This is a genomic window from Micromonospora sp. NPDC005161, from assembly GCF_053599855.1.
Window position 1 is genome coordinate 1 of record NZ_JBSFYQ010000020.1, and the last position, 55960, is coordinate 55960.

The window sequence follows — 55960 nt, forward strand, 5'->3', positions numbered from 1 at the left end:
ACCCCCCCCCCCCCCCCCCCCGCGGGGGGCGCCCCCCCCCCCCCCCCCGCGCCACAGCAAATCAGTGACTGGCTGGTCCGCCTGAGCCCGTCGCCTGGACCGGCGCCACCGCGTTCCCTCCGGCTGCCGATTCCTCCGCTGCCGATTCCTCTGCCGTCGGTGCCTCCTCCGTCGGCTCCTCGGTCGGTGCCGCCGTCGTGGCGCCCGTGGGGACCGCCGTCGGTTCCTGCGGGGCGCTTTCGGAGGTGGTGGGGCCGGGTGATCCCTGGCTGCTGTCGCCTGAGGGCGTGGACCGGCCCGTCGTGCCCTCGGCTGCTGAACGGGTGGTCGTCGGGGTCGCGGACGCGGGCGCGCGAACCGGCAGACCGGCGGAACCGCGGGTGGCCGGTTCGCCGCCACCGACGCCAGGGCCAGGCTTGTCCTGCCCGGGTGGCACCGACGTCGGCACCGCGGGGGGTCCCGACGGTCGCCCAGCCGGGCCCGGCATCATCCCGGTGGGATCAGCCAGCACCAGGACGGCAGCGGCGGCGGCCAACGATCCGATAAGCACCGCGAGCGTGGTACGTCCGGGACGGACACCCCGGCTCGACGCGCCGCCGAGGGCCAACCGCCGGGTGTTCGGGTGCTCGGTCCGCGGCCCGGTCGCGGTCGCCCAGGTGGCGGCCCTCAGTTGCGGGTCGGACGAGTCCGCGAGCGCCTGCGCCGCGGTGGCCAGGGCCGCCGCCGTCGGGAACCGGCGGGTGGGCTCCTTGGCCATCGCGGTGGCCACCAGCTGCCGTACCTGCGCCGGGACGCTCTCGGGCAGCGGCGGTGGTTCCTCTTCGAGGTGGCGCAGCGCCACCGCGACGGCGTTGTCGCCCTGGTACGGGGGTTCACCGGCGAGGCAGTGGTGGACGACAGCGCCCAGCGCGTAGATGTCGATCGCCGGTGTGCTCTCGTTCCTGGACACCTGCTCGGGCGCCATGTACAGGGCGGTGCCGACGACCTGGTTCACCCCGGTCAGGCTCGCCGCCTCCGGCATGACGGCAACGCCGAAGTCGACGAGCACGACGTGCCCGTCCGGCTCGATGATCAGATTGTTGGGCTTGACGTCCCGGTGGACGATGCCGGCGTCGTGCGCGGCCTGCAGGGCTCGGGCGGTCTGCGCGGCGATTGACATCGCCTCGGCCGCGCCCAGATGGCCGACCTCGGCGATCCGCTCCGACAGGGACTGTCCCTGCACACATTCCATCACGATGTAGGCGAGGACCGGCTCTCCGGGCCGGGACATCTCGCCGTAGTCGTAGACCTGGGCGACACCCGGGTGACGCAGGGCCGCCATGGCGCGTGCCTCGCGGCGGAACCGCTCGCCGAAGCCGGCGTCGGCGACCAGGCGGGGGTGCAGCATCTTGACGGCCACGCAGCGGTCCAGGGTCTCGTCAACCGCCCGCCACACGTCGCCCATTCCGCCGCTGGCGATGCTCTCGACCAGGCGGTAACGGTCTCCGACGACTTGCCCCACACTCGGTATGATGCTTTCGGTACCCCGGACTCATCGTTCTCAAGCACCGCGCCGCCGCCCGGTCGCCCGACCTCCGATATCGGGTTGTCGCCGCCATACGCCTCGACGATGATGGCCACGACCCGCATCCCAGCCGACGGAACCCACCATGGATCTCGCCCAACGTCGTGAGCTAGCCCGCAGGGCGCTCGATGGCTACGCGAGTGGCCCTGACGCCACAACCCGGGCGATGACCAGCGCCCGGGCGAAGGTGGGCGACGCTGTGGCCCTGGTCCTGGTCGAGGGTCTCAGCGACCAGATCGCGCTCGAGACGGCCGCGACCGGCGGCGGCCGGGATCTCGAAGCGGAGCGCGTCGTGATCGTGCCGATCGGCGGGGCACACGCGATCGGCCGCTTCCTGACCGAGCTGGGCCCGCTGACCACTCAGGTGCGTCTCGCCGGCCTGTACGACGTGCGTGAGGAGGAAGTCTTCCGGCGCGCACTGGTCGCCGCCCAGATCGGCTCGCCCCACACTCGCGCCGACATGGAACGCCTCGGGTTTCACGTCTGCGTCAACGACCTCGAAGAGGAACTGATCCGGGCCGTGGGCGCCGCAGAGGTGGAAGCCCTGTTCGACTCGCAGGGCGATCTGGGTTCGTTCCGCTCGCTGCAGAACCAACCCGCCTGGCGCGGCCAGGAACCCGAGCGGCAGATGTGGCGGTTCCTCCGCAGCGGCGCGCGTCGCAATCTGCGCTACGCACGACTGCTCGCCGAGGCGGCAATCGGCCGGGGTGCGCTGCCTCGGCCACTCGCCGCGCTGCTCGAGGCGGCGAGGACCGACAGGGCTGTGGCGTGACAGAGGGATGGGATCGGCGATGGACGGCCCGACCCGGGTTGCGCCGGCCGCCGATCCGACGACCCGTCGATGCCCGCCGGCGCGCACGTCAGACGGTGATGACGACTTTCGCCCGCGCGTGTTCACCTTCGAGGTATCGCATGGCCTGGGGCACCTCGTGCAGCGGATAGGTGCGGTCGATGACCGGGGTGAGGCGGCCGGTCTCGGCGTGCGCGCGGAGCGTGTCGAGGTGCTGCCGGCTGGGTGCCGCCGTGAGGATGACGATGCGGTGTCGGACGAAGGGTGCCAGCAGCCGCCCCCGCGCGATGAGCTTGACCGGTCCGATGAGGCTCCCGCCGCGGTACACGCCGCCGCCGGAGAGCACCAGCGTCCCGGTCGGGGTCAGCACCCGCCGGAGCGCGGTGAGTGAGCGGTTGCCGACCAGGTCGAACACGACGTCGTAGCGGCGGATGTCGCGGGTGAAGTCGTCCTGGGTGTAGTCGACGACGTGGTCGGCGCCGAGGGAGCGGACCAGGTCGACGTTGCGGGTGCTGCACACACCGGTCACGGTCGCTCCGAGCGTCTTGGCCAGTTGGACGGCCATGGTGCCGACGCCGCCGGAGGCCCCGTTGATGAGAACGCGGTGGCCCGACTCGACCTGCCCGACACCGCTCAGGCCCATGAGCGCGGTGATGCCGGCCAGTGGCAGGGCGGCCGCCTGCTGCGGCGTCAGGTTCGCCGGCTGCGGCGCGACAAGGGTCTCGGGTACGCACACGTACTCGGCGAACGCGCCGTTGGCGTCACCGAGGTCGCCGAAGACGGCGTCACCCGGGCGCACCTGTCGAACATGCTTGCCGACGGCCTCAACCCGGCCGGCGAAGTCGCGGCCGCGGATGCGTGCTCGGGGCCTTGATCGGCCCATGGCCAGCCGCGCCATCCGGGGGTCACCACGCATGGCATGCCAGTCGTACGCGTTGAGCGCGGCGGCCTCCACCCGCACGAGCACTTCGTCGGGAGCAGGCACCGGCGCGTCCACCTCCGCGAGCGTGAGCGTCTCCGGCGGGCCGTAGCGGTCTTGAACGATCGCCTTCATCTTTCTCCCCTTCCCCGGGTGTACGGCGTACACCCTTAGAAACAAGGTAGGTGTACGCCGTACACCTGTCAAGAGGATTATGGTTCAAGCGGCCGCCGAACGATGAGGAGCGAGATGGCTGAGCAGGCTGAGACGCTGCGCCGGACGCCGCTGAGCAGGGACCGGGTCCTGCACGCCGCCGTCGCGCTAGCCGACGGGGCCGGGATCGAATCCCTCAGCATGCGCAACCTCGCTCAGGAACTGGGCGTCGTGCCGATGGCCCTCTACAAGCACGTGGCCAACAAAGACGAACTGCTCGACGGCATGATCGACGTCGTCGTCGGCGAGATCGCCCCGCCCGTGCCCGACGCCGACTGGAAGCTCACGGTCCGCCAGCGCATCCTCTCGGCGCGGCAGGTGCTGCAGCGCCACCCCTGGGCGCCGCTCGCGATCGAGTCGCGGAACATGGCGACGCCGGCCATCCTGTCCTACCTCGACTCGATGATCGGAACGTTCCGGGCCGGCGGGTTCTCCGTGGACCTCGCGCACCACGTCATGCACGCGATGGGCAGCCGGATCCTGGGCTTCAGCCAGGAGCTGTTCGACGCCGCCCGGCGCGCCGGCCGGTCCGGCACGACCACCCCGGAGCCACCGGCGGCCCTACCCCCGGAGATCGCGGCCAGATTCCCACACGTCGCGGAGATCGCCATGGCGGCGTCCCACGACGACGCGTCCGTCCTCGGGCAGGGCTGTGACGACCAGTTCGAGTTCGAGTTCGCGCTCGACCTGCTCCTCGACGGCATCGAACGGCTGCAACAGCAAGGCTGGGCATCGCCACGCCGGCCTCGCTGAGCCGTCGGCCAGTGGTGACGGTCCTGCCACCCGGACCATTCAGCCCACCCCTGCCGCGCCCACTCCCCCAATCGAGCCGGCGGCCGACCCGTGCACGCACGGTACGGTCGGCGGTCGAGTTGCTAGCGTTCGGCGCTTGTGCGATGAGGAACGGACGGCGGCCGGGGAGAACGCGTTCGGCCTGGCCGCGTTCGGCCCGGCGAGTGAGATCTGCGCCGACGTATGGATCCCCGGTTTCGCGGGCGCGCCCGCGGACGCCCGACCACGCACCGGCGACGGGCACCGGACCGTGCGCGGCGGCACCGCCGACCTCTACCCGTGGCAGGGCTGCGACGAGTGGCTATTGCTGCTTTCCGGCACCGGTACGAGCACGCCCAGTTCACCTCGGTCCGTCCGGTCGCACCGCTGCCAGCCCGTTAGGGTCTGTCGAAGTCGGCGACAGCCCGTGATCTCGTCCGCCGCCTGCGGATCGTCAGATGTCCGCCCGGTCGTCGCTGACGATGATGGCGATCTTGCCGCGGCGGGAGCCTTCGCCTGCGGCGGTATGCGCGGCGGCAGCCTGATCGAGGGTGAACACGGCCTCGATCGGCATCCGGAAGCGGCCCTCAACGAACAGTGCCGCCGCCTCGGCAAGGCCGTGGCGTCCGTCGGGTTCGCCTCCGAGCTGTCCGGTCGAGATGCGGACGTTGTGCCGGGCCGCGCCGAAGTCGGCGAGGGTCACCACCTTCTCGGGTGTCCCGGTGATCTCGATCAGTTCCGGGAGCGAGCCCGCCCCGGCGATGTCGAGAGCGCGGTCGACCCTGGTCACGCCGAGTGCGGGGATGCGGTGCGCAAGTCCCGGGCCGTACGTGGTCGGGGTGGCGCCCAACTCGGTGATGAAGGCGTGGTTGTCGGACCGTCCGGTCCCGATGACGTGCGCGCCGCGTGCGGCGGCGAGTTGCACGGCGACACTGCCGACACCGCCGGCGGCACCGTCGACGACGATGGTCATTCCGTCCCGCAGGTCGAGGAGGTCGAGGGCCCGGGTGGCGGTTTCGATGCTCGATCCTGCGGCTCCGGCCTGTGCCCACGGCATCGAGGCAGGCTTGTGCGCCCAGAGCCGCAGTACCGCGAATTCGGCGTGGGCGCCGCCGAGCCGGGCGACGTTCACCGTGCCGAACACGTCGTCGCCCACGCCGACACCCGTGACACCCGGTCCGACCGCGTCGACGACTCCGGCCGCGTCGACGCCCGGAATGTGCGGTAGCGACAATCGTGTGCTCATCGGGGTGGCCCCGGACCGGAGGCCGAGATCGACCGGCGAGAGTCCGCCCGCTCTGACCCGCACGCGGATCTCGCCAGCGCCGGGGTGAGGCATGTCGGCGCTACCCACCTGGAGAACCTCGGGGCCGCCAAACTGATGGAACTGAAGTGCGAACACCGCTTCCTTCCCTGGCCGGAGGGTCCGGCTCCGCAGTACCGTAACGACGAAACGGAGCAGGTGTTCCAGATGCGGTCGAAGTGAGAGAGCAGGGACAACGGATGTCTCGGATCGAGCGCTCGGACGCTCGGGCCAACCGCGAACGCGTCGTGACCGCGGCGCGCGAAGCGTTCGCCGAGGGTGGGCTCGAGGTACCCGTCCGGGAGGTGGCTCGCCGTTCGTCGGTTGGCATCGCGACCGTCTACCGGCATTTCCCGACCCGGGCGGACCTCATCACGGCGGTGCTCTCCGAGCGGGTCGCCGTGTGCGGTGCCGAGATGCGTCAGGCGCTGGCAGACCCGGACCCGTGGCGGGCGCTCTCCGGCACGATTCTGCGGTTCGCGGACCGACAGGTACAGGACCGAGGGCTCAACGAGGCGCTGCTCGGATCACACGAAGCCGGGCTCGCGTTCAGACGGGAACGGAAAGAGCATTCAGCAGCCTTCGAAACGCTCGTCGGACGGGCACACGCCGCGGGAGTTCTCCGCGAAGGTGTCACGGTCGACGACGTCCGGGCTGGCCTCCTGGCGATCGCGTCCTTCCGGGCTCTGCCGCCGGAGAGAAGCGCAGTGTTGATTCGACGGCTGGGCAGACTGGTGCTAGCGGGGCTGCGCGCTCCGAACTGACACCTGCGCTGCGTCGCGTGGCGCGGGTGACGTGAGGAACGGACGTCCGCTCGTCCGCCCGGAAACCTCATTCCTCGTCGGGTCCGGCAGCCTCGACGATCGAGACGGGAGTGCCAAGTTCGACGGTACGGGAGACGGTGCACAACCGTTCGTGCGACTGCTGCAGCGACCGGGGCAGCGCCTCGCGGGCCCTGTCGCCGTCCGCGCCCACCGGGAACGTCACGGTGAACTCGACCCTGAGGTTCTGCATCCGGTTTCCGCCGGCCTCGTCCCGGATCTTGTCACCCGTGACGTCGACGGAGAACCGGGTCGGCTCGGCGCGGCGGCTGGTGATGTGGTCCACGTCCACCGCGGTGCAGCCGCCGATGGCAGCCAGCAGCAGTTCCACCGGCGTGAAGCTGGCGTCCTCGCCCGTGCCCAACGACAGCGAACCGCCGCGGATGTTCCGGGCGACATAGTTCCCCAGACCGGTGCGCTCGATCTCCACCGAGCGGAAAGTGTCGTCACTCATGACAGGAAACTACCCGAGCCTCCTGGTCCCCCGAGCCACCGGCCTGCGCTGGGAAGGAGTCAGACGTCGGCTTCGAGGGCGAAGGTGTTGCCGTCCGGGTCCTGGAACCACGCGATACGTCCACCGCCGGCCCGAGCGGTGATCCCCTTGGCGTCGTGTGCGAACTGGTCGTAGCGCGTGAACTCGACGCCGGCCGAGGTGAGCTCGTCAACGATCTGGTCGATGTCGTCGACGTACCACGTCGCGAGTGTCGCGGAGGTCTTCCCGGCAGTGACCGACTGGTACACGTTCAGCGCCGGCCCGCCACCAGATCCATAGACACGGCTGCCGTCGGCGATGGTGGCACTGGGGCCGGACCGCAGCGCCTGGAGGCCCAGTTTGCCTTCGTAGAAGGCGACCGCCTTTCGTATGTCGGACACGGCGACCGAAGCTCTGAGGTGGTACCTGTTCACGGGCATGAGCCACCTTCCCACACCCGCGGAGCCTGACCGATGGTCAGCCGCCCATGCCCAGCTGGGGATACAGGGCGTCGGGGGCGTCGGGGGCGCCTCGCGGCCGCGTGACGTCGATGGCCGCGCCGAAGTCGCTGTAGCGAAGGGACGCGTTCGGCATCCCGCTGGCGGCTGGGATCAGGAAACTGACCAGCCGACCCTCGGTGTCCAGCGTTGCGCGGAACGCGTGGCTGCGCGCGCTGTCGGGAAACGTGCCACCAGGGCCGGGGTTGAAGTTGATCCCGTTGCCGGCGCCGATCCGGGTCACGTCGATCGTCCCGGTGATGTGCGAGCCGTCTGCTCGTGCGGTGACGATCGCGTTGATGAGGCGGGCCGAGCCGCCGGGGTCGTTCTTGCCTGGGGCGAAGCTCAGGGCGAAGGCTGACGGCACCCGGGCCGGGTCGAGGGTCATCCATTCGTGGCCGACACCCGGCAGGTCCACGTCGGTCTTCATGTAGACGTCGTTGTCGATCATCCGGATCTCGGTGATCCGGCCGAACGTCGAGAGCGTGGCGTCGGCGCGCTTGTTGACGTTGTCGGCGTGCAGCAGTGACGTGACCTGACTCGCGATGTCGACGTCGACGCGAAAGCTCGTGTGATCGATGAACTTCGTACCTGCCCGCAGCAGGTCGATCGCCTTGGCCGTCGTGGCGGCCTCAACGTTGACGGTCGGCACCGGGGCGGGTTCGCTTCCCGTCCGCGCGCCAGCCGAGCAACCCAGAAGAAGCAGTGTTCCCGCGAGAATGCCGGCCATCGCGGCTCGACGTGTCATAACCACACATGGTATGCGGCTGTCGCAGTGCAACGGCATTTGTCGATCAATACACCTGGTCCTGCACCGTCGGGTCGGCCTCGTTCAGCCGTCGATGTCGACGGTGACCTTGCCGTCGCTGGCGCCGTCGGCGACCAGCCGGTGCGCATCCATGACCGTCACGGGAACGCTAGTTGACTGAATTGCCGCCCGGGCAGCTTCCGCTGCGGCGGAGCCTGCGCTTCCCTGCCGGTGCGTTCACCCGTGCTCAGGCGACTTTCAGGCTGAAGGCGCCGACCTGGTTGCCGCGCTGCACGTAGTGCGGCAGGTAGAGCTTCCACGTGACCGTCAGCTCCCGCCCCGGGTGCATGGAGGCCGGCACCTCGGCGACCATTTCGAACACGGCGGTGCCGCCGGCGGGGATCTGGGTCAGCGGACGGCAGTTCAGCCGGTACAGCTGGGACGTGTTCACGGCCTCATTCGTCGCATCGCCGAGGGAGAAGCGTTCCATCAGATAGCCCGGACAAGGGTCCAGCGCGAGCGGGCCACCGGTCGGGTTGCCGAGTGTCACGCGGAAGGTGAGCCGCGACCCGGCCGCGGCGGCTGGCGGCCCCGCGACAGTGACGGTGAGCTGGTCGAGTGGCGAGGATGGGGGCCTCGACGCCGCGACCGGCTCGGTGAACCCGCTCGCGTACAGCGTCGCCCGCGCGTTGGGATTGACCCCCTCGCCCCGCTGGCAGCCGGGGCGGTCGTCCGCGGTGATGGGTGCGTGTAACGTGCCGCCGCCGTCCGGCACCTGGATCGCAAGCTCCAGCGTCCCGTCAGTCGGCTGGCAGAACGGCCCGGACCAGTCCAGGCGCAGGCTGGCGTGGCCACCGGCAGGCACGGCGACGACCCGGGCCCGAGCCTCGCCGTTGATGCCGTGCTCGTAGAGCATGGGAATTTCACGGCCGTCAGCGAGCATGGTGGTGGGCACTTCACCCTGCAACGTGCACTCGACCGTCGACGAGTTCTGCACGTCCACCTCTCCGATGAGCTTGCCGATGGCGGCATCCCTGCCGCGGGGTGTCTCACCGCCGTTTCCGGGCCGCGTCCAGCGGACGAGTCGGCCGGACAGCTGCTGCGCCCGGCACGGCTTGCTTGCGGCTGCCGGGACCCGTGCTCCGGCCGGGCGCCCGTTGAGGTCCTCCGCCGTGATCTTCAGGTCAGCCCACGGGACGCTGCCGTCGGCGAGCAGCGAGGTGGGCGCTGGCTCTGCGGCCGACCGGTCCGGACGACCCGGCTGGGCATTCGGCCCGGCGCAGGCCACGGCAACAGCGAGCACGATCAGCAGCTGCGGTAGCAGTCGACGCATGACCACCACCCTCGCATGACGGGACGGCACGGCGCCTAGGTAGCCGTGCTCAGAGACAGAGTCATACGCCCCGTGCAGGTCACGAGCTCGCCGGCCGGGCGGGCGTACACCGCCAACATGGTCAGAGACCATTCATCCCACCCCGTCCCAATGCGAGGGAGGCCCGACGCACTAGCATTGCCGCGGTCCGGGACGGCTCTGCTGAAACGAGGCGAAATGCGGTGGCTGCGGCGGTTGCTGGGCGGCGGGCGGGTCCAGCTTGATCCCGAGCGGCAGCAGGCGCTGCTACGGGACGTCCAGTACCGGTACGGCGCCCACGCGCAGATCCGGTTTCCCGAGCAGGTCGAAGCGGTCACCGCACTGCTGAAGGGCGACGACGGCTTGGTGGTGGCAGCCCGGATCGTGAGCCAGGTCGCCGACGAGGCCCATGCGGACCTGCAGGCCCAGGCCCACGACATACACCGCCGGACGGGCCGGCGACTCCTGGTGCACCGCCGGAACTCCCGGCCGCTGTGGAAGGAGGCCGGCCCGGCCCTGCGGTGGCCACTGTTCGCGTTGCCGTGCGGCTTCCACCCGTACGCGCAGGTGGCCGCCGCGGTCGCCGTCGTCGGCGACCAAGCGGGGCGGCTCGACCGGGTGACCGACCCGAACCCACTCGTGACCCGCGTGTTCGAGGTGCTCGACCTCACCACCGCCGGTTGGGAGTACGGGCGGGTGCGGGTGGACACCGACGCCGCCGCCCTGGCCGATCGACTGATCTCGACCGCCGGGCAGGTCCTCGCAACCATGGACGACCCTCCCCGGCTGCCACCTCCGGTCCGTGAGCTGATGCGCCGCAACAACACCCTCGACGTTCATGACCCGACCGGCCCTCGGGTGGTAGGTGCGATCAACCTGGGTGCGAAGATGCGAGAGCGGCTCCTGGTCTGACCTCCGCTTCCCAGAAGGGGCCAAGGCGGAGCACCGCCGATCAGCTGAATCGTGCCGTGAATTGGTCCAACTCGCTGACCTCGTCAGACATTGTTGAGCACTAATCTGGGCCGGTGCAGGACCAGCGGCCGGTGGAGCCAACGTTCCGCGGAGCGTCCCGCCGCCTGCTCGTGGATGGGCTGGTCGGACACTTCGACGACGCCTCCCGTTGCCCCAGGCCTGGTGTGCGGGCCGCTACCTGGTGGCTCGCCGTGCGTACACCTCGATTTCGATCTTCATCCGAGGGTCGGCGAGGCCGCACACGAGCATCGTGGCGGCTGGCCGGACCTCGCCGAAGGCGCGACGCAAGGTCGGCCAGCAGGGCTCGAAGTCGGCCCGTTCGGGCAGCAGATAGCGCACCCGGACCACATCGGCGAAGGTGCACTTCGCCTCGGTCAGCGCGGCATCGATGTTGCGCAGGCACTGCTCGGCCTGCTCCACCACGTCGTCGGAAATCGTCATGGTGGCGTAGTCGAAGCCGGTCGTCCCGGACACATGCACCCAGTCGCCATCGACCACGGCGCGGGCATAGCCGATCTGCTCCTCGAACGTCGAGCCGCTGAGGATGGAACGTCGCTCTGTCATGCGCCGAACACTAGGTGACCGGCACAGGGGGGCGAGGCAGCTGCGCCCCGGGGCAGCACACGACCGTACCCCTCGGCGCGCATCCGAGATGGTTCCTATAGTCACCCGGTGACCGTGGAGCAGGTACGGGCGAGCCATGGCCCCGTCCGGAACGTTGGTGCTGGGCTTCTTCGACTGTGACGAGGTCGCGGCCTTCGACCACAAGGTCGTGACCGCCTATCGCTGGCCCGTCGACGAGCTCTCGGAGCGACTGACGCGCGCCGGCTTCACCGAAGTTAAGCGCCTGCAACGGCCCGCCGACGGCACTCATCGGCCGCACGCCGCCATCGCTGCCATCGCCACCGAAGGCTGGGCCGAGCGGATCGCCTCGAATTACTCCACGCGTTGCCTACCGCAGCCACCGCAGCGCGGCATCGGCAGTGTCCTCAGGGCTGCTGTTGAAGGCGATCGCCGCCCGGGGCGCGTGCTGCCGAACAAGGTTGACCACCTTCTCGAAGAACTCGAGCAGAGGCTCATGCTTGCGGATACCGCCCCCCACCACCACGCAGGCGTAGTCCTTCTCGGTCAGGGCCTCAACGATCGCTCCCTCGGCGTTCTCGTCGGGTACCACCAGGCACATGTCGGCCTCGATGCCATGATCAGCGAAACGGGCCTGGCCGCGCGCGATCGCCGCTACGACCGGTTCGGGATCCCAGCCAGGAATCCGGACGGGATCGAGACCGATCACCAACACTCGCCCCGGTGCCATGCATGCTCCTTCTTCGTCCACCCGATGCTGCCACAGATGGTGCCAGGCGTGCTCGGTCCCCGGCCGCCGCAGCCGACACCAGTGCCGGCGGCAGGGACCGAGCGCGCGACCTTCAGCGGTGGCAGCGCCACACCAGCGGCCGGTACACCTGGTTCTCGTAGACCGCGCCGACCACGGTCAGACCGTCGTCGCTGATCCCATTGGCCGTGTACGTGCCCGCCTCGGTCGCCCGGACCTCGGGCCGACCCGGCAACCGGCGGGACGTGCCGTCCGGGGCGACGACCAGCGGTGCGCCGTCGCCGACCAGCAGGTCGCCGTTGCCGGCGATGCCGGCCGCCCCGGGGAACGGCAGCAGGCTCACCGCCCCGGTCGTGAGATTCCAACGTACCGGCAGCATCTGCACGGCGCCGCCCTGCTGCCCGCCCGGAACCATGCCGATCGCCCATTCGCCGTGCGCCGAGTCGACCGAGGCGCGCGGGTAGCCGTCGGGCACCGCGAGCGCCGCCCCGCGGCCCTGCGGCGTCCACCGGTAGGGCAGTTGGCCCATCGCGCCAACGACAGTGCCGTCCTCGGTGATGCCGGTCGCGGTGGATCCCGGCTGTCCGACGAGTCGGTACTCCTGCGGGCGGTCCACCGACCAGAGCACGGCGTGGTGCGAGTCGCCGGCTCCGCTGGCGGTGCCGGCGATGTCGCCCCGGCCGTTGACCGCGTGCACGAGGACCGCGTGGTAGCCGGGCGGGGTGGCCAGGAAGCGCAGCTTTCCATCCCGGTAGACCCAACCGGTGCCGTCGCCGTTGGTGCCGACCACGACGCCGTCAGCGTTGACCGCGGCCGCGTGCCGCGCCTTGGCCGGCAGGACGCCAGCCTGGCCGTCGGTCCACCGGACGACCCGCCCGTCCTCCTGCCCGGTGCCGATGTCGCCGACGATGTACCGGCCGGTCGGGTCGACGCCGTTCGCCACCGCGACCGAACCGTCGATCGGCTGCGGCAACCACGACGCCTCGCAGGTGACCGGTGAGACCGGAGCGGTCGACCTGGTCCCGGCCGGTGAGTCTGCGAGGGCCGGCGTGGTCGGAGCCGGCCCACCGGCGGCGCCGGTGAGCTGGACCGCGCCGACGACGCCGAGCCCGGCCAGCACCGATACCGCGGCGATCCCGCCGACGCGGCGGCGCTGGCGGCGACGCCGGCCGTCGCGGATGGCGCGGCCGACGTCAACCCTCGGCTCGGGAACCGGCGCCGATCGCAGCAGTTCGGCGATTCGTTGGTCGTCCAACGTGGTCATCTCGCGTTCCTCCCGGACATCTCGGTGACGCCGAGCACCTGGCGGACCGCTGCCAGCGCCCGAGCCGTCTGCGACTTCACGTTGCCTTCGGAGCAGCCCATCGCGGCGGCTGTGTCCGCCAGCGACAGGTCGCGCAGGAACCGCAGGACCAGCACGGTGCGCTGGCCCCGGGGGAGGTGGGCGAGCGCGGCGACGAGGCTGTCCCGCTCGGCCAGCTCGTCCTGCGGGGTGACCGGCGGGCGCTCTGGAGCTGGCACCGACCCCAGCAGCCGGATCTTCGCCCAGCCCAACCGCTTCTCGTCGACGAGCTTGTGGACCAGCATCCGGTGCACGTACGCGTCGACGTTGTCGGCCCGGCTCACCCGCCGCCAGTTCACGTACAACGCCGTGATCGTCTGCTGTACCACGTCGTCGGCCAGATGCGCGTCGCCGCACATCAGAAACGCGGTCCGATGCAGGCTCGGCAGTCGCGCTGACACGTACTCCACGAACTCATGCTCGGCATCCACCATCGAGGCTCCCTCCTCCGCAAGCTCGACGGGTCCGGGCGACCACCAGGTTGCGTCCACGCCGAAGTTCGAACCACGATCAGCCCTCGGTGGCGGTCGGGAAACCACGTCGGTCAGGTTTCGTCCCCTGGCGGCGGTCGCAGATTGCGGGCGGGCTCGACAGTGGCCTGGCCCGTCATGGTCTCCTACCTTCCAGCTGCCGCCCCGGCGGTGTCTGACGAGGCGCGCGGGCAGCGCCCGGTCGCCGTCGCGACGAGAACGTGGACGCTGCCGGCGGTCCCGGCGCCGGTCGACGGGTCGTCACCACAAGCAGCATCGCGACCAGTACCAGGGACCCGCCGGCGACGCCGCGTAGGTCGAGGGTCTCGCCCCACAGCGCGAACCCGAAGAACGCCGCCCATACCGGTTCCAGCACCATCAGCACCGCCGCCCGGGCCGCGGACACGTGCGCCTGCGCCCACGTCTGCACCAGCATCGCGACCGCTCCGGCAACGACTGACAGGTAGAGGAACGACAGCAGGTCGCCCCACTGTGGGCCGTGCAGGCCGTCCGCCGCCCCGATCGCCAGAAAGCAGACTCCCATGGTGAGCAGCTGCACGAAGGTGAGCGGGTAGGCCGTACCCGCCGACGTCCAGTGGCCGAGGGCGAGGATGTGGACGGCGTACAGCAGTGCCGCCACCATGGTGAGCACCTCACCGAAGCCCAAGGCGTAGCCCCGTAACGACATCGCCGCCACTCCGGCCGTAGCCACAACGGTTGCCAGCACGGTCAGCCGGTCCGGGCGTACCCGCAGCAGCAGCGCGCCGAGCAGCGGCGTGAACACGACGTACATGGACACGACGAAGGCCGAGACGGTCGCGGCGGTGTGCTTCAGGCCGACGAACTGCAGCAGTTGACCGGCGCAGTAGACCAGGCCCAGCGCGATGCCGATCAGGGCGCCACGCCGGTCCAGCCGCAGGATCGCCCTCGGGCGTACCAACCCCACCACCAGCGCGGCGAGCAGAAAGCGCAGCGCGAGGTAGTCGGTGACCGCGATCCGGGTGAGCAGGTCCTTCGACAACGAGAACGTGGAGCCCCAGATCACGGTGACCCCGACCAGCGCCAGCGCTGCGGAGCTGAGCGCTCGTCGGTGCGGCGGTCCGGGCGTGACCGCCTGCGCTGTCACCATTGCACCGACTTGGTCTCCAGGAACTCCTCGATGCCCCACCGGCCCAACTCCCGGCCGTTGCCGGACCTGCGGTAGCCACCGAACGGCGCGACAGGGTTGAAGGTCCCGCCGTTGATGTCGACCTGGCCGGTTCGCATGCGACAGGCGAAGGCGAGCGCGCGGTCCTCGTCGGCGGCCCACACCGCCCCGGCGAGGCCGTACGCCGTGGCGTTGGCCATCGCCAGGGCCTCGGCCTCGCTGTCGTACCCCTGCACAGTGAGGACCGGGCCGAACACCTCCTCGAGGACGATCTCCGCGTCGGGCCGCACGTTGGTGAGCACCGTGGGCCGCACGTAGTGGCCCCGGTCGAGGCCGTCGGGTCGCGTGTGCCCGCCTGCCGCGACGACGGCACCGGCTTCGACTGCCCGGGCCACGAAACCCAGGACGGTGTCCCGCTGGGCGGCGGAGACGACCGGTCCGATGGCTGTGGCGGCGGCGGTCGGGTCTCCCACGACGAGGCGCGCCGCGGCCTGTCCGGCCAGGACGACCGCATCGGCCAGCAGGTCGGCCGGCACCAGCAGCCGCGACCAGGCGCTACAGGTCTGGCCGGAGTTCAGCATCGCGGACTCGACGGTGGCCGTCACGGCGGTGGCCAGGTCCGCACCGGGCAGTACGACACTCGCCGACTTCCCGCCCAGCTCGAGGCAGACCCGCTTGATGGTGGGTGCGGCCAGCGCCGACACGCGGGCGCCGACAGCGGTCGACCCGGTGAAGGACAGCACGTCGATTCCGGGATGGCCGGCCAGGGCCTCCCCCACCACCCGGCCCGCCCCGGGCACCAGGTTGAACACGCCGGGTGGCAGGCCAGCGTCCGCGGCGGCGTCGGCGAGCAGGTACGCCGACAGCGGGGTCAGCTCCGCGGGTTTGAGTACGACGGTGCTGCCCGCCACGAGTGCACCACCGACCTTGGCCAGCACCTGGTAGAGCGGGTAGTTCCACGGGGTGATGCACGCGGCGACCCCGGCCGCTTCCCGCAGCACCAGCGAGTTGCCTACCCGCTCCTGCCACACCACGTCCGGCGCCGTGGTCAGGTAGCCCGACAGAACCGCGAGGCCGCTGTCGACGTGCGCCTGCTCGGCGACCGTCCGGGGCGCGCCGACCTCGGCGATGGTGGTTTCGACCAGCAGGTCCCGCCGCGCATCGAGCACCTTCAGCCAGCTGGTGAGCAGGTCTACCCGCTCGTCGACCGGTCTGGTCGACCAGTCGACGAAGGCCGCCGTGGCCGCGGCGACCGCATCGTCGACCTCACCCACGCCGGCATCCGCGGCGGCGCCGATGGGCTCTTCGCTCGCCGGGTTGTCGACCGCGACGGTCCGTCCGTCACGCGTGGGCCGCCAACGGCCACCGACGAACACCTCCGCCCGGTGCCACTCCGCGCGGCTCACCCGGTCACTCCGGCGCGCTCGGTCACCGCCTCGGCATTGCGCCGCGCCAGTTGCAGGGCACATGCACGCAGGGTGCGGCCGGTGCGATCGGCCTCGGCGCTGACGGCCTCGACCAGCCGGCGCATGGTGCTGTCGATCTTCGAGTAGGACGAGGCGGCGGTCGGCTCGATGTCACCGAAGACGATCCACCACCACCACGCGTTGGTCATCACGTTCGCCAGGAAGTCGGGGACGACCGGGATGCCCCGTGTCACCAGGGCGGCCTCCGCCTCCGGGAGGGTGGGCATGTTGGCACCCTCGACCACCACCCTGGCCTTGATGCGGGATGTGTCGGCTTCGGTGATGACGTACGACATCGCCGCCGGGACCAGCAGGTCGCACGGGACGTCGAGCCAGGCCTCACGCGGGCCGGTGCGGTCCTCCGGGCGAAGCACCGCCCGGTCGATCACGCCGAGACCGTCGCGGGCGCCAAGGAGCAGTTCGACGTCCAGGCCGGCGTCGTTGCGGATCAGCCCGTCCCGGTCCGCCACCGCGATGACCCGGACCCCCGCGGCGGCCAGATAACGGGCGACCGCACCGCCGATCGAGCCGAAGCCCTGCACCACGGCGGTCACCCGCTCATGGTCCAGGCCCATGCGTTCGGCGGTCACCAGGCACGCCTGGGCGACACCGTACCCGCCGACCAGGTCGGCCAGGCAGATGCCGTCCACGTTGACGGCGAACGCCTCGGCCAGCCGCTGCCGTGCGGCGTCGGCGTCCGGGAGGATGGCGAACACGGCCTCCACGGTGGAGGCCAGACCGAGATCGGCGGCGACCTTGTCGAGGGTCTCCTGGCGTAGCCCGAAGTCCTCGCCGGTGTTCCACTGCTCCTTGACGATCGGACGTACCGCGGCGAGGAACCGGCGTAGAACCTCGGGTGCCTCCGGGTCGCCGGGGTCGATGTCGATGCCGCCCTTACCCCCGCCCAGCGGGAGGTAGCGGTCGGCCGGGTCGTAGACCAGCGACTCCTTGCGGGTCATGCCCTGGGCCAGGCCGCGAACCTCGTCGAGGGTGCAGCCGTCGCGCAGTCGCAGGCCGCCGCTGGCCAGGCCGCGGACCAGGGTGTCGATCACCACGTAGCCTTTCCGCGACGTGACGGGGTCTGTCCAGGTGATCTCGAGTAGCGAGCTCATGCGAGTGGTCCTTCGGAGGCGATGGCGGCGGCGGGGTCGTGGTGCTTGAGGTGGATCACCGTGGGCCGGTCGGCGGCGAGGGCCTCGCGGACCGCGGCGGTCAGCGTGCCGGGGTCGTCGAGGGTGACCCCGTGGCAGCCGAGGGCACGGCCGAGGGCGGCGAAGTCCGGTGCGGTGAACGTGACCGCGTGCACGGGATCACCGCGATCGACCATCTCATTGCGGATCTCGCCGTAGCCGCTGTTGTCGACGACGACGACCGGCAGCGGCAGGCCGAGGGCGGCGGCGGTGGCGAGTTCGGCGACGGTGAACATGACGCCGCCGTCGCCGAGCAGGGCGACGACCGGCCGGTCCGGGTGTCCGACCTTGGCCCCAACCGCGGCGGGAAGCCCGTAGCCGAGGGTGCCGTATCCGGTCGGGTACAGGAACGATGAGGGCCGGTAGGTCGGTAGGTTGGCCAGCGCGCCGTAGTAGCAGACCATTGCGCTGTCGGCGCTGACCACCGCGTCACGGGGCAGCGCGGCGGCGAGCGCCTCAATGACCGGTAGCCATTCCGCTCCCTCGGTCCGCGCCTCCTTGAGCTTGCGCTGCCGCCACCGGCGGGCGGTTTCGACGGCCGCCGGGTCGGTGCTGGTCGCCGGGAGAGCCGCCAGCAGCGCACGCACCGCGGGCGCCGCGTCCGCGATCAGGACGATGTCCGGTACGGCGTTGGTGACCGCGCCGACGGGATCGACATCGACCCGGATCAGCCGGCCGTTGAGCGGTAGGGGACCGTTCCACAGGTCCGAGGGTGCGAGCTCGGTACCGACGGCGAGTACCGCGTCGGACTCGGCCACCAGGTCACGCACCGACGGCAGGTGTATCCCGGCGCCGAGCGCGAGAGGGTGGTCCTCGGCCAGCACTCCCTTACCGTTGGTAGTGGTGACCACCGGAGCGCCGAGGAGTTCGGCGAGCAGTCGCACCTCCTCCCCCGCCCGACGTGCACCACCGCCGGCGAGGATGACCGGTCGGTGCGCCGCGGCCAGCCGGTGCGCCGCGGCGGTGACCTGTTCGGCCAGTGGGGCCGGCCGGGGCACCTGCACGGGCCGGGGAATGTCCACCGCGCCGGTCTCGGAGAGGACGTCGAGCGGCACCTCGAGGTGCACGGGTCGGGGTCGACCCGCCGTCATGGTGGCGAACGCCTGGGCGGCCGCGATCGGGATCTCGGCGACGCTGGCGGCCCGGATGCTCGCGGCGGCCACCGCGGCCAACGCGGCACCCTGGTCCCTGGTCTCGTGCAGGAGGCCGTTGCCGAGGCCCGGATGGCGCAACGGCAGGCCGGGCGACACCAGCAGCACCGGCACTGAGTCGGAGTAGGCCTGGCCGACCGCGGCGGCCGCGTTGAGCACCGCCGGGCCGCTGGTCACGACAGCCACCCCCGGCCGGCCGGTGCTACGGGCGTAACCGTCGGCGGCGTAGCCCGCGCCCTGCTCGTGGCGGTGGCTGATGTGCCGTACCCCCTGCTCGGCGAGGTGGCGGTAGATCTCCAGGTTGTGGGTGCCCGGGATGCCGAACACGGTGTCGACGCCGTGGGCGACGAGGGCGGCTACGAGCGCCTGACCACCGGTCATCTGCGTCATGGTCTACCGCCCGGCGGAGGAGTTGGCGTACACGACCTTGCCGAGCCACTGGCCGCCGTCGACGGAGAGCACGTCGCCGGTCACGTAGCCCGCGCGCCGCTCGTCGAGGAGGAACGCGGCGGACTCGGCAACCTCCTCCGGCCTGGTGAACCGACCCGCTGGCACGCTGCCGAGCACCCGGGCCCGGTCCTCGGCCGTTGGCCACAGTGCCGCGCCGGCGCCTTCGGTTTCCGTGGGGCCCGGCGCGATGCAGTTGACCCGGATCCCGCGGGCGCCCCACTCGGCGGCGAGGGTGCGGGTCATGGCGAGGACGCCGCCTTTCGCCGCGGCGCTGTGCACGGTGCCGGGATGGCCGTGCCAGGCGTAGCTGGCGATCACGTTGAGGACCGCTCCACCGCCCGCCGCCAGCATGTGCGCGGCCGCGGCGCGAGTGCAGTAGAAGGTGCCGTTGAGGACGATGTCCACCACCGCTCGCCAGCCGTTGGGCGACAGATTCTCCGCCGGGCAGACGAAGTTGCCCGCCGCGTTGTTCACCAGGGCGTCCAGTCGCCCGTGGTCGGTCACCACCCGGTCCACCGCCGCGGTCACGGCATCGGGGTCGCGCACGTCGCAGCAGGCCACACCGGCCCGGACGCCGTACTTCTCGGCCATCCGGGCGGTCTCCTCCAGCGGCTCGCGGCGGCGCCCGAGCACCACGACCTCGCCACCGCCGGCGGCGTACCGCAGGGCAATCGCCCGGCCGATGCCGGAACCGCCGCCGGTGACCAGCGCGACCTTGCCAACGAATTCGTTGTACGGCGATGTGCCGATCATTGGTTTGCTCCTGTCAGTACCGGATCGGGTGCCACGTCGTCACTGGGGAGCGCGGTGAGCACCAGAGCATCCACCGCCAGAGCGCCGTCGGGGGCTACCCGCAACGGGTTGACCTCGCACTCCACCACGTCTGGTTCCTCGGCGAGCAGGCGGGACACGGCGGCGACAACCCGGGCGGCGGCGTCGACGTCGACCGGCGGGCGGCCCCGCCAGCCCTGCAGCATCGGGTAGGCGCGCAGGGATTCGAGCATCCGCTTGGCCTGCCCCTCGTTGACCGGCGCCAGGGCGAGTTGCACGTCGCGGTACAGCTCAGCCTGCACGCCGCCGAGCCCGACCAGCACGAGGGGACCGAAGGACCGATCGCGTCGGGCGCCGACGATCAGCTCGACCACGTCGGGCCGGACGTCCATCTCCTCGAGTACGTAGCCGCCGGCACCCAGTCGTCCGGACATGTCGGTGAACGCGGCGACGGCCGCTTCGGCGTCGGCCAGTCCGACGACGACGCCGCCGACGTCGGACTTGTGCTCCAGCCAGTCAGCCTTGAGCACGAACGGCCCGGTCATCGCCGCCGCGGCGACGCGGACGTGGTCCGCCGACGCGACGGCCGACGCCCTCGGGTACGGCACGCCGTGCCGGGCGATGCGATCGCGTCCGTCGAGGTAGAGCGCGGCCTCGCCCACCGTCACGGCGGCGGGCGCGGCCTCCCTGAGCTGGTCAGGGGCGCGGTCGAAGAGGTTGGCGGCGAGTCCCAGGGAGCGGGCCACCCCGTCGATGGTGTGCAGCGTGGGCACCGCCTGAGCGCGCATGGACTGCACGGCTTCGGAGTCATGGCTCATGCTGTGCACGACGACCGGCCGTTCGTGGCGGCGGACCGAATCGGCCAGCATCTCGACGACCTCGAGTTCCCGGTCCACCAGTGCGGGGGTGTCCGAGCCGTACGACCCGAAGTAGCCGGACAACACCACGGCGTCGACCTCGTCGCTGGCCAGTAGCATCTCGACAATCCGGGAATAGGTGTCCAGGTCCTGCTCGCCGGCGCCGGCCAGGTCCACGGGGTTGGCCACCGCCGCGGCGGCTGGCAGGACTGCCGCGAGCGCGTCGGAGAGAGCCGGGGACAATCGCGGCACCGTGAGCCCTTCGCGGCACAGGATGTCCGCGGCCAGGGCGCCCTGACCGCCGCTGTCGCTCACGACGGCGACCCGGTGGCCGCGCGGCAGCGGGCTGCCCACGAGCAGATGCGCGAGGTCGATGGCCTGCGCCGGGGTCTCGACGAGCAGTGCTCCGGCGGCACGGCAGGCGGCGGCAACCACGTCGGTCGACACGGTCAGCGCTCCGGTGTGCGAGCGGGCCGCGATCCGGCTGGCCTCGCTGGTACCCACGGTGAGCACCACGACCGGTTTGCCGGCCGCGCGCAGCCGGGCCATGGTGGCGACGAGGTCCCGCCCGGAGGCGAAGCTCTCCAGGTACAGCACGACCGCCTTGGTCGGCTGATGGTCGACGAGGTCTTCGAGCAGGTCTGCCGCGGTGACGTCGACCTGGTTGCCGACCGAGACGAATCGGGAGACGCCGAGGCCGGCGTGCGCGGCCAGGCCGGCGATCTCCAGACCGAGCTGCCCGGACTGGGAGACGATGCCGAGGCTGCCGGGGTGAAAGCTGCCCCAGGCGAGCTCGAGCTGGTGTTCGGCGTCGTAGAGGCCGAGGCAGTTCGGGCCGACCAGCCGGGCCCCTGCCGCGCGGATGCGGGCCGCCAGCCGGCGTTCGAGGCCCGGTTCGCCGTGTACGGCATCGATCCCGGCGGTGATACCGAGGAAACCTGTGGCCCCCAGCGCCAGCGCCTCGTCGACCACGGCCGGGATGCTGGCCGCGGGCGCGCACAGCACCACGAGTTCCGGAGGCTCCGGCAGGTCGCGCAGCGAAGCGTAGGACTGAATTCCCTCAATCGTCGGGGACTTCCCGTTCACCAGGTACACCGAGCGGCGGTCGGCGCCACGCATCGCGCCCCGAGCGAGCCAGTAACCCCACTTCGCCGGGTCGCTGGAGGCACCGACCACGGCCACGCAGCGGGGATCGGAGAAGACCGACAGCGAGGCGCTCATTTCTTCTGCGCCAGGGAGCGGGAGATGATCAGCCGCTGGATGTCGGAGGTGCCCTCCTCGAGTTCCTCCAGCTTCGCGTCGCGCAGCCATTTCTCCACCAGGTACTCACGTGAGTAGCCCCAGCCGCCGTGGGTCTGCAGTGCGGCGTTGGTGACCCAGGTGGTGTTCTCCGAGGCGGTGACCTTCGCGATCGCCGATTCCGCCGCCACGTGCTCGCCAGCGTCGAACAGCCGGGCGGCTCGCATCGTGACCAGGTGCGAGATGTCCGTCCGCGCGGCCATGTCCGCGATCCGGAACGCCACGGCCTGGTGCTCGATGATCGGCTTACCGAACTGGACGCGCTCGTGGGCGTACGTGATCGTCGCGTCGAGCGCGGCCCGGGACAGCCCGGTCGCACCGGCGCCGATCAGAATGCGGGACGCGTCGAAGGTACGCATCAGGCCGTAGAAGCCCTTGCCCTCCGCGCCGAGCCGGTGCCCGACGGGTACCCGCACGTTGTCGAGGAAGACCTCGGCGTTGACGATGCCCCGCTGACCCAGCTTCTTCATCGGATTTCCGATGACGACGCCGGGCGTGTCCCGCTCGACGAGGAAGGCGGTCACGCCTCTCGCCCGCAGCGCGGGGTCGACGGTCGCGAACACCACGATCCACTGCGCGTAGGGGGCGTTGGAGATCCAGGTCTTCTGGCCGTTGAGGACGTAGTGGTCGCCGTCGCGCACCGCCCGTGTCTGGATGGCGGCGGAGTCGGACCCGACACCGGGCTCGGTGACCGCGACCGCGGTGACCGGCGGCTGCTGACTGGCGAGTGGGGTGAGCCAACGCTTGCGCTGCTCCTCGTTGCCCAGTTCCAGTACCGGCCCGGCGAAGAACGCGCTGGACGTCAGGAAGTTGCCGATGCCGATGTCGCCGTAACACAGTTCCTGCTGTACCAGGCACTGGGTGACCAGGTCGCTGATACCGCCGCCGCCGTACTCGGCCGGCAGCATGTACGAGGCCAGGCCGACCCTGGCCGCCTTGGCCCACAGGTCGAGCGGGGACTCGGTGTCGGCCTCGTCGACCTCACGGGCACGAGGGCGGATCTCCCGCTCGGCGAAGTCACGGGCGAGCGCGACGAACTCGCGCTGCTCCTCGCTCAGTTCGATGCCGTCACGGATGCTGCGGGTCATGGTGCCTCCTTGCAGGGTTCAGCGGACGGCCCTCCCAGGTAGGGCCGTCGACGTACGGGACCAGGTCAGTTGACGCTTGCGGCGCGGTCCCCGCCATTGATGTCGTCCTGGACGACGAGCGAATGCTCGCGATGCCAGTGGGCGAGCACCGCGAGGCCGGGCTGCGGGGTGAACCGCCCCCGGGTGGCGGCGCGGGCCACCAGGTTCCGACCGTCCGGAAGGGTGATCTCGACGCGCAGCCCGCTGCCGAGGTAGACCACGTCGCGGACGACCCCGTCGACGGCGTTGTCCTCGGCGGGCAGATCGGTGCCGGGCTCGGCAAGCTGCACGTGCTCGGGCCGCACCACGAGCGCGGAGCCGCTGCGGGCCGTGTCCGCGATGGCGAACACCGCCTTCGAGGCCTCGTCGACGAACTTCTGCCCGTCACTGTGGCCGGCGAATATGTTCGACTCGCCGAGGAACTCCGCGGCGTAGCGGCTGGACGGCCGCTCGTACAGCTCTTCGGGTGTGCCGACCTGGACCAGCGCGCCGTCGCGCAGAACCGCGATCCGGTCGGACATCGCCAGCGCCTCCTCCTGATCGTGGGTGACGAAGACGACGGTGGTGCCCAGCTCCCGGTGCAGTCGTTTGATCTCAAGCTGGAGCTGTTCGCGTAGCCGCTTGTCGAGCGCGCCGAGCGGTTCGTCCATCAGCAGCGCCTGCGGCTGGAAGACGATGGCACGGGCCAGGGCCACCCGCTGCTGCTGCCCGCCGGACAGTTGGGCGGGCCGCCGCTTGCCCAGGTGGCCGAGTTCCACCACCTCAAGGGCCTGCTGCACCCGTCGGACGACCTCGCTGCGGCCCACCGCCCGGCGGCGCAACGGGAAGGCGACGTTGTCGAAGACCGACATGTGCGGGAACAGCGCGTAGTGCTGGAACACCATGCCGAGATTGCGCTTGTGTGAGGGCACTCTGGTGAGGTCGCGGCCGTCCACCTGGATGCGCCCCGCGTCGGCGTCGATGAAGCCGGCGATGATGTTGAGCAGCGTCGACTTCCCGGAACCGCTCGCACCGAGCAGAGTGAGAAACTCGCCGGGCCGCACGTGCAGGCTCACGTCGTCGACCGCGGTCATGCCGCTGTAGCGCTTGACCACGTTGACGATGTCGATGGATGTCCCTGCGCCGCCGAGTTCTGCGAGCTGATTGTTCATGGCGTGGTGTCCTTTGGCAGAAGGTCAGGCTCGGTTGAGGCGGCGGTTACGCAGGGCGCGTGCCAGACCGACCGAGGCGAACAGGGCCAGGGTGACGAGCAGCAGCATCGTCGAGACGGCGGCGACGGTCGGATCGATCTGGACCCGGACTCCGCTCCACATCTGCACGGGCAGCGTCGTCAGTTCCGGACCGGCCAGGAAGATGCTGGTCACCACCTCGTCGAACGACGTGATGAAAGCGAACAGGGCTCCGGCCAGCACACTGGGCGCGATGATGGGCAGGGTGACGCGGAAGAAGGTGCTCAACCGTCCGGCTCCCAGGCCCGACGCGGCCATTTCGAGCCTGCGGTCGAAGCTCACCAGCGCCGCCGATACGTTGATCACCACGAACGGCACCGCCAGCGCGGTGTGCACCAGCACGAACCCGAGCGCCGTCTGCGTGAGCCCCAGTCGCAGGAAGGCGGCGTACACCGCGAGCCCGACGATCACGTAGGGCACCAGCACCGGCGCGAGCACGAGACCACTCACCGCCGCTCGCAGCGGGTAGCGGCCGCGCACCATCGCCAGGGACGCCAGCACGCCGAGCACGACGGACAGGGCGGTGACCAACAATCCGATCTGGACGCTGTTGAGGGTGCTGGAGATCCAGGTCTGATCCTGGAAGTAGCTCTCGTACCAGCGCAACGACCACTTCTCGGGAGGGAACGCCAGGAACGAGCTGTCGTTGAACGAGGTCGGGACGACGACGAACACCGGGGCGACCAGGTAGATCCCGGTCAACGCCACCAGCCCGGTCAACGCCGCGCGGACCACGGTGCGTGAGGTCATCGCCCACCCGCCACGAACTTGTCGATCTTGACGATGCGAGAAACCAGGAGCAGCAGCACGCCGGTGACCACGAAAAGCACGACCGCCAGTGCCGACGCGAAGCCCCACCGCAGCACGGCCGAGAGTTGCTGCACGATGAGTTCGCCGATCATCATGTCCTGCGGGTTGCCGAGCAGCGCCGGCGTGACGTAGAACCCGATTGAGGAGATGAACACCAGCAGGCTGGATGCGGCGACGCCGGGCACGGTCAATGGGGCGTACACCCGCCAGAACGCCGACACCGGTCGCGCGCCGAGTCCTTCGGCGGCCTGGACGAGCCGCCGGTCGATGCCGCGCATGGTGGCGAACATCGGCAGTACGGCGTACGGCAGCATCACCTGGACCATGCCGATCACCACGCCGGTGGACGTGCGAATCATCGCGATGGGCTCGTCGATGATGCCGACACTGATCAGGGTCTGGTTGACCACCCCGGTGTCGCCGAGCATCAGCACCCAGGCGAAGGTGCGGACCAGCAGGCTGGTCCAGAAGGGCACCAGGACGGCCACCAGCAGCACGCCGCGCCAGAACGGTGAGGCGAGCGTCATCAGGTAGGCGTAGGGAAAGCCGAGGAGCAGGGTCACCAGGGTGACCAGCCCGGAGATCCGGAACGTGTTGACCAGGACATCGACGTAGACGGGTGAGGCGAAGAAGTCCCGATAGTTGTCCAAGCCGGTGACCGGGTCAGTGAAGCTGCGCGCGAGCACCAGGACCAGCGGGGCGACGTACACCGCCAGCAGGAAGAGCACCAGGGGAAGCAGCAGCAGTCCCCACCCGTCGAAGATCCCACGCCTTCGCCCGTACGGCTGCGAAGGGGCCGGGGAGCCGGGGTCCGCGCCCCGGCTGCCCGATGCCACTCCGTCCGGCGCGGACGCCACCACGCTCACTTGACCGCCCATTCGGTGAGCCGCTCTGTCACGCTGTCGTAGTGCTCCGCCCAGTAGGAGTAGTCGATGATCACTGAACGCTTCGCGGCGTTCTCCGGCGACGTCGGCAGCTCCTTGGCCACCGCCGGGTCGATGTGTTCCAAGGCAGCCTTGTTGACCGGCGCGTACGCGGTGGCATTGGAGTAACCCGCCTGACCCTTCGCATCCATGAGGTAGTGGGCCAGCCACTCCTGCGCCTGGGCCGCCTGCGGGGAGCCCTTGGGAATGACGAACTGGTCGTAGGCGACCATGTGCTCGTTCCACTCGTTGGCCACCGGCTGGCCGGCCTTGGCCGCGGAGTAGATCCGCCCGTTCCAGGCCTGGATCAGCGGAGCCTCCCCGGTGGAGACCAGCTGTTGCTGCTGCTCACCGGTCTCGTAGAAGACAATGTCCTTCTTGATCGTGTCGAGCTTGCGGAAGGCGCGATCGATGTCCAGCGGGTAGAGGTTCTCGGGCTTCACCCCGTCGGCCAGGAGCGCGGCCTCGAACATGGCGCCGGTGGCGTACCTCCAGAAGCCCCGCTTGCCGGGGAACTGCGCGGTGTCGAAGAACTCCGCCCAGGTCGTCGGGTGCCGATCGGCGAAGGTCTTGGTGTTGTACGCGATGGTGAACGCGTACTCCAGGGTCGGCACGGCGCAGTCGGTGACCTCCACCGGGTTGACCTGCGACGTGTCCACCTTGGCCTTGTCGAGCTTCTCCGCCCAGCCGTTGGAACAGGCGGTCTTGGCGAAGTTCGGCTCCACCTCGACCACGCCCCAGCTCACCTTGCCCGACTCGACCTGGGCGCGGAACTTCGCGTAGTCGGTGGGAGAGTCCTGCTTGACCGTGACACCGTTCTGGTCCGCCCACGGCTGGACCGCCTCCCGCACGTGGGTCTTCTGATCCTCGCCGCCCCACATGACCACGGTCAGCGACTTGCCACTGGCCCCGCCGGCGTCTCCACCGCATCCGACCAGGGCGACCACGGCACCCGCCGCGACACCGGCAGCGAGGACCCGCTTCGGAACGTGCACTAGTCCCCCAAATTTGATTGGCGCGTCAGTTATATGAGCACGATCCTGTGAGGCGAGTCACGACGTGTCAAGGGGGTCTTCGGGGGTTTCTGGCGCCGAAGCGCGTCTGATTCAGGGAAAGCCTTGAAGATCACCGATAGCTGGGTCGATCGACCCGCACGGCAAAACGCCACCCCGCACATCGGAGCGGGGCGGCGTGTCCGCGGGGAGAAGCGCGGCCAGCGCGGCGGCGACAACGCCCGGGCGGAGTGCGCCGGCCGAACCGGGCCGGGCGGGCGCGGACTACGGGCGCGGTACGGACACCGGGGCGTGGGTACCGGGTGACTGTGACGGAGCCTCGAGAGTGCGCAGCATTTCCTCGCAGGCGGCACGCATCCGGGCCACGGTCAGGCTCTTTGATCCAAGCAGCACCTGGAGACTGAGCCCGTCGATCATGCCGATCAGACCGTTGGCGAGCAGCACCGGATCGCCCTCGCGGAAGTACGCGGCGGCCTGCCCGTCACGGATGATCGCAGCGACCGTCCGCCGCCACTCGCCGTAGACCCGCTCGTTCAGGTCCTGCAGGTCCAGGTCGTGCAGAGCCTCCACCCACAGCTCCGCCCACACGTGCCACGCACGCACGGTGACTTCGTCGGCCGGCAGATACGACTCCACGAAGGCACGCAGCCTGTCCCGTGGGTCGGGGTGCTGCTCCATGAGCGGCGCGCGCCGTCGCAGGGACTGGGCGAAGTTCCATTCGAACGCCGCGTGCATGAGGTCACGCTTGGTGTCGAAGTAGTAGTGCACGGTACCGGTGCTGGTCTTCGCGCGCCGGGCCACATCGGCTACGCGCAGGGACTTGAAGCCGATCTCGGAAAGGACCTCGCAGGCGGCCGCGAGGATCTGACCCTTGCGCTCCGCCTCCACGCTCACTCGCGCCATGGGCCCCATCCATCCGTCTGGCCGACCAAGCAGTCCCCAAACCACCAATACTGACGCGTCAGTCAAACATCTCCAGTGAGCAGCCGCAAGCAGCGCCCGCCCGACACGGTGAGCACTCCGAGCCGACCGGGCCAATTGTGGAAGACCGGCCGACGGGCCGCCAGAGGCGACGCCGAATCGCGATGGCGCCGCTCACCTCCGGCCGCAGGGACGTTGACGAGCGGCCGGCCGCGACATCGAGGCGGATCACGAACCCTCAGGTCACACTGGCCCACTCATCAGTCGGCCCGCCGCACCGTGGTGTCCACGAGAAGAGCCTGTCGGCGCTGGTGGACGGTGAAGTAGCGCAGTCCGTCCGGCCCGCTGGTGAACTGACGGCGCGACCGCCGGGGCAGCCACACCAGGGCGCCGGACCGCAGGTCCACGACGCCGCCTTCGGTGGCGAGCTGCCCGGACCCGGCCAGGACGTGGATGAGGACATCGAGGTCCGGGCCGGCGTGCTCGTCGATGACGCCGCCGGGCGGCAACGCGATGATGTTGGCGTCCAGGTCCCGTTCGCGCGCCTGCAACTTCCACACCGCCCCGGTCACATCCGGCTCACCGGTGAGCTCGGCGAGGCCGGTCGTGTCGACGAGAGTCCGGGGAAGCGGCGTACTGGTGAGCTTGGTGATCCGGATCCGCCAGTTGCGGGGCTCCCGTGCCAGGTACTCCCAGCCGACGCTGCCGGGATGGTCAGCCTCGAACTCGTCGCGCAGGTGCCTGGGGTCGTGGTCGTTGACGAGCACGAACGACCCGTTCGTCGGCAGCTCGGCATAGCGGGCGAAGATCGTCGAGTGCTTGTCGGTCTTGCGAAGTTGCCGCACGTCGAGCTCTGACTCCGTGCTCTTCTGCTCCATCTGGTTCCTCCCACCCATGGGTTTATACAACCCGAACTTGTGTAAACTATAGGCATGACGTACGTGATCGGTGAACCCTGCGTAGATGTGATCGACCGCGCATGCGTGGAAGAGTGCCCGGTGGACTGCATCTACGAGGGGGCCCGCAGCCTCTACATCCAGCCGGACGAGTGCGTCGACTGCGGGGCCTGTGAGCCGGTCTGCCCGGTCGAGGCCATCTACTTCGAGGACGATCTGCCCGAGCCGTACCGTCCGCACCTCGCCGACAACGAGGCGTTCTTCGTCGAGACCCTGCCGGGCCGCGACGGGCCCCTGGGCTCCCCGGGCGGTGCCGCGAGGATCGGCCCGCTGGGGGTGGACACGCCGATGGTGGCGAATCTCCCGCCGACGAACGCCGCACAGGAAGGGTGAGAATCATGGCGACCGAGTCCGAGCAGCCGGCGGGGCCACGTCTGCGGGTCCTGCGGGTGCTGAACGCGGCGAGCGCCCCGCTGAGCATCGTGGCGATCGCCGGCCAGTTGGGCGTGCATCCGAACACCGTCCGGTTTCACCTGGACACCCTGGTCGGTCAGGGCCGGGTCGAACGTGTGGTACCCGAGCAGAACCGCCCCGGCCGTCCCCCGCTGCTGTTCCGGGCGGTGCGAAGGATGGACCCGGCCGGGCCGCGGCAGTACCGGGTGCTGGCCGAGATACTCGCGTTGAGTCTCGCCGGCGACGCTGATCCCGATGCGAAGGCGATCGAGGCCGGTCGCCGGTGGGGCCGACAGATCGCCTCGTCCACCGACGACGACGGGGCGGGCGGGAAAGCGGCGCCGGTCGACCATCTGATGTCGTTGCTGGAGACGATGAACTTCGCTCCTGAACGGCGTGACGCCGACGGTCAGGTACGGATCGGTCTGCGGCACTGCCCCTTCCTCGAACTCGCCGAATCCCAGCCCCACGTCGTCTGCCCGGTCCACCTGGGCCTGATGCGAGGTGCCATGGACGCCTGGCAGGTGCCGGTCATGGTCGACCGGCTGGAGGCGTTCGTCGAGCCCAACCTGTGCCTCACCCACCTCACGGTCACCGGGGCAGCCCGATGAACGCCGCCGCGGCGGTCGCGGTCGCGGTGAGCTTCGTCTGGTTGGGCATGGTGCTGGCCATCTCGTTCATCGAGGCGCCGCTGAAGTTTCGTGCCCCCGGCGTGACCGTGCAGATTGGGCTGGGCATCGGTCGGCTGGTCTTCCGTGTCCTCAACGCCATCGAGGTCATCCTCGGCATGACCATCCTGGTCGCGTTCGCGTTGAACCCGCCGCCAGCGCGGGCGCTTGCGGCCATCATGGTCGCCGTCGCCGTCCTGCTGGTCCAGCTGCTGGCTGTCCGGCCGCGGCTGGCTCGGCGCTCCCGCGCCGTGTTGGCGGGCGAGAATGCACCACGCTCGCACGCTCACTACGCCTACGTTGCCCTTGAGCTGGTCAAGGTGGTCGCCCTGCTCGCGGGCGGCGTCCTCCTGCTGGCTCTCTGACCCAACGCGTTGATCCCGGACGAGACGAAGGGCTCTATCGATGAAGTCGACCTCCCTCCCCACACTGGCGGAGGAACAGCTGACCTTGGCTCGAGAGGCGCACAGCGGCCGATCGGCCCACACCATCCACGGCGGCCACGACCAGGCACTCCGCCATACCGTCCTGGCTCTGCTCGCCGGGCGTGAGTTGGCCGAACACAGCAGCCCGGGCGAGGCGACCTTGCTGGTCCTACGCGGCCACGTCCGGCTCACCACGTCGACCGAGGCATGGGAGGGCAGGGACGGTGACCACGTCGCGATCCCGCCACAGCGGCACGCCCTGACCGCGGTCGAGGACTCAGTCGTGCTGCTGACCGTCGTGAGCCCGCGATAGACCTGCACGATCGCCCATGTCTACTTGACCTGCGGCCAGCCGTTCGCCGCTGTGAAGAGGGCCTCGGTGAGTTCGTCCCACTGCCGGAGCCGGGGCATCTCCTGGCCGAGGGCCCCCGCGAGGAAGCGGAAGTCCTCTTTCAGTACGTCGATCGTCCTCATGTAGGTGTGCGCGTCCAGCGACTTCAGCGTGAACAGCGTCGCGTCCGCGATCTGTTGCACGTTGAAGAGGTGCTCGGAGCCGTGCGGGATCAGGGTCCGCATGATGTCGGTCTTCGCTCGGTGGACGTAGCGGATCACGTGTGAGGCCGGGTCAATGCGGATCATCTCGGCGGCGACGCCGGCGTTCTTGGGCACGAGGAACGCCTGGAAGGCCAGGTATTCCGGTACGGCCTCGGTCCACTCGCGGAGCCGTCGGATGAAGCGCTGTTCGATGATGTGATCCAGCTCGAACAGGTACCCGAAGCCGGACACCTTGCGGACCTTCTTCTGCATCTCGTTGTACTGGTTGATGCCCATCTTCGCCACGGTGTCGTAGTGGCCCAGCATCGCCGTCGTGAGGGTCACCCGGCCCGGCAGCCGGCCGTGGGCCGCCTTGATGATGGTGCGGTAGTCGTCGCCCAGGTGCGCCTTGAGGTAGGCGTGCACCCACTGACGTGTCGTGCCGAGCAACCAGTCCAGCGGCGCCTTCGGGTCGTTCCCGCGGCGGGTCACGATGGCGATGTAGTCGTCGTACTCCCAGCGCAGCATCGAGTTGGCGAACGACGCCATGTCCTCGGTGAAGAGCGCGTGGACGTCGAGGTCGAGGAGGTCGTCGGCCTGCTTCGAGGCCTTCTTCGCCTCCTGCAGCACGTCCTGGACGCCCTTGGCCAGCGTCGAGGCCGCACGGGGGTTCGCGGTGGCGGCTTCCAACATCTTGGCGAGCTTCTCCTGCTGTGGCTCCGGCAGGCTCTTGAGACGTTTCAGAGGTGCACCGGACCGCGCAGCACCGTCGACATCGTCCACGATCCGGCGCAGATCAGCCGTCAGCGCTTCGATGCGGGCGAGTTCCTCGCTGAGCCGCGCCGAACTCCTGCCCATACGGACGTAGCCGTCGCGCCAACCGACACCGCCGCCAGAGTTCCGTACACGATGATCTCGTTGGAGGTGACGCGATTGCCCCAGAAGTCACGCCCGGTTGCCGTCATGAACGCGAGCTGTCCGAGCTCGTAGAGGTCTCCGATGATGGGGACGAAGCTGAGCGGCACCTCGATCATCATCTGGACCATGGACGGGACGCTCGTCCTGTCGGACAGCTCGTGGCGGTGGTGGGTCTTCGGGTCGAAGTCCAGGCTCGCGCCCTGGCGCGGAACATCTTCGTGAGCGACCTTGCGGGAATAGACAAACGTCGCCCGGGCGACGGCCTTCGGCCCGGGTTGGACGGTCACGGTGACGTTCTCGTCGTGCTGGATGACGATCAGACTGACCGAGCCCTGGCAGCGGGCCGAGTAGGCGTACGCCGCGGGCTTGTCCGGGTCCTTGATCGTGACCTGTACCTGGAAGTGGCCCTCCCAGTGCTGGATCACCACCCCGGTGGGCTGCGGCACGATCAGCAGTCCGGGCGGCAGCACCCGTTTCCAGACGTAACCGAGGCTCACCGCCATCGTGTCCGCGACCCTGCCCAGGTTGTCCGCCTCCACCGGAACCGGCGTCTCGGCCCCCGAGACGAGCACGTACGGAGTTCCCATCGCCGAGAGGATCGACTGCGGATCACCGAACGAGGGAGCCGCCCGCGGGTCCTGGTTGCGAAAGACCGTGACCTGGGGCGTGAGGTCGCACAGCACGGTGTCAGGATCGAGGACCTGGTGGCGCAGGTCGGACGTGGGCCTGCGCTGGTGATGCGACGGGTGGCACTGGCAGGGGGGCCCGGGTGACGTGGTCACCGCGGAGAACGGTGACCGGGGCCGCTCGACGCGGAACGCGGTGAACGACGGCCGGTCCCGGCGTACCCGCACCGTGACGTCCCGCGCCAACGCCATCAGCAGGATCGGGCGCCGGAACGCGGGTGACTCGGGATACGTCACCCTCGCCGGGCCGCCTGACGGGGGCAGCCAGTGCCACACGACCGGCGGGATGCCCAACTCCTTCCAGCGCTTCGCGCTTGCCTGCCCGGGGCGGATGGTCCAGGTCCAGGAGACCTTCAGCGAGGTGTCGGTGATGGTGATGTGGGCGAGGTTGTCGGCCGGGATCAACCGGCCGGTGAACGCGAGGGCGCCGTCCAGTGCGGGCATCGACGCGTAGGTGGCGCCGTCGCGAAGCACCCTACGGCTCCTCGTCAGGCACCCAGTGCCCGTCGGCCTGTTTTGCCCAGCGTGGCAACCCCTCCGCCGTGCGCAGTTGCAGGAGGCTCGTGGGCACCCGCACCTCCCACGGCTCTCCGACGGCGACCTCCGTACCGGGCATGCCCAGCCGTTCCGCGATCTCATCCGCGATCGGCAGGTACGTGTCGTCGCTGACCGTCGGGAGCGGGCCGCCCTGCCACCCCCGGCGGCGCAGCGGCTCAGTCACCTTCGCGACGGTGACGGTCGGCTTCTGCGCCCACCGCACGATCGAGCCGAGCCGGGCCGGCTACGCCCGCTCTTGCCGCGATCCCTCGTGCGGCGTAGGGTCCGTCCACTCCGGCCACCATCGAAGGAGATGCGTGTGACCACCCCCGTACGGCTCCGTCTCGCCGTGTCCGTGCTGGTGACCGCCGGAGCCGTGCTGCTCGGCACGGCAGCCCCCGCGGCGCCGCCCGCGGTGTCGTCGCACCCGGCCACGCACGGTGGCTGCGACCCGATCGACCCGACCGCGTGCCTGCTGCCGTTCCCGAACGACTTCTTCACCGTGCCGGATCGAGCCAGCCGCACCGGCAAGCGGGTGCAACTCGCGGCCTCCTCGATGCCCGCCAACGTGCACGGCACCCCGATCGACCCGGCCGAATGGAACCGACAGGACGGGTTCAGCCCCGGCTCGCCGATCCTGGTGCGCGTGCCCGGCCTGGACGCCGCGGCCACGGGGATCGCCCCGGTCACCGACATCGGCCGCTCGCTGGCGCCGGACGCGCCGATCGTGCTGCTCAACACGGCCACCGGCAAGCGCACCCCGTACTGGGCGGAGTTGGACGCGCACGCCGCCGGCGCGCCCGACCGGCAGCTGCTCATCATCCGGCCGGCGGTGGCGCTGGCCGAGGGCACCCGGTACGTTGTGGGCCTGCGTGGCATGCGCGACCGGAACGGGAAGCTCATCCCTACGCCGGCCGCATTCCGGAAGTACGTAACCGGCGTCGGCCTCGGCCCCCGGGACCGCCGCGCCCCGCAGATCAAGCGGGTCCTCGCCGACCTGACCAGGGTCGGCGTCAAGCGGCACAGCCTCCACCTGGCGTGGGACTTCACGGTGGCGAGCCGGCAGGGCCTGACCGGGCGGATGCTGGCGATCCGCGACAACGCCTTCGCCACCCTGGGCGCGGCGGCGCCGTCGATCACCGTCACCCAGGTGACCGACTACCCGCCCGCGCAGGATGCGCGGATCGCCCGGCAGGTGACCGGCACCATCGGCGTACCGTCCTATCTGAACGGCAGCGGCGGACCCGGGTCACGGCTGCACTACGGGCCGGCCGACGGCGACGGGACAGCACCGACGAGGTACTCCCTGCCCACGCCGTCCGGCGCGACGCTGCGGGCGGACTTCGTCTGCAACATCCCGCGCAGCGCCTCCGCCGCCGATCCGGCACACCTGTCGCTCTACGGCCACGGTCTGCTGGGCAGCCCGACCGAGGTCAACGCCGGCAACGTCAAGACCATGTCGGCGACGTACGACTTCAGCTTCTGCGCGACAAGTTGGATCGGCATGGCCGCCGCTGACGTCCCGTACGTGGCCGGCGCCTTCACCGACCTCAGCGCCTTCCCCGCGGTGGCGGACCGGTTGCAGCAGAGCTTCCTGAACTTCCTATTCCTGGGCCGGGCGATGATCCACCCGGACGGGTTCGCGGCCGACCCGGCGTTCCAGGACGCCGGCGGGCAACCGCTGATCGACGTGGCCGGCGGGCTGCACTACGACGGCAACAGTCAGGGTGGCATCAACGGCGGCGCACTCACCGCCATCGCCCAGGACTGGACCCGGTCCGTGCTCGGCGTGCCGGCGATGAACTACTCCACGCTGCTGCAGCGCAGCGTGGACTTCGCCCCCTTCCAATCGATCATGGACCAGTACTACCCGGACAAGGTCGACCAGCAGCTGATCTTCGCACTGCTGCAGATGCTCTGGGACCGGTCCGAAGCCAACGGGTACGCCCAGCACATGACCGACGAGCCGTTGCCGCGCACCCCGGCGCACCGGGTGCTGATGCACGTGGCCTTCGGCGACCACCAGGTCTCCCCCGCCGCGGCCGAGGTCCAGGCGCGCACCATCGGCGCCCGCCTGCACACCCCTGCCCTCGCCGACGGCTGGTCACTCGACGTGAAGCCGTACTGGGGCATCACACCGATCCGGGCGTATCCGTACACCGGCTCGGCGATCGTGATCTGGAACAGCGGCGCGGCGTACGCGCCGCCGACGACGAACCTCGCCCCGGCCGGGCCGGAGTACGGCGACGATCCGCACGAGTTCCCGCGCGCCCAGGCCGGAGCCCAGAAACAGAAGGCGGTGTTCCTGCTCACCGGCAAGGTCATCGACGTCTGCGCGCGAACGCCCTGCCCGTGAGGCGCTGACCGGGTCGCGCCGAGCGCCCCGCCGGGATCACCATCCGGCCTCCTGCTCCTCGTCGGCGAACACGATCTCGCGGCGCCTGCGAATCATCGGGAGGACGGCGACGACGAGCGCTGCCACGGCCAGGGCCAGGAACACTGCGGAGATCGGCCGGGTCAGGAAGACCGACGCGTCGCCGCGGGAAATGATGAGCGCCCTGCGCAGGTGCTCCTCGAGCAGGGGGCCGAGGACGAAGCCGAGCAGCAGCGGCGCCGGCTCGCAGCCGCACTTGATCAGGATGTAGCCCAGGATCCCGAAGAACGCGATCGCGTAGACGTCGTACGCGTTGAAGCTCAGCGAGTAGGTGCCGATCGCGGCGAACAGGATGATCATCGGGAACAGCACCTGGTACGGGATGCGCAGCAGGCGCACCCAGATGCCGATCAGCGGCAGGTTCAGCAGCACGAGCAGCACGTTTCCGATCCACATCGACGCGATCAGGCCCCAGAACAGCGCCGGCTCGTTGGTGATGACGTTCGGGCCGGGGGTGATGCCGTGGACGATGAACGCGCCGACCATCAGCGCCATCACCGGGTGGGCGGGCAGACCCAGGGTGAGCAGTGGAATGAACGACGTCTGCGCGGCGGCGTTGTTCGCCGACTCGGGGCCGGCGACTCCCTCGATCGCGCCGCGTCCGAACTCCTGCGGCCGCTTCGAGATCCGCTTCTCGACGGCGTACGAGGTGAACGAGGCCAGCACGTGGCCACCGCCGGGCAGGACGCCGAGCGCGGCGCCGAGACCGGTACCGCGCGCGATCGGGCCGACGATCCGGCGGCGGTCCTCACGGGTCGGCCAGAGGTTCCGCACCTTGCCGACGATCGCCGTGCGGGTCTCCTCGTTCTCCAGGTTGCGCAGAATCTCGGCCACCCCGAACATGCCGACGGCGACCGACACGAAGTTGATGCCGCCGTACAGCTCGCGCTGGTCGAACACGAACCGGGGCGTGCCGGTGTAGATGTCCTGGCCGACCGTGCCGAGCAGCACGCCGAGCGCGATCATCGCCAGTGCCTTGAGCGCCGATCCACGCGCCAGCGTTATTGACACGATCAGGCCGAGCAGCACGAGCGAGAAGTAGTCGGCCGGGCCGAACTTCAACGCGACGCTGGCCAGCGGTGGGGCCGCGACGGCCAGCGCGACGGTGGCCACCGTACCCGCGATGAAGGACCCGACCGCGGCGGCGGCCAGGGCCGGCCCGGCCCGGCCCTGCCGGGCCATCTCGTACCCGTCCAGCGCGGTGACCGCCGCCGAGGACTCGCCGGGCAGGTTGATCAGGATGGCGGTCGTCGAGCCGCCGTACTGCGCGCCGTAGTAGATGCCGGCCAGCATGATCAGCGCCGTCACCGGCTCGAAGCTGAACGTGATCGGCAGCAGCATCGCCACCGTCGCCGTTGGCCCGATGCCGGGCAGCACGCCGACCGCGGTCCCGAGCAGCACTCCCACGAAGCAGTAGAGGACGTTCTGGACCAGGAAGGCGGTCGAGAAGCCCAGCGCGAGGTTGTCGAGAAGTTCCATGCCTCAGTCCGGATGCCGCGTCAGAGCCCCAGCCACGGGCCCCATAGCGGGATCCGCAGCTGAAGTCCGACGACGAAGATGAGCGTGCTGGCCGCGGTCAGACCGGCGGCCACGGCCACGGCCGTGAGCAGCCGTACGCGTGCGCTGGCCAGCGTGGTGAGCAGGGCGGTCACCGCCGACGTCGGCACGAATCCGAGGCGCCGGACGGTGAGTCCGAAGAACAGGACCGCGAGCACGATGGCGGCGACCGCACGCCATGGGACCGGTCCGAACGAGATCCCCTCACCGGCGACGAGTCCCTTGATGATGATCGCCAGGCCCAGGGCGGCCACGGTCGCGCCGACCAGCAGCGGGAAGGCGCCGGGGCCCATCCGCAGTGGGGCGCCCAGCTCGTAGCCGAGCGCCACCCACACGAATGCGCCACCGATCAGGACGAAGAGTCCCCCGGCGAGGACGTCCGGGAACGACCGACGGCGTTCCACCTCAGGAGACCTTGACCCCGGCGTCAGCGATGATCTTCGCCCACGTGCCGAGCTGCTCCTCGAGCTTGGCCCGGTGCGCCTGCGGGGTCGCGTCCTCGGCCGGGACCGGCGCGGTGCCGAGCTTGGCCATCTGGTCGATGACCCCCTGGTCGGCCAGTGCCACCTTCAGCGCCTCGGACAGCTTCTGGACGACCTCCTGCGGCGTGCCGGCCGGGACGTAGAGACCGTGCCACACGCTGACCTGAAGCTGGGGCAGCCCGGCCTCGGCCGTGGTGGGCAGGTCGGGAAGGCTCTTCACCCGCTCCGGCGTGGTGACCGCGTACGCCTTCACCTTTCCTGCGGCGATCTGGCCGCTGGTGTTGGTCGTCTGGTCGCACATGAAGTCGACCTGGCCGCCGACGAGGTCGGTCAGCGCGGGGCCGGTGCCCTGGTACGGGACCTCCTGGAGCTTGACACCGGTGGCGGTCTGGAACAGCAGGCCGCACAGGTGGGATGCGGCGCCGATGCCAGCGTTGGCCAGGGTGACCTTGTTGGCGTTCGCCTTCACGTGGGTCACGAGGTCCTGGAGTGTCGCGGGCGCGAAGTCCTTGCGGGCGACGACTGTCATCGGCACCTCGGTGACGAGTCCGACCATCTCGAAGTCCTCGAGCGGCTTGTAGCCCAGGTTCTTGTACAGGGCTGGCGCCGTCGACATACCGATGTGATGCATGAGCACCGTGTAGCCGTCCGGATCGGCCCGCGCGACGTCGCCGGCGCCGACCGTGCCGCCGGCGCCCTCGACGTTCTGGACGACGATCTTGGCGCCGAGCTTGGCGGCCATCGGCTCGGCGATCATGCGGGTGACGGTGTCTGTCGGGCCCCCCGCGCTGAACGGCACGACGATCGTGATGTTCTGGTCCGGGTAGCCTTCGGCGTCGCCTCCGCCGTTGGCGCCTCCGTTGCCGGAACAGGCGGCGACGAGCGAGACGACGCCGATCGCGGCGACCATCCGCGCGGTGGCCCGGTACCTGCTGGTCTCTCGCACAGCGGCCTCCTCATCAGCGCATGCGCATGTCTCAGTGAGCGAGTGGACCTCAGTCTCGACTGGCCGGGACGCGGATGGTGTCAGAGGAATCCCAAGAACTTGAGGGCTGACACGAGGGTCGACCCGGGCCGTAGAATCCGCTGGTATGCGGATAACCGTCATCGAGGATGACGACCGCGTGGCGCTGGGTCTGGTGACCGTCCTGACCCAGGCGGGCTTCGAGGTCCACCGCATCGCCACCGCCGCGGAGGCCGTGCGCGCCGCGCCGTCCGACGTGGTGCTCGTCGACCTGGGTCTGCCCGACGGCGACGGACTCGACGTGATCCGGAAGCTGCGTGACCACCCGCAGACCGCGGTCATCGCGGTCACCGCACGGTCCGAGGAGCACGAGCGGGTTCGTGGCCTGCGCGCCGGCGCTGACGACTACATCGTCAAGCCCTTCGGCATCCCGGAGTTGCTCGCCCGGATCGACGCCGTCCTGCGGCGCACCCGGGCGGCTCGCGCCCTGAGCCAGTCGGACGAGCCGCTCCTGCTCGGCCCGATGCGGATCGGCGTGGGCACCCGCGAGGTCACCGTCGACGGCACGCCCGTGCCGTTGACCCGCAAGGAGTTCGAGCTGCTCCTGCTGCTGGCCCGGCGGGCGCCCAACGTGGTCAGCCGCGACGTCATCCTCGACCAGATCTGGGGCGCGACCTGGGAGTCGTCGAGTCGCACCCTGGACACCCACATCGCGGCGATACGGCACAAGCTGGGGCCGGACGTGGTCATCCGCACGATCCACGGCGTCGGCTATCGGCTCCTGGCCGACCAGCCGGAGCTGATCGGCTGACACGCCGTGCACCGCCGCCTGCTCGTCGTCCTCGTTCCCCTTGCGGTGCTGCTCGTCGCGGCGCTCGGGGTGCCGCTCAGCGTCACCGTGGCCGAGCGGGAGATGCAGGAAACGTACGTCAACCGGCTCAACGACGTCGGCCGGTTCGCCTCGCTGGCCGAGACCGCGCTGTCGACCGGGCGGACCGAGGCGCTCCAGCAGGAACTGACGCGCTACCACGAGCTCTACGGCATCCCGGTCGCGCTGGTCGACACGTCCGGCGAGGTGTTGCTCGGACCGGCCGGCGCGTACCAGGAGGCGGCACGCGCCGAGCCGACGTTGCCCCGGATCGTGACCGCGGCGCTGGCCGGGGCGCGCTCCGAACCGTCCTGGGAATGGGCGCCGTGGGACGATTCGGCACTCGTTGTGGCCGAGCCGGTTGGCCGGGACAGTGAGGTGGTCGGCGCCGTCGTGACGATCTCCGACCTGTCGAAGACGCGCGAAGCCATCCTCGTACGCTGGGCCCGGCTCGCCGGGCTGGGGCTGCTGCCGTTGATCGCGTTGGCGGCCGTCGCCTGGCCGGTGTCGGCGTGGGTGCTGCGGCCGGTGCGGAAGCTGGACGCGGCGACCTCGCGAATCTCCGAAGGCGACCTGACGATCCGCGCCGACGCCGAGGCCGGCCCGATCGAGCTGCGGCGGCTGGCAGAGTCGTTCAACACCATGATGGACGCCGTCGAGAACGCCGCGCAGCGGCAGCGAGCGTTTGTGTCCGATGCGTCGCACCAGTTGCGCAACCCGTTGACCAGCCTCCGGCTCGCGGTGGAGAGCCTCGCGCCGCACCTGCGGCCGGAGGGCAGCGGACGGCAGGTGTACGACGTCGCCGTCGACGAGCTGAAGGCGATGCAACGGATGTTGAACTCGCTGCAGGCCAGCGCGCGGATGGAGAGCATGCGGACGGCGTCGCCGGTGGATCTCGACGAGGTGCTGGCGACCCGGGTGGTCCGGTGGCGGGCGTTGACGGCGACAGCGGGGCAGACACTGGCGGTCGACGTGCCGCCGGGGCTGCGGCTGCTGGAGCCGCCGGGCGGACTGGGCAGCATCCTCGACGAGCTGATCAGCAACGCGTTACGGCTCTCGGGCGCGCGGACCGTGGAGGTGAGCGCCCGCGTTGTTCCCGGTGGTGCGGGCGCCGGAAACCGCAACGGCTCCACGGTCGGAGGGGTGGTCACCATCTCGGTCCGCGACGACGGGCAGGGGCTCGACGTGTCCGAGCAGGCGCAGGCGCTACGACGGTTCTGGCGGTCGCCGCGGCACCAGAACGTGTCCGGTACCGGCCTGGGACTGGCGATCTGCGCCGACCTGGTCGGGGCGGCCGGGGGCGAGCTGCGGCTGGAGGAGGGCCTGCCGCGTCCGGACGGGTCCGGGCACGGGTTCGCCGCAGTGGTCGCGTTGCCGGTCGTTCCGCAGGTGGCGTCGTCGGCCGGCGCCCCGGCGCCGTCGCCGGTCTGAGGACCCGGTCTCTTCGCCAACCTGCCGCTGTCTCTGGTCAGCGCTTGCGGTCGCGGAACCAGGCCACCGCGCCCGGATGGAGCGGAACCGATGCGGTGGAGATCCCGGTGCGTACGTTGATCTGCCACGCTTCGGGAACGGCCGCGGCGTCGCCACGGCTGGCGGAGGTGATCGTGCCGGTGTGCGTGAAGATCGTGTCGGTGATGGCGTAGACCAGGTCGCCGGGCAGGTCGTTGCGCGCGAGCAGCACGTTCGGCACGGCGACGGTGCGGGTGGCCGGGACGCCGGCGTAGGCGGTCGCGTGGATCGTGGCGGGAGCGTAGGGACCCGGGTACGCCGTGAAGAGCGCGTCCGCCTGTGCGTCCAACGGGATCAGCCGGATCGGGTGCCGCTGAGCCAGCTCCGTGATGGCGGGTGTCGGGACGCCGGTCAGGGAGAACATCGCGTCGATCCTGCCGTCGCGCAGCGCCGCCGCCGATTCGGCCTGGCTGAGGTACCGAACGTCGGCGTTGACCGGGCCGAGCTCCAGAACCCGCAGCGAGGTGAACTCCGTGCCCGAATCGCGGGCACCGAGGGACAGACGTTTGCCCTCAAGGTCCCGGAACTCCTCGATCGCCGAACCGGCCATGACCACGAGATGCAGATGACTGTCGTAGAGCCGGCACACCGCCGAGAGCCCCTCGGGCGCGCTGCCGTCGGTCGTGATCACCGCATCCAGACTGGTCAGCCCGAGGTGCGCCGCGCCGGCCCGCAGCATCCGGATGTTGTCGGTGGACGCCCCGCTCGGCACGGTGGTCACCGTGGCACCCGGCACCTGCTCGGAGATGTGTTCGGCCAGCGCACCGCCGATGCGCCGGTACACCGCCCCCGCCGGCCCGGTGGCCAGTCGCAGGTGGACCGTGTCGACCTCGGGCTCTGGGGAGCAACCGACGAGCAGCCCGCCGGCGGCCAGGAGCACCGCCCGCCGGCTGATCCGTGGCTCCGGGTCCAGCACCATGCCGCGATGATACGGATGGTGCCGTCGGTCGCGATGACACCGGTCAATACGGCGCTAGCACGCCACCCTCCACGCGGTCGAGCGCGAGTAGGGCGGCGCCGAGGCTGCCGGCCTCGTCGCCGAGTGCGGCCCGCGCCAGCCGCGGCTCCCGGTGAAACGTGAGCCGCGCGCGCAGCGCCGCCCGGAGCGGGTCGATCAACCCGGCTCCGGCCTCGGCGAGGCCGCCGCCGATCACCATCACCTCCGCGTCGTAGAGCGCCTGTCCGGTGCGGAGCCCGTCGGCGAGCGCGTCGACCGTGTCGCGCCACACCTGCCCGGCGAGTTCCTCCCCCGCGGCGGCCCGCGCGGCGACGTCGGCCGCGGTGGCGGGCGTACCGGTCAGCTCCACGTAACGCCGGCCGACCGCGGCCGCCGAAGCGACCGCCTCCAGACAGCCGAGCTGGCCGCAGCCGCAGCGCGGCCCACCGGGGCGTACCACGATGTGACCCAGTTCGCCGGCGGCGCCGTGCGCGCCCGCGTAGGCCGACCCTCCAACCACGTGCGCGGCGGCGATGCCGGTGCCGATCGCGACGAAGAGCACGTGCCTACTACCCCGCCCGGCGCCGAGCCGGGCCTCCGCCACGCCGCCCACCCGCACGTCGTGCCCGAGCGCCACGGGCAGCCCGAGCCGCGCGACCGCCAGGTCCCGCAACGGTACGTCCCGGAAGCCGACGTTGGCCGACCAGACCGCCACGCCGGCGACCTCGTCGATCACCCCGGGCACCGCGATGCCCACCGCCACCGGAGTCAACCCGTCGGCGCGGGCCTTGTCAGCCAGCCCTCCTGCGACGGACAGGACGGTCTCCACGACCGCCGACGGACCCCGGTCAGCGCCGGTGGCGTGCCGTTCGGTGTGCTGGCTGGTCCCATCCGCCCGGACCAGCGCGGCCTTGATGCCCGTGCCGCCCACGTCCAGGGCGATGACCACCGCGCCTTCACTCACCGCTTCCCCTCGCCCCGCTCGCACCGAGCCTGCTGGTCCGCTCGCCGCGCTCATCGGGGTCGGGCACGGACAACCCGTTCGTGCCCGACCCCGCGTAGCGTCAGCTCAGCCCGCGCCCATGCCTACCGGCGCGGCCGACCGTCGCCGTCCAGCCACGGGTCCTCCGGCCGCGGCCGGTCGAACGTGGGGCGTGCCTGCTGCCAGTGGCCCCGGGTGAAGTCGGGCACCTTGACCGACTTGAAGCCCTTGCCCTTCAGCGACTCGTGGCTGAGCGGGATCACCGAGCACCACGCCGCTGAGTCGTAGACGTCGATGTCGGGGGTCATGCCCAGGCGCATCAACTGGACCATCCGGAAGATGGAGATGAAGTCGCCGCCACCGTGCCCACCGTACTGGCTGGCCAGGTTCTCCAGGGCCGGCCAGATCCAATGGTCGTGCTGGTTCATGATCGTGCTGAAGGCACTGCCGGTCCGCCACGCGTGGTTCGTGTGGCCGAGCGACTCCAGGTAGATCCGGGCGTTGTCCAGTTCCAGTGAACCCCGGGTCCCCGTGAGCGTGGTCTCCCGGCTGTACGGGTGGGGCGAGTTCACGTCGTGCTCGACCCGGATGAACCGGTCGTTGACGGTCTTGATGAAGACCTGCTTGCGGTCCCCGGAGATGTAGGGATCGTCGTCCCAGGCCGGGTGGTCCGCGCCAACCCGCGGGTCCTCCTCGCGGAACAGGGCCAGCGCCTTGGGCCGCGAGGCGACCGCGACGAGTTCGTCGAAGCGATCGCCTCGGTTGATGTCCAGGGAGGCCGAGACCGGCCCGAGCCCGTGCATCGGGTAGTGGGCGGCGTTCATCCGGGTCTGCCAGCGCCGCCGCCAGTGCTCCGGGTAGTAGGCGCCCCCGAAGGTGTACGGCCAGCGCAGGTCGTGGACGTAGCCACCGGAGGCGTGCTGCAACTCGCCGAAAAGCCCCGCCTTGGCCATGTTGAACATCTGCATCTCGGGGCGGAAGTAGTTCACGTTCTCCAGCAGCATGCAGTGCTTGCCGGTGCGCTCGGAGGTGCGGACCAGGTCCCAGATGTCGTCCAGGTGCGGTGCGATGGGCAGCTCGATGGCGACGTGCTTGCCGTGCTCCATGGCCGCCTTGGCCATCGGGTGGTGCCACTCCCACGGCGTGGCGACGTAGATCAGGTCGATGTCGTCACGACGGACGAGCCGCTCGAAGTCCTCCTCGCCGTTGGAGTAGCCGACCGGCTCCTTGTCCTGGAAGCCCTGAGCCATGACTCGGCTGATGGTCTCCGCGACGTGGTCGGGCCGGATGTCGCAGACCGCGGTGATCGTGGAGACGGCGGCCCACCGCATGGCCTGGTCTCCGCCGCGGTTGCCAAGGCCGATGATGCCGACACGCACCTCGTCGAAGCCCTCGAAGGGGACGTTGACCATGGACTTCTCTTTGCCCTTGATCCGGGCAGGTTCGGCGGCGGGCGCCGCACCGGCCGCCGTGCCTGGAAGTAGGGCGCCGCCAAGTCCGGCCGCGGCGCCCAGCGCGCCCACGCCCTTCAGGACGTTACGACGCGACGGGTGGGACCCGGCTGCCGCGGTGGACTCGTTCGGGCTGGCTTCGTTGGGACTCACGTGGATCAGCTCCTCTGCGGGGATGTGACGTGTCACGCGGGCACAATTGCTTAGCCGTGCTGGTCGACGCGGCGATCAGTCAGCGTCGGACCACCCGGCCCGGCTACCTCCGGGCACGTTGGCCCCGAGTGTCGAGCGGTCAGCCGTCGAGGATGACCGACCGGGACAGGTTGCGCGGCTGGTCGGGGTCGAGCCCTGCTGCCCCGGCTCGCAGCAGGCACAACTGTTGGACGCGGACCAGGTCGGCGAGCGGATCCATCTCGGACCACTCGAAGTGACCGCCGGTCGCCCGGACCTGGTCCGCCAGGCCGACGGGAACCTCTCCGAACGCCCAGACGACCCTGCCGGGCGCGGTGATGCTGAGCGGACCGTGCCGGTACTCCATCGCGGGGTAGGACTCGGTCCACAGTTGAGTCGTCTCGCGTAGCTTCAGGGCCGCCTCGTGCGCGAGCCCGACCGTCCAGCCGCGTCCGAGGAAGGTGATCTGATCGGCCGTCGCGGCCGGGCTCGTCGCGTCGGCCCCGCGCTCGAGAACCTGCCGTGCCTGTTCGGCGACCGGACGCAGGTCGTGACCGAGGGCCGCCCGCAACAGCGCGAGGGTGGTCGTCGCGAAGCGGGTCTGTACGACCGAACGCTCGTCGACGTCGCTGAGCACGACCGGACGGGCCAGGCTCACCGCCGGCGATGTTGCGTCGGCGGTGATGACCGTGGTGGGCACGCGATGCCGGCACTGCTTGAGGACGTCGAGCACCTCGGTCGTGGTGCCCGAGCGGGTAATGCAGAGCACCCGGTCATAGCCACGGCCCAGCTGGTGTTCACTGGCCGGCCACGCGTCGGTGCTGCCCTCGCCGGCGCTCTCCCGCAGGGCCGCGTAGGCCTGGGCGATGAACAGCGAGGTTCCACACCCGAGCACCGCGACTCGCTCGCCAGGCTGCGGAAGGTCCATCGCCACCGAGGGCAGCACGTCCAGCACACGGAGCCAGTCATCCGGCTGGGTCTCGATCTCGGCCGCCAGGAAGGTTCCTTCACTCATCGGGTGCCTCGTCCTCATGGTTCATGCGAGCGGGTCTGGAGCGCCTCCAGAATGGAGCGACCTGATCGAATCTGTCAAGAAGGTCGTGGAACCGGTCAGTAACATGCACTGAGGCGCCGGAAGTCGGTCACGGCCTGAGCAGCAGTTACAGCGAAAGACCTTGACGCCACTCAGGAAGGCGACGCAGAATCCCACCAACAGCGGCGTGATCGTGGAAGGTTCCGACGGGAACCAGTCACGAACGATCACAGCCAGCCAGGATTCCGATCACAACTTTGGCGATGTCCCCTGCGCCGGTGGAGGCGGAAATGAAGAGATTCGCGCGTTCGTGGGCGGCCGTAGCGGTTGCCGGCTTGACGCTGACTGGTTGCGGATTCGGCGGCGACGACGGGCAGAGTGCGGACGCACGCACGCTGTCGTTCCTTGTGCCCAGCTACAGCGACGGCACCAAGGCGCTCTGGGAGGGCATCATCGCCGACTTCGAGGCGGCCCACTCGGACATCAACGTGGAACTGGAGATCCAGTCCTGGGACAACATCAACGATGTTGTCCGTACCAAGGTCCAGTCGAACGCGGCACCGGACATCCTGAACATCGACGCCTTCTCGGGCTTCGCGGCGGACGACCTGTTGTACTCCGCCGACGAGGTGGTCTCGGCGAGCACCCTGGCGGACTTCCAGAAGTCCTTTGCGGACAACGCCTCGATCGACGGCACGATGTACGGCCTGCCCCTGATCGCCTCGGCCCGCACCATGTTCTACAACACCGAACTGTTCGAGCGTGCCGGCGTCGCAGCGCCGCCGAAGACGTGGGACCAGCTGCTCGACGCGGCGAAAAAGGTGGCCGGTCTCGGCGACGGCGTCTACGGCTACGGCATGCCGCTGGGCAGCGAGGAGGCCCAGGCGGAAACCTCGATCTGGACCTTCGGCAACGGCGGATCGTGGACCAACGGGTCGGCCATCGCGGTCAACACCCCCGCGACCCTCGAAGCCGTCACGTTCATGAAGCGGATGATCGACGAAAAGGCCACCCAGCCCGACCCCGGGGCGTCTGACCGGACCCCCATGCTGGACGTGTTCATCCAGGGCAAGATTGGCATGGTGGTGGCGCTCCCGCCCACCGTCGGGCAGATCGCCGAGAAGAACCCGAGCCTCAAGTACGCGAGCGCCCCGATCGCCACCAAGGACGGTCAGCCGATGACCCTCGGGGTCGCCGACCACCTGATGGCGTTCAAGAACAAGGGTGACAAGCAGGAGGCGCTCAAGACCTTCCTGGACTACGTGTTCAGCGCACCGGTCTACACGAAGTTCGTCGACACCGAGGGGTTCCTGCCCACCACCAGGTCCGGCGCAGCGGCGCTGGCGGGCAAGACGGAGATCGCGAGCTTCCTCGAGGTCCTGCCGAGCGCCCGGTTCTACCCCAGCACGAACCCGCAGTGGGCGGCGACCCAGGGCGCGATGCAGAGCCTGATGGGGCAGATCGGGCAGGGCAAGAACCCCGGGGCGGTGCTGGATGAAATCCAGGCCAAGGCCAACGGCTAGAGCCTGCGCGGCTGACAAATGACGACCAACCAACTCATGGAAGTGCCGGCACCCGCGATCTCGACGCGTCGTCAGGCACGCCGAGACCTGGTGGCGGCACTTCCATGGCTGATGCCGGCGCTGACCCTGATCGTCACCGTCGTCCTGTTCCCGGCCGGCTATCTGGTCTGGACCTCGACCCGGGACGTGTCGCCGGTCGGGGTGGACCGCGGCTCGGCCGGGTTCGACAACTATGTGACGCTGTTCGACTCCCCCGCGTTGGGCAGGGTGCTGCTCAACACCGCGATCTGGGTGGTCGGCGTCGTCGTGGTGACCGTGCTCGTCTCCATGGCGCTCGCGCAATTCCTGGACAAGGCCTTCCCTGGTCGCCGACTGGTTCGACTCGCGGTCATCGTCCCGTGGGCGGCGAGTGTCGTGATGACGGCCACCGTCTTCTACTACGGACTCGATCCCTTCTACGGGGTCATGAACCAGTTCCTGGTCGACCTCGGGATCTTGGATACCGGGTTCGGCTTCACCCGACAGCCGGTGCCGGCCTTTTTGGTGGCCATGGGAGTGGCGGTGTTCGTCTCGCTGCCGTTCACCACGTACACGATCCTCGCCGGGCTGCAGATGGTGCCGCGCGAGGTGCTGGAAGCCGCCGCGGTGGACGGCGCCGGCTCGGTGCGGACCTATTGGAGCGTGATCTTCCCGGTCCTACGGCCAGCGATCGCCGTCGCCGTGCTGATCAACATCATCAACGTCTTCAACTCGCTGCCCATTCTCCGCACACTGACCGGCAGCATTCCCGGGTACGACGCGGACACCACCACCACGTTGATTTTCAAATACATCCAGCAGGACCGCCAGGTCGAGACGGCGAGCGCACTGAGCGTCGTGAACTTCGTCATCGTCCTCGCGGTCATCGGTATCTACCTCCGGGTTGTCCGGCCGATGAGGGACGAGTGAGCCTTGGCGACGACGGCAACCAGATCTCAGGGCGATGAGCGCGTCACGAAGTCGGTGCGCGCCAGCGGACACAACAGTCGTACCCGGAGCCGCGGCGGGCATCCGCGCGGCGGTCGCCGGTGGTTGATGGCATTGGCCGGCGCGGTGGTCGCGTTGTTCTTCCTGGCGCCCTACCTGGTGATGGTGATCGGCTCGTTCAAGCGGCACTCGGAGATCGTGCGCATTCCGGCCACCTACCTGCCGACCGAATGGGTGCCCTCGAACTACACGTCGATGTGGTCCACGCCGGAGACGCCGCTCGCCTACAACCTCGTCTCCACGATAATCATCTCTGCCTGCGGGACACTGCTGGTCCTGGTGGTGGCCATGCCCGCCGCCTATTACACGGCCAAGCACCGCTTTCCCGGGCGGCTGGCGTTCCTGCTCCTGGTCCTGGTGACCCAGATGCTCCAGCCGACCGTACTCGCGGCGGGACTGTTCCGGCAGTTCCTCGCGATCGGTATCGACGACACCTGGCTCGCTATGATCCTCGTCAACGGCGCGTTCAACCTCAGCTTCGCGGTGTGGATCATGCACAGCTTCTTCGCCGGGGTGCCCAAGGAGATAGACGAGGCGGCAATGATCGACGGTGCCAGCAAACTGCAGACGCTGCGGCGGGTAACCCTGCCCGTGGTCTGGCCGGGCATCGTCACCGCGATCATCTTCACCTTCGTCGCGTGCTGGAACGAGTTCGCGGCCAGCCTCGTCATCTTGACCACGGCGGAGAACCAGCCGCTGACCGTCGCCATCACGAAATTCGTCGGTCAGTACGACTCGGCATGGCAATACGTCTTCGGAGTCTCTATCGTCGGCATCGTGCCCGTGATCGTTCTCTTCGCATTGGTTGAAAAGCGCCTGGTGGCAGGTCTCACGGCGGGGGCCATCAAGTGAGCACGGTCGAGGCCGCCGCCGACCGGGCGGACGGCCGCGACCGTGCCCAGCGCCTGCAGGCGCTGCTCGACATCCTGGGCGCGCGCGGCAGGCTGTCCGTCGCCGAGGCGGCCAGCGCCCTGCAGGTCTCCGAGGCGACGGTCCGACGGGACTTCACCACCCTGGCGGAACAGCAGTTGGCGGCTCGGACGCACGGCGGGGTCGTGGCCACGTCCGTCTCGTACGACCTGCCGGTCCGCTACCGGGGCCGGGGCGACAACGGCGCCAAGGAGCGCATCGCCGCCATCGCCTGCGAGCTCGTCGAACTGGGCGACGTCGTCGCGTTCAACGGTGGCACCACCACGTCCGCGACGGCCCGACGTCTCGCCGCGCGGGTCGACCTCGCCCAGGCCGTTCAGCGGCCGGCCGTGACGGTGGTGACGAACGCACTCAACATCGCCACGGAGATGGTGCTGCGACGCCACGTCCGTACCGTCATCCTCGGCGGTGTGGCACTGCCCCAGTCGTACGAGCTGACCGGGCCGCTGGCCACGATGGTTCTGAACGAGCTGTGGCTCGACGTGCTGATCCTCGGGGTCGACGCGTTCTCCCCCGACGGCGGCACGTCCTGTCACGACGAGGGCGAGGCCGGCATCGATGCGACGATGGTCCGCCGGTCCCGTCGGGTCGTCGTCGTGGCCGGCTCGGAGAAGCTGGGCCGGCACTCCTTTGCCCGGATCTGCGACGTCAACGCGGTGGACACCCTGGTGACCGACGACGGCGCGGACGCGAAGGTCGTGGCCGACCTGCGCGCCGCCGGCGTCAACGTGCTGCTGGCCTGAGGCCCGCCCGCGCCGTCACGGGGCAAGCAGGGTGACCAGGTGGGCGACCTGCCCGGCCACCGCATCCCTGCCCGGACCGAGGTACCTGCGCGGGTCGACCAGGTTCTCGTCGGCGGCGAGCGCACGCCGGACCGCACCGGTGAGGACCGCGTTGAGATGGGTCGCAATGTTGATCTTCGACATCCCGTGCGCGACTGCCGATCGCAGGCCCGCCTCGGAGACCCCGGACGAGCCATGCAGGACCAGTGGCACCGGCACCTTCGCCGCGATCGCGGCGATCAGTTCGTCGTCGAGGACCGCGTCACGGCTCAGCATCGCGTGCGAGGAGCCGACCGCGACTGCGAGCGCGTCGACACCGGTGGCGGCGACGAAGGCGGCCGCGTCGTCCGGATCGGTCCGTACGCCGGGCTTGTGCGCGCCGTCCTTGCCGCCGATCGCACCGAGTTCGGCTTCGACCCAGACCCCCCGCGAATGACACCAGGCGGCGAGCTCCGCGGTCAGGGCGACGTTCTTCTCGTACGAGTGCCCGGACGCGTCGACCATCACCGAGGGCACGCCGAGCTCGACCGCCTGCTCGACAAGCTCACGCCGGGTGGCGTGATCCAGGTGTACGCAGACCGGCACGGACGCTTCCGCCGCGATCCGGAGGCAGGCCAGCGCCAGCGGCGCCAGGCTGCCGTGGTAGCGGGCCGTATTCTCCGATAGCTGCAGCACCACCGGGCGTACCGCGCTCTCGGCGCCGGCCACGATGCCCTCGGCGTGCTCAAGCTGGATGACGTTGAACGCCCCGACGGCCCGGCGGTCCCGCGCTGCCGGGATGACGAGTTCCGCCATCGAAGCCAGAGTCATGCTTCCTCCACTCTCACCTGATCACGCCAGCGCCGGTAGGCATGGACGTCTACCTCACCTGCGACCGGACGCAGCACCGCTGCCGCCGACAGCGCCACCGCGTCGACGAGCAGGCCGTGCCAGTCGACGGCGTCCAGCGACCCGGCGGCCGCGAGTTGCCGGGCGACGGCCGCGCAGGCCGCGTCCCCGGCGCCGGTCGCGTTCCCCTCGATCCGCTCCGGTGGCGCGGCCAGCATGGCCCGATCCGGTCGCACCACGGCCATCCCGTCGGCGCCCAGGGTCAGCACGACGGCGGCGACCCGGCCGGCGGGGGGCAGCAGCCGGCGGGCCGCCCGTACGGCCTCGGCCGGCGTCGAGGGCCGGTGACCGACCAACTCGGCCATCTCGTCCGCGTTCGGCATCAGCACCGCCCCGCCAGCAGTCGCCGCCGCCCGCAGGGCCGGGCCGCTGACGTCCACGACGGCCGGCACTCCGGCTGCCACCGCCGCGTCGACCAGGCGGGCCGGAAGCCCCGGGTCCACGCCGGGCGGCAGGCTGCCGGAGACGACCAGCGCGTCGGCACCAGCCAGGAGTTCGCTCACGTGCCGGGTCAGGGCGTTGGCGGCGGCCGGCGGGTCCATCGGCGAATAGCCAGGCTCCCACAGCGACGTCGTCACTCCGTTGGTCTCGTGTACGACCAGCGTGCGCCGGACGTCCGGCAGTACGTCGAGCAGGTCGGCCGGCACGCCGGCCCGGTCGAGAGCGGCCCGCAGGGCCGCGCCCCCCGGACCGCCGGACATGCCGGTGACGAGGACCCGCTCCCCCAGTTCGTGAAGCACCCGGCCGACGTTGACGGCCTTGCCACCGGGGCGTTCGCTGACGGTCCGCACCCGCTGCACCCGGCCCCGGTGCAGTTCCCCCAGCCCATAGGTCACATCGAGCGCCGGATTCGGCGCAACGGCGAGGATCACGTTGCCCGCTCGGTCATCGCGACTCCTCGTCGGGGGTCTGGCGCCGGCGCTCCGGCATGGAGTTTCGTGCTCGATATTAACAAAAAGCCGTCGCTATCGCGCACCCCCTTCTTGCCTCGCGCCGGACGCTGATCAATACTGATCGCTATCCGTCGGATGCCGGCAATATCGCTCACAGGAGTTGATCACATGCCTCCTCCCGCACCGTCGAACATCACCCATCCACCGACCACAGTGGTCCGATCACGCCGCTTCAGCGTCGGGCTCGCAGCCGTCGCGCTCCTGGTCGGATCCGTCGCCGCACCCACTCCGGCCGGCGCACGGCCGCCCGCGGACGCCCTCAAGACATGGGTGCCGACCGGCGACTTCGCGTCCTCGTCGTTCGAGCGCGTCCCGCAGGTCGCCCCGGAGTCGGTGCCCACCGGCAACGCCCGGCAACTGTCCTTGGCGACCGTCCGGGGCGGACAAGCGTCCGCCCAACTCGCCGTGGCCAGCGCCCAGGACCTCGAAAAACTCCGGGTGCAGGTTGGTCCGTTGAAGCCGACCGGCAAGGGCGGCGCGATCTCGAAGGCGATCCAGGTCCGCTATCCCGCCTACATCCCCGACGACCGGGGCGGGATGATCGCCGACCCGCTGCGCGAGGTCGACCGGGTGGACGTGCCCGCCGGCCAGGCGCAGCCGGTCTGGTTCACCCTCGCCGTACCACCGGACGCCCGCCCGGGCACCTATCGCAGCCGGATCACCGTGACCGCCCACAGGGTCAAGCCGATCGAGTACGACCTCACGGTGAAGATCGCCGACGTGACCCTGCCGCCGGTCGCCGAGCGGGACTTCCACCTGAATCTTTGGTTCCAGCCAGACACCATCGCCGACCAGGCTGGCCTCGAACTGTGGTCCGACCAGCACTTCAAGGCCATCCGACCGTACCTGGAGGACCTGGCCTCACGCGGCCAACGCGTCATCAACTCGGCAATAGCCGAGGACCCGTGGCCGGTGCTGTGGCCGGACGGCCAGTGGCGGTCGCAGACCTACGTGCCGTACCACTCGGCCGTCGACTGGTTCCACGACGGCGAGCAGTGGTCCTTCGACTTCGCCAACTGGGACCGTCTGGTCGAGGAGGGGATGCGGGCCGGCATCGGCCCGTACATCCACGCCTTCGGGCTGCTGATGTTCCGCGGCTACCAGCACGTCGTCTACACCGACACCCGGACCGGTCAGCGGGTGGACCAGGAGGTCTCACTGGGCGGCGCGGAGTGGAAGGACGCCTGGTCGGCGTTCCTCGTCGCGTTCGAGGACCACGTACGGGACCGGGGCTGGCTGGACCGGACCTACCTCGCCTTCGACGAGCGGCCCGCGAGCGAGATGCAGGTGGCCATCGACCTGGTCCGGGAGGTCGCACCGGTCTTCGTCGACCAGATCGCGATCGCCGGATCCGCGAGCACCGACGCGTTCGCGCAGGACCTGTCGCTCAACTACTCCGACGTTGACCACTGGTCGCAGGAGATGATCGACCGGCGCCGGGCGGAGGGCAAGAAGACCACCTTCTACACCTGGTCCAACCCGGCCTACCCGAACACGGTGACCCCGGCCGCGCCCCTCGGCGCACGCGTGCTGTCCTGGCTCAGCGCACAACGCAACCTCGACGGCTACCTGCGTTGGGCGTACAACTCGTGGCCGCAGGACCCGTACACCGACGGGTCCTACCGCTACCGGCAGGGCGACGAGTACCTCGTCTACCCGGGCAAGGACGGACCGGTGTCGAGCATCCGGTGGGAGCTGTTCCGCGACGGTCAGGATGACTTCGCCCTGCTCGACCAGCTAGCCGAACGCGGCGGCCAGGACCACCCGGCGCGGGTGGCCGCACTGGCCGGTGTCGAACCCGCGGCCACCCCCGGACCGGCCGCCTACCAGGCGCTGCTCGACGCCCGAGCGGCGGTCGTCGAGGCACTGGCGGAATACCCGACCGACTGACCACCGGCATCACGCGACACGGCGGCAGCGTGCCACGCGCGCCGTGTCGCGTGACCTGTGGCGGCCACCGTTGATCGGCCGCGAGCGCCCTCACAGGCTGCCTCGACAGAGCGGGCGGTGGCCGTCGCGGCCCCGCATGCCCGCAACGCTCCACCCTCCCGGGCCATCGCATAAGCATTTGCCGATCCGGTGCCGTCTACTACCGTCTCCCAGGGGCCGGTCGCGGCCCGGCACGGACGCAGGGGCTCCTCCACGATCAAGCGGTCGTCGGGAGTCACTGGCAGTCGGACAGCCTACGGGGAGGAAATCCGTGCGTTCGCGCAACACAATGGCCGCCGGTTCGCTTGCGATAGCGGTGGCCCTGGTCCTCGCCGGATGCAGCAGCATCGACAGGACCGATGGCTCAGATGCCACGAAGGACTCGAAGGACACCATCGGTGCCGCGCCGGGTCAGCCCGAGGAACTGGGCTCCCCGATCGCGAGCCGGGACATCCAGATCAGCGACAGCGGCAAACTCTTCCCGGTGAAGGTGGAGCTGTACCAGCTGCGACGCGACAGCGGGTTCGTCAACCTCAATGTCCGGATGACGCGCACGAACACCACGGACAGCCCGGACCGCTGGCAGATTGGCAGCGCCTTTCAAGGTGAGACCATCTCCCTGGCGTTCTCCGGCGTGACGATGATCGACCGGAAGAACCGCAAGCGGCACCTGGTCGCGCGGAGCGGCGCCCCGGACGCGACACCCGGCCAGGTGAAGTACCTCGCCTCGTCGGGCCTCTCATCGGTATTCGTCGAGGCCGGTCAGTCGGTGGACCTGTACGCCATGTTCGGAGCCCCACCGGACGACGTCACCGCCGTTGATGTCGTCATCCCCCGAGTTCCGGTCTTCGAGAATGTCCCGCTCGGTTAGCCGGCAGACGGCGCTGGCCGCGACCGCGACCGCGCTGGCTCTGCTGCTGGTCAGTGAACCGGCCGTCGCCTGGTCTGCGCCGACGTCGACGCCGTCGTCGGGGACCGCCCCCGTGCCCGGACCAACGCTTGGGCCCGGCGAGCAGGTGAGCGCGCCGATCATCGACATCCGGGCGCCGATGGAGGACATCTATCTGCGCACCGAGGACCTCGACGGCCACAGCCTGGAGGCCGAGTCCGGGGGGCGTATCGAGCTGACCCTGGCGGCGGACGTCCTCTTCGCCTTCGGCAAGGCCGATCTGTCCCCGGCCGCCCGTACCCGGCTGGCCGAGATATCGAGACGGCTGCGCACCCAGGCCGCCGGCAAGGTCCAGATTTTCGGACACACTGATTCGGTGGGTCACGACGCGCAGAACCTGACGTTGTCCCGTCGACGAGCCGAGGCGGTCCGGAACGAGTTGGCCGTGGGACTCGCCGGCAGCCAGATCACCTACGAGGTCAAGGGCTTCGGGGAGACCCGACCCGTCGCGCCGAACACCCTGAACGGCAAGGACAACCCGAAGGGCCGGGCCAACAATCGACGCGTCGAGATCCGGTTCGACAAGTGATCGGACCCGACCCGAGTCCACCGCCCCGACACCCCGACGGGACAACCGGGCCGCTACCTCGCGCCGTTGAGGCCTGCCGCCAGCGCCTCGGCGAATGACGTGTCCGCGGCGGTCCCGCTCACCCCGAGCCGCCAGGCTCCCCCGGGAAGGTCACCAAGGGGCATCGACCGTCCGCCGGGCTGCCACAGCGGCTGCCATGCGATCGATCCGCTGGGGCGATTGAACCACCGGTTGTCCTCGCTCCAGGCCGAGCCGGCGCGGTAGGCGGCCACCAGCGTGGTCGTGTCGTCGGTGGCAAGTGTCCAACTGGTGAAACCCGCGGCGTCGCCGTCCCTGTCCTGCTGGCCGGGGTCACCGAGCCGCGGCAGGGCCGAGTCCAGGTTCCAGGCGGCTTCCCAGACCGGCGCGGTGGTCGGGCCGGCCACGTGCCAGACGAGGCTGAGGTCCGTGGTGGCCGTATCGAACCGGAACCGCCAGTCGGCGGTCACCGGCTCGTCTCCGAGGGGGATGCCGTTGAGGCTCAGGTCGGTGCCGTCGGCGGAGACGGTCACGTCCCTGGCGGCGCCCGCCACGTCGGTCGGCCCGAAGGCTCCGACCGCGAGGTAGGGCGCCGTGGAGCGGGACGACGAGTCCGTGACGGGTCGGTATTCACCACGTCCGGCGGGGTCGGCGTCGTAGGAGACCAGCCGGGCCTGAGGTGCTGTCTGCACGACGGCGCGGTAGTAGGGAGTGGTGACGACGCGGCCCTTCGTCACCACCGGCGTACGCCAGTGCAGCGGTGCCAGCCAGAGTCCGCCCTGGCCCCAGCCGGCACCGGTGACGTACCAGTCGCCCGTGCCGGAGTCGTCCTTGACCACCTCGGCGGCGTGCGCGTTGATCTGCCCCGCCAACTGGTCGACGCTGAAGTGGAAGGGGTCGGCGCTGCGGTAGACGCGGGTGTCCTGGTATCCGCTCTCGCAGCACACGAAGAGGTACCACGATCCGCCGTGACGCACCACGAACGGCGACTCGGTCGGTCCGCCGAAGGTG

The 55960-nt window shown here is 70.1% G+C and carries 55 protein-coding genes and 2 pseudogenes (1 of these 57 cut by a window edge); 20 read left to right on the top strand and 37 right to left on the bottom strand.

The features are described from left to right. Positions 1–61 precede the first annotated feature (61 nt). A complete protein-coding gene (locus tag ACWD5O_RS19785; protein ID WP_450086148.1) occupies positions 62–1501 on the bottom strand; it encodes a protein kinase domain-containing protein in 1440 nt (479 codons plus the stop codon). Between the two features lie 229 nt (positions 1502–1730). Here ACWD5O_RS19785 and ACWD5O_RS19790 point away from each other — a divergent pair, with 229 nt between their 5' ends. After that, entirely contained in the window at positions 1731–2336 is a 606-nt protein-coding gene (locus tag ACWD5O_RS19790; RefSeq protein ID WP_450086149.1) for a TOPRIM nucleotidyl transferase/hydrolase domain-containing protein, read from the top strand. A gap of 88 nt (positions 2337–2424) precedes the next feature. Here ACWD5O_RS19790 and ACWD5O_RS19795 read toward each other — a convergent pair whose 3' ends face one another. After that, complete coding sequence (locus ACWD5O_RS19795; RefSeq protein ID WP_450086150.1) at positions 2425–3408, bottom strand: NAD(P)-dependent alcohol dehydrogenase; 984 nt, start codon at positions 3406–3408, stop codon at positions 2425–2427. A 114-nt stretch (positions 3409–3522) separates the two neighbouring features. Between ACWD5O_RS19795 and ACWD5O_RS19800 the strand changes: the two genes are divergently transcribed. Together ACWD5O_RS19800 and ACWD5O_RS19805 are read left to right on the top strand one after the other, a co-directional pair. After that, positions 3523–4239, top strand: a complete 717-nt coding sequence (locus ACWD5O_RS19800; RefSeq protein WP_450086151.1) for a TetR/AcrR family transcriptional regulator — start codon at positions 3523–3525, stop codon at positions 4237–4239. Between the two features lie 142 nt (positions 4240–4381). Next, positions 4382–4659: pseudogene (locus tag ACWD5O_RS19805) on the top strand (hypothetical protein); the annotation flags it as partial. A gap of 52 nt (positions 4660–4711) precedes the next feature. Here ACWD5O_RS19805 and ACWD5O_RS19810 read toward each other — a convergent pair. Continuing rightward, positions 4712–5659, bottom strand: coding sequence for an NADP-dependent oxidoreductase (locus tag ACWD5O_RS19810; RefSeq protein WP_354965764.1), 948 nt, complete (start codon positions 5657–5659; stop codon positions 4712–4714). 101 nt (positions 5660–5760) lie between these two features. Between ACWD5O_RS19810 and ACWD5O_RS19815 the strand changes: the two genes are divergently transcribed. Further along, entirely contained in the window at positions 5761–6324 is a 564-nt protein-coding gene (locus ACWD5O_RS19815; RefSeq protein ID WP_387327592.1) for a TetR/AcrR family transcriptional regulator, read from the top strand. A 67-nt stretch (positions 6325–6391) separates the two neighbouring features. On the opposite strand, the gene ACWD5O_RS19820 is transcribed toward ACWD5O_RS19815, so the two are convergent. From ACWD5O_RS19820 to ACWD5O_RS19835, 4 genes are all read right to left on the bottom strand, one after another. Continuing rightward, positions 6392–6835, bottom strand: coding sequence for an OsmC family protein (locus tag ACWD5O_RS19820; RefSeq protein ID WP_450086152.1), 444 nt, complete (start codon positions 6833–6835; stop codon positions 6392–6394). A 59-nt stretch (positions 6836–6894) separates the two neighbouring features. Next, positions 6895–7254 (bottom strand): VOC family protein, encoded by a 360-nt coding sequence (locus ACWD5O_RS19825; RefSeq protein ID WP_450086153.1) that lies wholly within the window; start codon positions 7252–7254, stop codon positions 6895–6897. Positions 7255–7330: 76 nt separating this feature from the next. Further along, positions 7331–8098 carry a hypothetical protein gene (locus ACWD5O_RS19830; protein ID WP_450086154.1) on the bottom strand — a complete coding sequence of 256 codons (768 nt, stop codon included), beginning with the start codon at positions 8096–8098 and terminating at the stop codon, positions 7331–7333. Positions 8099–8345: 247 nt separating this feature from the next. Further along, positions 8346–9431 carry a hypothetical protein gene (locus tag ACWD5O_RS19835; protein WP_450086155.1) on the bottom strand — a complete coding sequence of 362 codons (1086 nt, stop codon included), beginning with the start codon at positions 9429–9431 and terminating at the stop codon, positions 8346–8348. Positions 9432–9647: 216 nt separating this feature from the next. On the opposite strand from ACWD5O_RS19835, the gene ACWD5O_RS19840 reads away from it, so the two are divergent. Continuing rightward, complete coding sequence (locus ACWD5O_RS19840; protein ID WP_450086156.1) at positions 9648–10361, top strand: hypothetical protein; 714 nt, start codon at positions 9648–9650, stop codon at positions 10359–10361. Between the two features lie 234 nt (positions 10362–10595). Here the strand turns inward: ACWD5O_RS19840 and ACWD5O_RS19845 are convergent, their stop codons facing one another. Then, the gene (locus tag ACWD5O_RS19845; protein ID WP_450086157.1) at positions 10596–10985 is read right to left on the bottom strand and encodes a RidA family protein; all 390 of its coding nucleotides are present in this window, start codon (positions 10983–10985) and stop codon (positions 10596–10598) included. Positions 10986–11115: 130 nt separating this feature from the next. On the opposite strand from ACWD5O_RS19845, the pseudogene ACWD5O_RS19850 reads away from it, so the two are divergent. Then, positions 11116–11331: pseudogene (locus ACWD5O_RS19850) on the top strand (SAM-dependent methyltransferase); the annotation flags it as partial. 42 nt (positions 11332–11373) lie between these two features. Here the strand turns inward: ACWD5O_RS19850 and ACWD5O_RS19855 are convergent. The 16 genes from ACWD5O_RS19855 to ACWD5O_RS19930 all read right to left on the bottom strand — a co-directional run bounded on the left by ACWD5O_RS19855 (position 11374) and on the right by ACWD5O_RS19930 (position 28795). Then, positions 11374–11733: a hypothetical protein gene (locus ACWD5O_RS19855; protein WP_450086158.1), complete on the bottom strand. Its 360-nt coding sequence runs from the start codon at positions 11731–11733 to the stop codon at positions 11374–11376. 112 nt (positions 11734–11845) lie between these two features. Beyond that, positions 11846–13015, bottom strand: a complete 1170-nt coding sequence (locus ACWD5O_RS19860; protein WP_450086159.1) for a hypothetical protein — start codon at positions 13013–13015, stop codon at positions 11846–11848. Next, positions 13012–13524, bottom strand: a complete 513-nt coding sequence (locus ACWD5O_RS19865; protein ID WP_450086160.1) for a SigE family RNA polymerase sigma factor — start codon at positions 13522–13524, stop codon at positions 13012–13014. The genes ACWD5O_RS19860 and ACWD5O_RS19865 overlap by 4 nt, the downstream gene beginning before the upstream one ends. Positions 13525–13699: 175 nt before the next feature. Continuing rightward, positions 13700–14689 carry a DMT family transporter gene (locus tag ACWD5O_RS19870; RefSeq protein WP_450086161.1) on the bottom strand — a complete coding sequence of 330 codons (990 nt, stop codon included), beginning with the start codon at positions 14687–14689 and terminating at the stop codon, positions 13700–13702. Next, positions 14686–16116, bottom strand: a complete 1431-nt coding sequence (locus ACWD5O_RS19875; RefSeq protein WP_450086162.1) for an aldehyde dehydrogenase family protein — start codon at positions 16114–16116, stop codon at positions 14686–14688. Before ACWD5O_RS19875 ends, ACWD5O_RS19870 begins: the two co-directional genes overlap by 4 nt. Next, on the bottom strand, positions 16113–17288 hold the full coding sequence (locus tag ACWD5O_RS19880) for a Glu/Leu/Phe/Val dehydrogenase dimerization domain-containing protein (protein ID WP_450086163.1): 1176 nt from the start codon (positions 17286–17288) through the stop codon (positions 16113–16115). The genes ACWD5O_RS19875 and ACWD5O_RS19880 overlap by 4 nt, the downstream gene beginning before the upstream one ends. Further along, entirely contained in the window at positions 17285–18898 is a 1614-nt protein-coding gene (locus tag ACWD5O_RS19885; protein WP_450086164.1) for a 5-guanidino-2-oxopentanoate decarboxylase, read from the bottom strand. The genes ACWD5O_RS19880 and ACWD5O_RS19885 overlap by 4 nt, the downstream gene beginning before the upstream one ends. A 12-nt stretch (positions 18899–18910) precedes the next feature. Continuing rightward, positions 18911–19720, bottom strand: a complete 810-nt coding sequence (locus ACWD5O_RS19890) for an SDR family oxidoreductase (protein ID WP_354965779.1) — start codon at positions 19718–19720, stop codon at positions 18911–18913. Next, positions 19717–21816 (bottom strand): acetate--CoA ligase family protein, encoded by a 2100-nt coding sequence (locus ACWD5O_RS19895; RefSeq protein WP_450086165.1) that lies wholly within the window; start codon positions 21814–21816, stop codon positions 19717–19719. Before ACWD5O_RS19895 ends, ACWD5O_RS19890 begins: the two co-directional genes overlap by 4 nt. Further along, positions 21813–22982, bottom strand: a complete 1170-nt coding sequence (locus ACWD5O_RS19900) for an acyl-CoA dehydrogenase family protein (RefSeq protein WP_450086166.1) — start codon at positions 22980–22982, stop codon at positions 21813–21815. Before ACWD5O_RS19900 ends, ACWD5O_RS19895 begins: the two co-directional genes overlap by 4 nt. Before the next feature lie 65 nt (positions 22983–23047). Further along, entirely contained in the window at positions 23048–24172 is a 1125-nt protein-coding gene (locus ACWD5O_RS19905; RefSeq protein ID WP_450086167.1) for an ABC transporter ATP-binding protein, read from the bottom strand. Between the two features lie 24 nt (positions 24173–24196). Then, positions 24197–25000 (bottom strand): ABC transporter permease, encoded by an 804-nt coding sequence (locus ACWD5O_RS19910; RefSeq protein WP_450086168.1) that lies wholly within the window; start codon positions 24998–25000, stop codon positions 24197–24199. Beyond that, positions 24997–25926, bottom strand: coding sequence for an ABC transporter permease (locus tag ACWD5O_RS19915; protein WP_354965784.1), 930 nt, complete (start codon positions 25924–25926; stop codon positions 24997–24999). Before ACWD5O_RS19915 ends, ACWD5O_RS19910 begins: the two co-directional genes overlap by 4 nt. Further along, on the bottom strand, positions 25923–26978 hold the full coding sequence (locus ACWD5O_RS19920) for an ABC transporter substrate-binding protein (protein WP_354965785.1): 1056 nt from the start codon (positions 26976–26978) through the stop codon (positions 25923–25925). Before ACWD5O_RS19920 ends, ACWD5O_RS19915 begins: the two co-directional genes overlap by 4 nt. A gap of 282 nt (positions 26979–27260) precedes the next feature. Further along, complete coding sequence (locus ACWD5O_RS19925) at positions 27261–27899, bottom strand: TetR/AcrR family transcriptional regulator (protein ID WP_354965786.1); 639 nt, start codon at positions 27897–27899, stop codon at positions 27261–27263. Between the two features lie 278 nt (positions 27900–28177). Beyond that, complete coding sequence (locus ACWD5O_RS19930; RefSeq protein ID WP_450086169.1) at positions 28178–28795, bottom strand: DUF2249 domain-containing protein; 618 nt, start codon at positions 28793–28795, stop codon at positions 28178–28180. Between the two features lie 54 nt (positions 28796–28849). On the opposite strand from ACWD5O_RS19930, the gene fdxA reads away from it, so the two are divergent. Genes fdxA through ACWD5O_RS19950 form a run of 4 tightly spaced genes read left to right on the top strand, consistent with a single transcriptional unit; the run spans position 28850 to position 30672 of the window. Further along, positions 28850–29206, top strand: a complete 357-nt coding sequence (gene fdxA / locus ACWD5O_RS19935; protein WP_354965788.1) for a ferredoxin — start codon at positions 28850–28852, stop codon at positions 29204–29206. A gap of 5 nt (positions 29207–29211) precedes the next feature. Beyond that, positions 29212–29877, top strand: coding sequence for a helix-turn-helix transcriptional regulator (locus ACWD5O_RS19940; RefSeq protein ID WP_450086170.1), 666 nt, complete (start codon positions 29212–29214; stop codon positions 29875–29877). After that, positions 29874–30299 carry a hypothetical protein gene (locus tag ACWD5O_RS19945; RefSeq protein WP_387327651.1) on the top strand — a complete coding sequence of 142 codons (426 nt, stop codon included), beginning with the start codon at positions 29874–29876 and terminating at the stop codon, positions 30297–30299. The genes ACWD5O_RS19940 and ACWD5O_RS19945 overlap by 4 nt, the downstream gene beginning before the upstream one ends. 40 nt (positions 30300–30339) lie before the next feature. Then, positions 30340–30672: a cupin domain-containing protein gene (locus tag ACWD5O_RS19950; protein WP_354965791.1), complete on the top strand. Its 333-nt coding sequence runs from the start codon at positions 30340–30342 to the stop codon at positions 30670–30672. 20 nt (positions 30673–30692) lie between these two features. Here ACWD5O_RS19950 and ACWD5O_RS19955 read toward each other — a convergent pair whose 3' ends face one another. Genes ACWD5O_RS19955 through ACWD5O_RS19965 form a run of 3 tightly spaced genes read right to left on the bottom strand, consistent with a single transcriptional unit; the run spans position 30693 to position 33218 of the window. Beyond that, on the bottom strand, positions 30693–31751 hold the full coding sequence (locus tag ACWD5O_RS19955; RefSeq protein WP_450086171.1) for a hypothetical protein: 1059 nt from the start codon (positions 31749–31751) through the stop codon (positions 30693–30695). After that, the gene (locus tag ACWD5O_RS19960; RefSeq protein WP_450086172.1) at positions 31697–32971 is read right to left on the bottom strand and encodes a hypothetical protein; all 1275 of its coding nucleotides are present in this window, start codon (positions 32969–32971) and stop codon (positions 31697–31699) included. The genes ACWD5O_RS19955 and ACWD5O_RS19960 overlap by 55 nt, the downstream gene beginning before the upstream one ends. 1 nt (position 32972) lies before the next feature. Next, complete coding sequence (locus ACWD5O_RS19965; RefSeq protein WP_450086173.1) at positions 32973–33218, bottom strand: hypothetical protein; 246 nt, start codon at positions 33216–33218, stop codon at positions 32973–32975. A 129-nt stretch (positions 33219–33347) separates the two neighbouring features. Here ACWD5O_RS19965 and ACWD5O_RS19970 point away from each other — a divergent pair, with 129 nt between their 5' ends. Further along, positions 33348–35390, top strand: a complete 2043-nt coding sequence (locus tag ACWD5O_RS19970; RefSeq protein WP_450086174.1) for a hypothetical protein — start codon at positions 33348–33350, stop codon at positions 35388–35390. 36 nt (positions 35391–35426) lie between these two features. Here ACWD5O_RS19970 and ACWD5O_RS19975 read toward each other — a convergent pair whose 3' ends face one another. The 3 genes from ACWD5O_RS19975 to ACWD5O_RS19985 are packed head-to-tail and all read right to left on the bottom strand — an operon-like array spanning position 35427 to position 38453. Next, a complete protein-coding gene (locus tag ACWD5O_RS19975) occupies positions 35427–36947 on the bottom strand; it encodes a tripartite tricarboxylate transporter permease (protein ID WP_354965794.1) in 1521 nt (506 codons plus the stop codon). 20 nt (positions 36948–36967) lie between these two features. Then, positions 36968–37429: a tripartite tricarboxylate transporter TctB family protein gene (locus ACWD5O_RS19980; protein ID WP_450086175.1), complete on the bottom strand. Its 462-nt coding sequence runs from the start codon at positions 37427–37429 to the stop codon at positions 36968–36970. 1 nt (position 37430) lies between these two features. Further along, on the bottom strand, positions 37431–38453 hold the full coding sequence (locus ACWD5O_RS19985; protein WP_450086176.1) for a tripartite tricarboxylate transporter substrate-binding protein: 1023 nt from the start codon (positions 38451–38453) through the stop codon (positions 37431–37433). A gap of 145 nt (positions 38454–38598) precedes the next feature. Here ACWD5O_RS19985 and ACWD5O_RS19990 point away from each other — a divergent pair, with 145 nt between their 5' ends. After that, complete coding sequence (locus tag ACWD5O_RS19990; protein ID WP_354965797.1) at positions 38599–39282, top strand: response regulator transcription factor; 684 nt, start codon at positions 38599–38601, stop codon at positions 39280–39282. A gap of 6 nt (positions 39283–39288) precedes the next feature. Beyond that, positions 39289–40770 carry an ATP-binding protein gene (locus tag ACWD5O_RS19995; protein WP_450086177.1) on the top strand — a complete coding sequence of 494 codons (1482 nt, stop codon included), beginning with the start codon at positions 39289–39291 and terminating at the stop codon, positions 40768–40770. Positions 40771–40807: 37 nt separating this feature from the next. On the opposite strand, the gene ACWD5O_RS20000 is transcribed toward ACWD5O_RS19995, so the two are convergent. The 4 genes from ACWD5O_RS20000 to ACWD5O_RS20015 form a co-directional block, all read right to left on the bottom strand. Next, complete coding sequence (locus ACWD5O_RS20000) at positions 40808–41767, bottom strand: TAXI family TRAP transporter solute-binding subunit (RefSeq protein WP_450086178.1); 960 nt, start codon at positions 41765–41767, stop codon at positions 40808–40810. Positions 41768–41810: 43 nt separating this feature from the next. Further along, positions 41811–42749: an ROK family protein gene (locus tag ACWD5O_RS20005; RefSeq protein ID WP_450086179.1), complete on the bottom strand. Its 939-nt coding sequence runs from the start codon at positions 42747–42749 to the stop codon at positions 41811–41813. A gap of 122 nt (positions 42750–42871) precedes the next feature. After that, on the bottom strand, positions 42872–44371 hold the full coding sequence (locus ACWD5O_RS20010) for a Gfo/Idh/MocA family protein (protein WP_354965801.1): 1500 nt from the start codon (positions 44369–44371) through the stop codon (positions 42872–42874). Positions 44372–44510: 139 nt separating this feature from the next. Then, positions 44511–45404, bottom strand: coding sequence for an SIS domain-containing protein (locus ACWD5O_RS20015; protein WP_354965802.1), 894 nt, complete (start codon positions 45402–45404; stop codon positions 44511–44513). Positions 45405–45757: 353 nt separating this feature from the next. On the opposite strand from ACWD5O_RS20015, the gene ACWD5O_RS20020 reads away from it, so the two are divergent. From ACWD5O_RS20020 to ACWD5O_RS20035, 4 genes are all read left to right on the top strand, one after another. Beyond that, the gene (locus ACWD5O_RS20020; protein WP_354965803.1) at positions 45758–46945 is read left to right on the top strand and encodes an extracellular solute-binding protein; all 1188 of its coding nucleotides are present in this window, start codon (positions 45758–45760) and stop codon (positions 46943–46945) included. A gap of 90 nt (positions 46946–47035) precedes the next feature. Beyond that, on the top strand, positions 47036–47893 hold the full coding sequence (locus ACWD5O_RS20025; protein ID WP_450086180.1) for a carbohydrate ABC transporter permease: 858 nt from the start codon (positions 47036–47038) through the stop codon (positions 47891–47893). 3 nt (positions 47894–47896) lie between these two features. After that, positions 47897–48823, top strand: a complete 927-nt coding sequence (locus ACWD5O_RS20030; RefSeq protein WP_354965805.1) for a carbohydrate ABC transporter permease — start codon at positions 47897–47899, stop codon at positions 48821–48823. After that, positions 48820–49644, top strand: a complete 825-nt coding sequence (locus ACWD5O_RS20035) for a DeoR/GlpR family DNA-binding transcription regulator (RefSeq protein WP_387329102.1) — start codon at positions 48820–48822, stop codon at positions 49642–49644. The genes ACWD5O_RS20030 and ACWD5O_RS20035 overlap by 4 nt, the downstream gene beginning before the upstream one ends. Before the next feature lie 15 nt (positions 49645–49659). Here ACWD5O_RS20035 and ACWD5O_RS20040 read toward each other — a convergent pair whose 3' ends face one another. Then, a complete protein-coding gene (locus ACWD5O_RS20040) occupies positions 49660–50493 on the bottom strand; it encodes a class II fructose-bisphosphate aldolase (RefSeq protein WP_450086181.1) in 834 nt (277 codons plus the stop codon). Next, positions 50490–51443: a hexose kinase gene (locus ACWD5O_RS20045; protein ID WP_450086182.1), complete on the bottom strand. Its 954-nt coding sequence runs from the start codon at positions 51441–51443 to the stop codon at positions 50490–50492. Before ACWD5O_RS20045 ends, ACWD5O_RS20040 begins: the two co-directional genes overlap by 4 nt. A 189-nt stretch (positions 51444–51632) precedes the next feature. Between ACWD5O_RS20045 and ACWD5O_RS20050 the strand changes: the two genes are divergently transcribed. The 3 genes from ACWD5O_RS20050 to ACWD5O_RS20060 all read left to right on the top strand — a co-directional run bounded on the left by ACWD5O_RS20050 (position 51633) and on the right by ACWD5O_RS20060 (position 54931). Further along, complete coding sequence (locus tag ACWD5O_RS20050) at positions 51633–53414, top strand: glycoside hydrolase domain-containing protein (protein ID WP_450086183.1); 1782 nt, start codon at positions 51633–51635, stop codon at positions 53412–53414. A gap of 328 nt (positions 53415–53742) precedes the next feature. Then, positions 53743–54324, top strand: coding sequence for a hypothetical protein (locus ACWD5O_RS20055; protein WP_450086184.1), 582 nt, complete (start codon positions 53743–53745; stop codon positions 54322–54324). Next, a complete protein-coding gene (locus ACWD5O_RS20060) occupies positions 54308–54931 on the top strand; it encodes an OmpA family protein (RefSeq protein WP_450086185.1) in 624 nt (207 codons plus the stop codon). The genes ACWD5O_RS20055 and ACWD5O_RS20060 overlap by 17 nt, the downstream gene beginning before the upstream one ends. Positions 54932–54984: 53 nt before the next feature. Here ACWD5O_RS20060 and ACWD5O_RS20065 read toward each other — a convergent pair whose 3' ends face one another. Further along, positions 54985–55960, bottom strand: partial view of a family 43 glycosylhydrolase gene (locus tag ACWD5O_RS20065; protein WP_450086186.1) — the 3' portion only. It continues 716 nt past the right edge of the window; the window shows 976 of its 1692 coding nt (coding positions 717–1692); its start codon lies off the right edge, out of view; it ends in the stop codon at positions 54985–54987.

Bases quoted from the DNA above. Each gene is read 5' to 3' on its own strand.
- ACWD5O_RS19790 (WP_450086149.1), top strand. From the start codon at position 1,731: ATGACCAGCGCCCGGGCGAAGGTGGGCGACGCTGTGGCCCTGGTCCTG.
- ACWD5O_RS19795 (WP_450086150.1), bottom strand. From the start codon at position 3,408: ATGAAGGCGATCGTTCAAGACCGCTACGGCCCGCCGGAGACGCTCACG.
- ACWD5O_RS19800 (WP_450086151.1), top strand. From the start codon at position 3,523: ATGGCTGAGCAGGCTGAGACGCTGCGCCGGACGCCGCTGAGCAGGGAC.
- ACWD5O_RS19815 (WP_387327592.1), top strand. From the start codon at position 5,761: ATGTCTCGGATCGAGCGCTCGGACGCTCGGGCCAACCGCGAACGCGTC.
- ACWD5O_RS19820 (WP_450086152.1), bottom strand. From the start codon at position 6,835: ATGAGTGACGACACTTTCCGCTCGGTGGAGATCGAGCGCACCGGTCTG.
- ACWD5O_RS19830 (WP_450086154.1), bottom strand. From the start codon at position 8,098: ATGACACGTCGAGCCGCGATGGCCGGCATTCTCGCGGGAACACTGCTT.
- ACWD5O_RS19835 (WP_450086155.1), bottom strand. From the start codon at position 9,431: ATGCGTCGACTGCTACCGCAGCTGCTGATCGTGCTCGCTGTTGCCGTG.
- ACWD5O_RS19840 (WP_450086156.1), top strand. From the start codon at position 9,648: ATGCGGTGGCTGCGGCGGTTGCTGGGCGGCGGGCGGGTCCAGCTTGAT.
- ACWD5O_RS19845 (WP_450086157.1), bottom strand. From the start codon at position 10,985: ATGACAGAGCGACGTTCCATCCTCAGCGGCTCGACGTTCGAGGAGCAG.
- ACWD5O_RS19855 (WP_450086158.1), bottom strand. From the start codon at position 11,733: ATGGCACCGGGGCGAGTGTTGGTGATCGGTCTCGATCCCGTCCGGATT.
- ACWD5O_RS19860 (WP_450086159.1), bottom strand. From the start codon at position 13,015: ATGACCACGTTGGACGACCAACGAATCGCCGAACTGCTGCGATCGGCG.
- ACWD5O_RS19880 (WP_450086163.1), bottom strand. From the start codon at position 17,288: ATGAGCTCGCTACTCGAGATCACCTGGACAGACCCCGTCACGTCGCGG.
- ACWD5O_RS19885 (WP_450086164.1), bottom strand. From the start codon at position 18,898: ATGACCGGTGGTCAGGCGCTCGTAGCCGCCCTCGTCGCCCACGGCGTC.
- ACWD5O_RS19890 (WP_354965779.1), bottom strand. From the start codon at position 19,720: ATGATCGGCACATCGCCGTACAACGAATTCGTTGGCAAGGTCGCGCTG.
- ACWD5O_RS19895 (WP_450086165.1), bottom strand. From the start codon at position 21,816: ATGAGCGCCTCGCTGTCGGTCTTCTCCGATCCCCGCTGCGTGGCCGTG.
- ACWD5O_RS19900 (WP_450086166.1), bottom strand. From the start codon at position 22,982: ATGACCCGCAGCATCCGTGACGGCATCGAACTGAGCGAGGAGCAGCGC.
- ACWD5O_RS19905 (WP_450086167.1), bottom strand. From the start codon at position 24,172: ATGAACAATCAGCTCGCAGAACTCGGCGGCGCAGGGACATCCATCGAC.
- ACWD5O_RS19910 (WP_450086168.1), bottom strand. From the start codon at position 25,000: ATGACCTCACGCACCGTGGTCCGCGCGGCGTTGACCGGGCTGGTGGCG.
- ACWD5O_RS19925 (WP_354965786.1), bottom strand. From the start codon at position 27,899: ATGGCGCGAGTGAGCGTGGAGGCGGAGCGCAAGGGTCAGATCCTCGCG.
- ACWD5O_RS19930 (WP_450086169.1), bottom strand. From the start codon at position 28,795: ATGGAGCAGAAGAGCACGGAGTCAGAGCTCGACGTGCGGCAACTTCGC.
- fdxA (WP_354965788.1), top strand. From the start codon at position 28,850: ATGACGTACGTGATCGGTGAACCCTGCGTAGATGTGATCGACCGCGCA.
- ACWD5O_RS19940 (WP_450086170.1), top strand. From the start codon at position 29,212: ATGGCGACCGAGTCCGAGCAGCCGGCGGGGCCACGTCTGCGGGTCCTG.
- ACWD5O_RS19945 (WP_387327651.1), top strand. From the start codon at position 29,874: ATGAACGCCGCCGCGGCGGTCGCGGTCGCGGTGAGCTTCGTCTGGTTG.
- ACWD5O_RS19950 (WP_354965791.1), top strand. From the start codon at position 30,340: ATGAAGTCGACCTCCCTCCCCACACTGGCGGAGGAACAGCTGACCTTG.
- ACWD5O_RS19955 (WP_450086171.1), bottom strand. From the start codon at position 31,751: ATGGGCAGGAGTTCGGCGCGGCTCAGCGAGGAACTCGCCCGCATCGAA.
- ACWD5O_RS19970 (WP_450086174.1), top strand. From the start codon at position 33,348: ATGCGTGTGACCACCCCCGTACGGCTCCGTCTCGCCGTGTCCGTGCTG.
- ACWD5O_RS19975 (WP_354965794.1), bottom strand. From the start codon at position 36,947: ATGGAACTTCTCGACAACCTCGCGCTGGGCTTCTCGACCGCCTTCCTG.
- ACWD5O_RS19990 (WP_354965797.1), top strand. From the start codon at position 38,599: ATGCGGATAACCGTCATCGAGGATGACGACCGCGTGGCGCTGGGTCTG.
- ACWD5O_RS20000 (WP_450086178.1), bottom strand. From the start codon at position 41,767: ATGGTGCTGGACCCGGAGCCACGGATCAGCCGGCGGGCGGTGCTCCTG.
- ACWD5O_RS20015 (WP_354965802.1), bottom strand. From the start codon at position 45,404: ATGAGTGAAGGAACCTTCCTGGCGGCCGAGATCGAGACCCAGCCGGAT.
- ACWD5O_RS20040 (WP_450086181.1), bottom strand. From the start codon at position 50,493: ATGACTCTGGCTTCGATGGCGGAACTCGTCATCCCGGCAGCGCGGGAC.
- ACWD5O_RS20050 (WP_450086183.1), top strand. From the start codon at position 51,633: ATGCCTCCTCCCGCACCGTCGAACATCACCCATCCACCGACCACAGTG.
- ACWD5O_RS20055 (WP_450086184.1), top strand. From the start codon at position 53,743: ATGGCCGCCGGTTCGCTTGCGATAGCGGTGGCCCTGGTCCTCGCCGGA.
- ACWD5O_RS20060 (WP_450086185.1), top strand. From the start codon at position 54,308: ATGTCCCGCTCGGTTAGCCGGCAGACGGCGCTGGCCGCGACCGCGACC.